We start from the raw sequence: 54,661 nt of genomic DNA on the forward strand, positions 1-54,661 counted from the left end.
AGGGCAGTAGGGCAGTAGGGCAGTAGGGCAGTAGGGCAGTAGGGCAGTAGGGCAGTAGGGCAGTAGGGCAGTAGGGGTGTCTTTCCCTACTCCCTTACTGCCTACTCCCTTGCTGCTACGCAGCCAGATCGCGCAGGACGTATTGCAGGATGCCGCCGTTCTTGAAGTAGTCGAGTTCGTCCAGCGTATCGATGCGGCAGACGATCGGCACGTTCTTCACCGTGCCGTCGCCGTAGGTGACCTTGGCCACCATCTTCTGGCGCGGCTTGATCGAAGCCAGGCCGTCGATCTCGACCAGCTCGTCGCCCTTGAGGTTGAGGGACGCCCATGAGGTGCCGTCCTCGAAGACGAATGGGATGACGCCCATGCCAACCAGGTTCGAGCGGTGGATGCGTTCGAAGGACTGGGCGATGACCGCGCGGACACCGAGGAGATTCGTTCCCTTGGCCGCCCAGTCGCGCGAGGAGCCGTTGCCGTATTCGACGCCGGCGAAGATGACCAGCGGCACGCCTTCCTGCTTGTATTCCATCGCCGCGTCGTAGATCGACATCTCCTCCTTCGAGGGATAGTGGATCGTGTAGCCGCCCTCGCGGCCGTTCTCTCCCAGCATGTGGTTGCGGATGCGGATGTTGGCGAAGGTGCCGCGCATCATCACCTCATGATTGCCGCGCCGCGTGCCGTACTGGTTGAAGTCGGCGACGCCGACGCCATGCTCGGTCAGATACTTGCCGGCCGGCGAAGCGGCCTTGATCGAACCCGCCGGCGAGATGTGGTCGGTGGTGATCTTGTCGCCGAACAGACCCAGCACACGCGCGCCCTTGATGTCGCCGACCTTGCCGAAGCTGCGCGCCATGCCGGCGAAATAGGGCGGGTTCTGCACATAGGTCGAGCCGTCGTCCCAGGCATAGGTCTGGCCTGCCGGCGCCTTGACCTTCTGCCAGTACTCGTCGCCTTTGAAAACGTCGGCATATTTGCGGGCGAAAAGCTCGCGCGTGACGTTCTTCTCGATGAACTCCTGGATCTCGACCGAGGTCGGCCAGATGTCCTTGAGATAGACCGGCTTGCCGTCGCTGCCCTCGCCCAGCGGCTCGGTGGTGAGGTCCCTGGTGACGGTGCCTGCCAGCGCATGCGCCACCACCAGCGGCGGCGAGGCGAGGTAGTTTGCCTGCACGTCGGGCGAGACGCGGCCTTCGAAGTTGCGGTTGCCGGAGAGCACCGCGGCAGCAATCAAACCCTTATCGTTGATGGTCTTGGAGATCGGACCCGGCAGCGGTCCGGAATTGCCGATGCAGGTGGTGCAGCCGAAGCCGACCAGGTTGAAGCCGATCTGGTCGAGCTCCTTCTGCAGCCCGGATTTCTCCAGATATTCGGCGACCACCTGACTGCCGGGCGCCAGCGAGGTTTTCACCCAGGGCTTCTGCTTGAGGCCGAGGCGGTTGGCGTTGCGGGCAAGCAGCCCGGCACCGATCAGCACGCTCGGGTTCGAGGTGTTGGTGCAGGAGGTGATGGCGGCGATGACGACGTCGCCATGGCCGAGGTCGTAGGAGGCGCCGTCCACCGCATAGCGCTTGGAGATCTCGGCGGCCCTCTTGTATTCGGTCTCCATCGCCTTGGCGAAGCCGGCGGGAATGTCCTGCAGGGCGACGCGGCCCTCGGGACGCTTCGGGCCGGCCATCGACGGCACGACGTCGCCGAGGTCGAGCTCGAGCAGGTCGGTGAAGACCGGATCGGCGGAACCTGCGTCGCGCCACATGCCTTGCGCCTTCGAATAGGCCTCGACCAGCGCGATGCGGCTCTCCTCGCGGCCGGACATCGTCAGATAGCGGATGGTCTCTGAGTCGACGGGGAAGAAGCCGCAGGTGGCGCCATACTCCGGTGCCATGTTGCCGATGGTGGCGCGGTCGGCCAGCGTCATGTTGGAGAGGCCGGGGCCGAAGAACTCGACGAACTTGCCGACGACGCCCTTCTTGCGCAGCATCTGGGTGACGGTGAGCACGAGGTCGGTGGCGGTGACGCCTTCCTTCAGCTTGCCGGTGAGGCGGAAGCCGATGACTTCCGGCAGCAGCATGGATACCGGCTGGCCGAGCATCGCGGCCTCGGCCTCGATGCCGCCGACGCCCCAGCCGAGCACGCCGAGGCCGTTGATCATGGTGGTGTGCGAATCGGTGCCGACGCAGGTGTCGGGATAAGCGGTGGTCTCGCCATCCTCATTGTTGGTCCACACCACCTGTCCGAGATATTCGAGGTTGACCTGGTGGCAGATGCCGGTGCCGGGCGGCACGACGCGGAAGTTGCGGAAGGCCTGCTGGCCCCATTTCAGGAACTTGTAGCGCTCCTCGTTGCGCTCATATTCAAGCTCGACATTGCGGGCGAAGGCCATCGGCGTGCCGAACTCGTCGACGATGACGGAGTGGTCGATGACGAGGTCGACCGGCACCAGCGGATTGATCTTCTCCGGATCGCCGCCGAGCGCCTTGATGCCGTCGCGCATGGCCGCGAGATCGACCACGGCCGGGACGCCGGTGAAATCCTGCATCAGGACGCGGGCCGGGCGATAGGCGATCTCGACGCCGGCGGTGCCCTTGTCGCTCAGCCAGGCGGCGACCGCCTGGATGCTGTCCTTGGTGACGGAGCGGCCGTCTTCGTTGCGCAAAAGGTTCTCCAGCAGCACCTTCATCGAATAGGGCAGCTGGGCGATGCCGGTGAGGCCGTTCTTCTCGGCCTCGGCGAGGTCGAAATAGACATAGTCCGCGCCACCCGCCGTCAGGGTGCGGCGGCATTTGAAACTGTCGAGGGATTTTGACACGTGCGATCCGTCCTTGTCTGTTCAGCCTGAAAGGGAACGGACGCCGATGGCATGCAATCACGCGCAAAGGTGCGGGTACGGCCATTTCCGCTGTCCGCTCCCAAGCAACCCGAGCCGTTCAAGGCGGCGCGTGCGCTGGTTCGGCGCTAATTCGGTTCCCGCGCCGACCGCTGGCACGGATGAACCGCATATAGAGAATTTCCTGGAATAGTTCTAGACAGTCGAAAAGCAAATTTGTGCGATGCGGCGGCGGCCGCGATACGGTGCTTTCGGGACGGGCAAGGATGCGGCTGATCGCCGAAAATCTGGGCGGCGAGCGCGGCGGCGAGACGGTCTTTTCCGGCATCGGTTTCGCGCTCGAAAAAGGCGAGGCGCTCATCGTCACCGGGCCGAACGGCGCCGGCAAGTCGACACTGCTGAGGGTCATCGCCGGCTTGCTGCCGGCGAGCGACGGAAAGGTAAGGATCGAGGGCGGCGGCGAAGCGTTTCCTACGGTCGCCTCGGCCTCGCACTATCTCGGCCATCTCAACGCGATGAAGACCGCACTCAGCATCGAAGAAAACCTGGGTTTTTGGCGCGCCTTCCAGGGCGAGCCGGGACTGAGCGTGGAGGAGGCGCTGGAGACGGTCGGGCTTGGCGGTCTCGGGCATCTGCCTTTCGGCTATCTTTCGACCGGGCAGAGGCGGCGCGCGTCGATCGCGAAGCTTTTGATCAGCCGGCGGCCGATCTGGCTGCTGGACGAGCCGACTGCGGGGCTGGACAAGGCGTCGGAGGAGAGGTTCGCGGGGTTGATGCGCGGGCATCTCCAGGATGGGGGGATCGTGGTAGCGGCGACGCACCTGCCGCTGGGGCTCGAGGGGGCGAAGGGGCTGAGAATGGGGGAAACTATTTGATGTCGGCGCGAGGCGCCCCCCTCCGCCCTGCCGGGCATCTCCTCCTCAAGGGGGGAGATCGGCAGCTCGGGCGCCCCGCTAGCCTTGCCACGCTGGAGATTGGCGAAGGCCAGGGTGACATCCAATCTCCCCCCTTGAGGGGGAGATGGCCGGCAGGCCAGAGGGGGGTGCCTAGGCGAAGGCATCTCAAACCATGCTAGTCCTCTTCCTGCGCGATATTCGCCTTTCCATCCGCGCCGGCGGCGGGGCGCTGATCGGCGTCATCTTCTTCCTGGCGGTGATCGCCACGATTCCGTTCGGCGTCGGGCCGGACCTCAACCTTCTATCCCGCATCGGTCCGGCGATCCTGTGGATCGCCGCCTTGCTCGCCTGCTTGCTCGGCCTCGATCGCCTGTTCCAAGCCGACCGCGAGGACGGCGCGCTCGACCTCTTGGTGCTCAACCACGACCGCCAGATGCTGGCGCTGACGGTGCTGGTGAAATGCCTGGCGCATTGGGCGGGCAGCGTGCTGCCGCTGGTGGTCGCGGCACCGCTGCTCGGCCTGTTCATGAACATGGAGCCGTTGGGCATCGGCGCCACGGCGCTCACGCTTCTCGTCGGCACGCCGGCCATCACCTTCATCGGCGCGGCGGGTGCAGCGGTCGCGGTAGCGCTGCCGCGCGGTGGGCTCTTGATCTCGGTGCTGGTGCTGCCGCTGACCATCCCGGTGCTGATCTTCGGCGTTTCGGCCAGCTACGGCGCGGTGGCCGATCCGGCGCCGTTTGTGCAGCCCTTCCTCATTCTTGCCGCGCTGACGCTGTTTCTTGCGGTGATCGGCCCGCTGGCCGCGGCGCTGGCGTTGCGCCATGGGACGGACTGAGGCCCACGGAACGTTCTCACCCTGCGGCGCCACGCTAGATTGCGCGGCCAGCGGCGCAGGATTAAAGGAAGGCATGGCAGGACGGATTGGCATGGCAGGCGCCAGAGCGGTTCACCGTTTCACGGAAACGCCGAACCGCTCTATCTCTTTGTTTTTACGCAATTCCAGGCGGAAAACCGTTACACACTTTTCCTGGAATTGCTCTAAGGCGGCGCGCAGGGAGCGGCTGAAATGAGCGCGCATGCCCTCTATGTCACCGCCGCCTATGCGATCACGGGAATCGTGCTCGCCGGGCTGATCGGCTGGATCCTGCTCGACCAGCGGGCGCGCAAGCGCGAGCTCGCGGCCTTGGAAGCGGCCGGCGTGCGGCGACGTTCCGACAAATCGGGGAAGGCGAAGCCGTGAGCAGCGAAACGCAAACGCCGTCGCCGCCCCGCCGCCGCCTGTTCGTGCTTTTGCCGCTGCTGGTCTTTTTGGGCCTGGCCGGGCTGTTCCTGTCGCAGCTCCTGTCCGGCCGCGATGTCTCGGAAATCCCTTCGGCCCTGATTGGGCTACCGGCGCCGCAGACCAACCTGCCGCCGCTCGAAGGGTCGAACCTGCCGGGACTCGAGTCGAAATCCTTCGCCGGCAAGGTGACGCTGGTCAACGTATTCGCATCATGGTGCGCGCCGTGCCGGGAAGAGCATCCGGTGCTGCTGGCATTGTCTGAGGACAGGCGCTTCACGCTTGCCGCGCTGAACTACAAGGACGAGCCGGAAAATGCCCGCCGCTTCCTCGGCGATCTCGGCAATCCCTACCAGGCGATCGGCGTCGATCCGGCCGGCCGCGCGGCGATCGACTGGGGCGTCTACGGCGTGCCGGAGACCTTCGTCATCGGCAAGGACGGCAAGATCGCCTACAAGCATGTCGGGCCGCTGACGCCGGAATCGGCGAGGGACCTGCTGCTGCCGCAGATCGAGAAAGCGCTGGCGGCGCCTGGTTAAGGCGACCCCCTTACGTCGTCATTCTAGGGCGAAGCAAGGAGCGAAGCGACGCGGCGCAGACCCTAGAATCCATTCCGTGACATTGACCGAGGAAGGCGACGGTCCAGAATTGGCGCTTTTGCGCGCGCGTCCTGCATCGCTGTGACGCTCGAAAGTCACGGAATGGATCCTCGGGTCAAGCCCGAGGATGACGAAGTGGCCGGCCGAGCAGCCTATCGCTCAGCCGTAGATCTGCTTGTGGATATGGTAGAGCATCTCGGAGCGGTCGGCGCGCAGATCGGCGAGATCGCGGCTCGACAGGTTCTCGATTTCGGCGACGAGACGGTTGTACTGGCGGCGCTTGGCGAAGTTGGTGCGGGCGCGGGTGACGAGGTTGTCGAAGATCATGACGAGGTTCCTTTGCTGCCGCATTCACGCGGCGGGTTGTTCCTCCCTTGATCGATTGCGAGCATGACATAGGAATGGTGCATTGCAAAAGAAAGATGTTGCAATGCACCATTGCAATTAGCGCATAGCCGGTTAACCGGCCGTTACCTCTTGCTTCAACGAGCTCGCATGCCATGGATCGTTAAGATGGCGTGAGAGCCACCAATGATCTTGCCTTCTCTCTCTGCGGCTGGCTTGATCGCGCGTCACCTGAATGCCGGGAGGAAAAGCATGGCGGCCGCCGACTATTACGAAATTCTCGATCCACGCTTCGCGCGGCTGTTCAACGGCGGCGCGCAGGTTGAAAAGCTGTTCACCGGATGCCGGTGGGCGGAAGGGCCGGCCTGGTTCGCGGCCGGCCGCTATGTCGTCTGGTCCGACATCCCCAACAACCGCATGCTGCGCTATGACGAGACCGACGGCAGCATCAGCGTCTTCCGCCAGCCCTCCGGCAATTCCAACGGCAATACGGTCGACCGGCAGGGAAGGCTGGTCACCTGCGAGCATTCGGGCCGCCGCGTCAGCCGCACCGAGCATGATGGCTCGGTCACCACCATCGCCGACAAATGGAAAGGCAAGCGGCTCAACTCGCCCAACGACGTGGTGGTGAGGTCCGACGGTTCGATCTGGTTCACCGACCCCAGCTACGGCATCGACACCGACTATGAAGGCGACAAGGCCGAGAGCGAGATCGGCGCCTGCTATGTCTACCGCGTCGATCCCGGCACGGGCGAGGTCGAGGCCGTCGTCACCGACATGGTCAGGCCGAACGGGCTCGCCTTCTCGCTCGACGAGAGCCTGCTCTATGTCGCCGACACCGGCCGCACGCATGGTGCCGGGAACCCCGCGCATATCCGGGTGTTCGATGTCGGCGAGGGCGGAAAGAAGGTCTCGGGCGGCAAAGTGTTCGCCGACTGCACGGCCGGCCTGTTCGATGGTTTCAGGCTCGACGATGCCGGACGCGTCTGGACGAGCGCTGCCGACGGCATCCACTGCTACGATCCGGACGGGACGCTGATCGGCAAGGTCAAGGTGCCGGAGGTGACCGCCAATTGCGTGTTCGGCGGCGCCAAGCGCAACTGCCTCTACATCGCCGGCACCACCTCGCTTTACGTGGTCCGGCTGATGGTGAATGGGGCGAAGACGTATTGAGGACCTTCATCGGGCTCGGATGAAGCCGGCGAGGCTCCGAATCGCCTCGCCGATCGCCTGACGGTTCGCGGGCTCCGCCAGGATCGCCTCGATCTCCGCCGGCTTCTTGCCGAGCAGCGCGATCTCGAGCGTGGTGTCCTCACAGAGCGCGAAGGACATGGTGCGCATGATCTCGGCGAGCGCGGCGCGGGCGTAGAGCGAGCGCGGCGAGGCGTGCACCAGCATCGCCGGCTTGCCGACGGCGGCATCGCGCGACACCAGCCAGTCGAGCGCATTCTTCATGCCGCCCGGCACGCCATGCGCATATTCCGGACAGGAGACGATGACGCCGTCGGCCCGGGTGACGGCTTCGATCAGGGAGGCTGCTTCGCGCGGCGTGCGCTCGCCCTCGTCGTCGGGATTGAAGATCGGCAAGCGGCCGAGCCCGCGGTAGACGGTGACACGGCAATCCGCAGGCGCGTTGGCGGCTAAAGCCGCGACAAGGGCCGAGTTGGTCGAGGCGGCGCGCAGGCTGCCGGAGATGGCGAGGATGTCGATCAAGGGGATGAGCCGGGGTGAGTCGTCCCCGGATGCTACCACATGGTCTGCCTGTAATCGTCGTCGAGCTCGCGGTCGATCTCGCCGGCGCTCTCGGCCAGAGCCAGCTGGTCGCGGATGATCTGGCCGAGCGTCGGCAGGGTCGCGCGGTCGTACCAGGTCTCCGGCTTCCACAAATCCGAACGCATGAAGGCCTTGGCGCAGTGCATATAGGCGGCCTTGACCGTCACCACGATGACGCTTTGCGGCTCCTTGCCGTCGACAGCCAGGCGCTCGCGCAGGCCAGCATCGACGGTGATGCGGGCATCGCCGTTGACGCGCAGCGTCTCGTTCATGCCGGGAATGAGGAAGAGCAGCCCGACCGACGCGTTGCGGATGATGTTTTCCAGCGTGTCCAGCCGGTTGTTGCCTGGACGGTCGGGAATGGCGATGGTGCTGTTGTCGAGGATGGCGGTGAAGCCGGGCTTGTCGCCTTTCGGCGTCACGTCCGCATTGCCGACGCCGTCCGAGGAGCCGATCAGCACGAAGGGGCTCTTGCCGATGAAGGAGCGGCAGTGGCCGTCGAGCGCCTTCAGTTCCTTGCGGATCGAGCCGTCGGTCGGTCGGGGCGTCTTGTAGATATTCCTCAGCTCGTCGCGCGTGGTGAGGAATTCCATGACCGTCCCCTCTTTAGTTTTGACGCAATTCCGGGCGGAAAACCGTTACACACTTTTCCTGGAATTGCTCTATTTGCCGGCCTTCTCTTCCCCGCCCGCCTTGTCCTCCAGCGAGTGGCGCATGATCAGCGGCATCTGGCTGAAGGTGAAGAGCAAGGTGATGGGAATCGTGCCCCAGACCTTGAAATAAAGCCAGGTCGCTTCCGAGAAATTGCGCCACACCACCTCATTGAGCACGGCCAGGAACAGGAAGAAGAGTCCCCACCGAAAGGTCAGCTTGCGCCAGCCTTCCGCATCGAGCTGGAAGGCCGAATCGAAGACGTAGCCCAGCAGCGACCTGCCGAAGGCCAGCCCGCCGAGCAATGCGACGCCGAACAGGGAGTTGATGATGGTCGGCTTCATGAAGGCGAAAGTCTTGTCCTGCAGATACAGGGCGAGCGCGCCGAACACGAACACGACGATCGCCGAGACCAGCGGCATCAGCGGCAGGCTGCGCGTCAGCGCCCAGGACGCGCTGAGCGACAAGGCCGTCGCGACCATGAAGAATGCGGTGGCGATCAGGATCGGTTCGCCGAGATGGGTGAGGACCGGGAATTTTTGGGCGAGCCACTCACCGCGGATGGTGGTGAAGAAGAACACCAGGCCCGGTCCCAGCTCGAGCAGGAACTTCAGGCCGGGATTGAGCGGCTTGCGGCGCGGATCGGACGGGTCGCGTTCGAGGATATTCATAAAAGTCCTTCTTGCGCATGATCTGGCCGAAAAGCGGGCAGATCACGCTTGTTCAAGCCACGCCGGCGATCGCCCTGGCGAATTCGCTGGCGGAAAACGGTTCGAGGTCGTCGACCTGCTCGCCGACGCCGATGAAATAGACCGGCAATCTGTGCTTGGCGGCGATCGCCACCAGAATACCGCCGCGCGCCGTGCCGTCCAGCTTGGTCATCACCAGGCCGTTGACGCCGGCGACGTTGCGGAAGATCTCGACCTGGCTCAGCGCATTCTGGCCGGTGGTGGCGTCGACCGTCTGCAGCACGGTATGCGGCGCTTCCGGATCGAGCTTGCCCAGAACGCGCACGATCTTTTCCAGTTCCGCCATCAGCTCGGTCTTGTTCTGCAGCCGGCCGGCCGTGTCGATGATCAGCACGTCGGAGCCGGCCTCCTTCGCCTTCTCGAAGGCATCGTAGGCGAGGCCGGCGGCATCGGCGCCGAGCTTGGTGGCAATGACCGGCGATTTCGTGCGCTCGCCCCAGATCTTCAACTGTTCGATCGCGGCGGCGCGAAAGGTGTCGCCGGCCGCCAGCATCACCGAAAGCCCGCCTTCGGTCAGCTTGGCCGCCAGCTTGCCGATGGTCGTGGTCTTGCCGGTGCCGTTGACGCCGACGACCAGAATGACATGCGGCTTGTGGCTGAGGTCGAGCTCGAGCGGTTTTGCGACCGGGGTCAGGACTTTTTCCACTTCCGCAGCCATCACCGCGCGGACTTCGGAATCGGAAACATCCTTGCCGTAGCGGCTGGAGGCGAGCGAATCGGTGACGCGCAGCGCCGTCTCGACGCCGAGATCGGCGCGGATCAGCACGTCCTCCAGGTCCTGCAGCGTGTCCTCGTCCAGCTTTCGCTTGGTGAAGACGCCGGCAATGTTGCCGCTGAGCTCACGCGAAGAACGGGCAAGCCCGTCGCGCATGCGCTGGAACCAGGAGCGCCGGGGCGCGGGCTCCGGTGCTTTTTGTGGCTCCGCTTTCTGCTCGACCTTTTTGGCGACCGTCACCTTGCCGGCGGAAGGCGCGGGTTTTGGTGGCGCGGGGACGGCTTCAGGTTCCGGCGCGATCTCGGCGCGCACGGGCTGCGGTTCGATGGGCGCAGGTTGGCGAATGGGCGGCGAGATTTCGGCGGCAGCTTCAGCAGAGGGTGCCAGGTCCTCGGCAGGCTGGCGCTGCCCCTCACCCTTACCCTCTCCCCGTGAAGGACGGGGAGAGGGGGGCTCAGGCGTTGTAGCTTCGCCCTTCTCCCCGTCACTATACGGGGAGAAGGTGCCGGCAGGCGGATGAGGGGCGGCGTCAGCCTCGGGCTCGGGCGCGATCTCGGCGCGCACGGGCGGGGGCTCGATGGGCGCAGGCTGGCGAATGGGGGGCAACGCTTCCGCCGGCGGGATTTCAGGAGGTGTCGGCGTCTGCGCCGGAACCTCGCTCGGCGGCGTCGGCACTTCGACCGGGGCCGGCTCAGGCTGCGGTTCCGGACGCGACGGGACGATGTCCGGCTCGCTCGGCGCGGGTGGCGGCACTTCCTGCGGCTTCGGCTCAGGCGCCGGGCCCGGTGCGGGCTCGGGCTCTGCCGGCGGGATCGGCACTTCCTCCGGCGCCGGCTCAGGCCCACCCGGAGCGGGCTGCGGCTCTTCTTGCGGCTCAGGCCCCGGCAGCGGTTCCGGCTCGGACGGAACGATCGGCTCCGGCGCAGGCGGGATGCCCGGTTCCGGCGCCGGTGGAACGGCTGGAGCAGGCTCGGGCTTTGGTTCCTCGGGTGCCGGTTGGGGCGGCGCCCCTACCTCCCCCTCGACGGGGGAGGTCCCGAGCGCAGCTCGGGTGTGGGGGTGACTGTCGCTGGCGTCGGTGCTGTCACCCCGCCCCGCCACTTCGTGGCGACCCTCCCCATCGAGGGGTGGGTGAGGCGCTGGCTCCTGCTCAGTCTCCGGCTTCAGCGCCTCCAGCGCATCCCATTTGATCGGCGGCAGGGGCGCGGTCTCGTCGACGCGCTCCTCGACGACCTCTTTCCTGCCGAACGAAAATATCTTCTTGAAGAAACCAGCCATACGTCTTGCTGTCTCAGGCGGCTTGGGCGGCAAGGGGAGCCGCGATCAGGCGGGCGCCGTCATGGCCGGCGACAACCGCCTCGACGATCTCGCCCGGCTGACCGGCGGCAATCGCGGCGAGCGTAAAACCTTCGGTGCGGCCGAGGCCGTCGCGCTCGACCAGGATCGACTGGCGGGTGCCGGCAAGGGACGCCAGATGGCGGCGATAGGCGGCTTCGCCGGCGGCGCGCAGCCGCGCTGCGCGCTGCTTGACCAGCTCGCGGCGCACCTGCGGCATGCGCGCGGCGGGCGTGCCTTCGCGTGGGCTGAACGGGAAGACGTGGAGATGCGTCAGGCCGCATTCCTCGACGATCTTCTCGGAGTTCTCGAACATCGCCTCGGTCTCGGTCGGGAAGCCGGCGATGATGTCGGCGCCGAAGACGATGCCGGGACGCAGCTTGCGGACGTCCTCGCAGAAGCGGATCGACTGGTCGCGCAAATGCCGGCGCTTCATACGCTTCAGGATCATGTCGTCGCCCGACTGCAGCGACAGATGCAGATGCGGCATCAGCCTCGGCTCGGTGGCGATGGCGTCGAGCAGATCGTCGTCGGCCTCGATGGAATCGATCGAGGAGAGTCTCAGCCGCTTCACGTCGGGCACCTGGCGCAGGATCGTCTTCACCAGCTTCCCGAGCTTCGGGCCGCCCGGCAGATCGGCGCCAAAGCTGGTCATGTCGACGCCGGTCAGCACGATCTCGGCATAACCGTTGCCGGCGAGACGCTTGACCTGCTCGACCACGGCACCCATCGGCACCGAACGCGAATTGCCGCGGCCGTAAGGGATGATGCAGAAGGTGCAGCGATGGTCGCAGCCGTTCTGCACCTGCACGAAGGCGCGCGCCCGGCCCTCGATGGCGTCGACCATATGGTTTGCCGTCTCGCGCACTGAGAAGATGTCGTTGACGCGCGCCTTCTCGGTGTCGTTGACGCCGAAGTCGGGTAGCGCGCGGTAGGAGTTGGCCTTGAGCTTTTCCTCGTTGCCGAGGACGAGGTCGACCTCGTCCATGGCGGCGAAATTCCGCGGCTCGGTCTGCGCCGCGCAGCCGGTGACGATGATGCGCGCCTCAGGATTCTCGCGACGGGCCTTGCGGATCGCCTGCTTGGCCTGGCGCACGGCCTCTGCGGTGACGGCGCAAGTGTTGAAGATGACGGCGCCGCCTTCGAGCGCGCCGAGACCGGCATTTTCGGCCTCGCGGCGCATCACTTCCGATTCATAGGTGTTGAGGCGACAGCCGAACGTGACGACGTCAATGCCCCTGGAAGCAGGGCCTTTGGCGGGAGCGGACATCAGGCGGCGCTTTCGGTGTCGCGGGCCCAGGCGCCGGTCGAGGGGTCGAACCTGCCGGAAAACTCCCATTCGGCGGCACCGGTCAGGATGACGTGATCGTCGTCGCGCCACTCGACATGCAGCTCGCCGCCGCCGGGCGTGATCAGCGAGACGCTGCGGCCGGTGCGCTTGGTGCGGGCGGCCGCCACCACGGCGGCGCAAGCGGCCGAGCCGCAGGCCTTGGTGAGACCTGCGCCGCGCTCCCAGGTGCGGATGATCATCGTCTCGGGCGAAGTCACCTGCGCAATGGTGATGTTGGCGCGCTCGGGGAAGATCGGATGGTTCTCGAGCAGCGGGCCGAAGCGGTCGAGCTCGTAGGACCAGACGTCGCGATCGACCCAGAAGATGGCATGCGGATTGCCCATCGAGACGACCGAAGGCGAATGGAGCACCGGCGCGTCGATCGGGCCGATCTGCAATTCGATCATGCGGGTGTCGCGGAACTCCTCGGCAAGCGGAATTTCCTGCCAGCCGAAGCGCGGCTTGCCCATGTCGACCGAGATCGAGCCGTCGGCATGTTCCTCGGCATTGAGGATGCCGGCGCGGGTTTCGAAAGTGAACGTCTTCAGGCCGGTTTCGGCGGCCAAGGCCTGCACCACGCAGCGCATGCCGTTGCCACAGGCCTGCGCGCCAGAGCCGTCGGAATTCAATATGTCGACATAGTAAGCGGTGCCGTTGGTGCGCGCATCGTGGATCGCCATTATCTGGTCGAACTTCGTCGCGGCATCGGCATTAAGCGCGATGGCCGCTGCCGGCGTTACCCGATCGGCACGGCCGCGCATATCGGCCACGATGATCTCGTTGCCGATGCCGTTCATCTTGGCGAAGGGGGCAGTGCCTGCCATCGATCCGGTCATTTCCGTGTCCGTTTGGCGCTATATGGCGGAAACGGGCAGGAATTACCAGTGCGACGCCGTTCTAGGTTACGGCGAAGACGCCGAGCACAATCAGCAGGAAGATGATCAGCACGATGCCGATCAGGATGCGAGCGCCCAGAGCGGCGGCACCGGCCAGTGCCGGCATGCCGAGCAGGCTTGCGGCTGCGGCGACAATCAGAAGGATGATGATCCATTTGATCATGGAGGCTCCGAGCGAAAATTGCGCTGGGGACCAACGCATTTCGGCGGCCCGGGTTCCGCCTATCCTCGGCATCTCAGGCCGATGGGACGTCCCAAACCTCGCCCGGGCGCATGGCTCGGAAACGCTCCCGCGAAACGCCTTCGGCCGCCAGTGCCTCGTTGAGCTTTTGCGCCGGCTCTTCGATCGGCTCGTCGGTGAGTTGAAACGTGCCCCAGTGGCAGCCGGCGGCATGGGCGGCATTGCACAACTTCATGCCCTGGACAGCTTCCTCCGGGTTCTGGTGTTGCGGCGCCATGAACCAGCGCGGCTCGTAGGCGCCGATCGGCAGGACGGCCAGCCGAAAGCCGCCATGCTTTTGCGCCATCAGCCGGTAGTTTGCGCCGCCGTGGAAGCCGGTGTCGCCGGCGAAATAGACCTTGCCGGCCGCCGTTTCGATCACGAAGCCCGCCCACAGCGCCATGCGGCGGTCGCGCCCACCGCGCGCCGACCAGTGATGCACCGGCTCGACATGGATGGCGGCGCTGTCGCCGAATTCGATCCTGTCGCCCCAATCATGCGCGGACAGCCGCATGCCGGGCACGGCGCCGCCGATGATTGCGTCGTTGCCGAGCGGCGTGACCAGCAGCGGATCGTGGCTCTGCTTCAACCGCCTCAGCGTGGCGAGATCGAGATGGTCGTAGTGGTTGTGGCTGAGGAGCACCAGGTCGATCGGCGGCAGGTCGGCAAAGGCGATCCCCGGCGCGTTGACCCGCTTCGGCCCGACGAAGGCGAAAGGCGAGGCGCGCTCCGACCAGACCGGGTCGGTCAGCATGTTCGATCCAGCGGTCTGGATCAGCAGCGAGGCGTGTCCGACCATGGTGAGTCGGAGCGCTGTGCCCTCGATCCTCTGCTCGGGCTTCGCCTCTGGAAAGGGGCTCGGAAAGGCCGCCGGCCATTTCGAGCGCCCGCCGCTCAACTGCCATTTGAGAAGATCGGCGAAGCGCCCCGGCGGCTTGCCGTCGGGATTGAAAAAGAGGGTGCCGTCGAAATGGTCGCTGGGCGGGCCGCTGTAATAGCGGTTGGCGGTCCTCTTTCCCGCAGCCATCGTTTCTCCCGCCCGTTCTGTTCCTGAGATAAGGACGCGGGCGCCTGGCGCAAGCATTTTGCTGGCGAATGCCAAGGGCCGAAGGCCCGCTTCGACTAGGATCGACGATGTGGAGGGACGGCGCCGTGGCAATGAAGCGGACCAAGACACCGTGGATGAAGGCCGAGGATTTCGGTCGTTCGCTGCCGCCTGGGCTGGGCGTCAACCTGCTGGTCACCGACATGGCGGCGATGGAGGCTTTCTGCCGTGACGTGCTCGGCGCTCGGATCATCTATGCCGACGAGGATTTCGCGGCGATCGAGCTGCTGGGCTCGATCTTCATGCTGCATGCCGACCACTCTTATCTCGACAATTCGATGACCGGCGTGATTGCCGGTGCCGAGACGCGTGGCGCCGGCATCGAGCTGCGTCTTTATGGCTCCGATCCGGATGCGGTCGAGAAAAAGGCGGCTGCGTTGGTCCATATCGTGCGGGCAGGTTCGATCGACAAGCCGCATGGCCTGCGCGAATGCTACATCGTCGGCCCGGATGGTTATGTTTTCGTGCCCAGCGCGCAGCTGCAAGCCTGAAATTTCAATGGCTTACGGCCATGGCCCTCGATATGACCCGGTCGACGGACGACTTGCGATAAATTTGCAACAGCAGCGCCGAAAACCCTATTTTAACCATATCGGGTTGAAATTCTGCCACCTTCGCCATCTTGGTGAAGCATGTGTTTACGCGGACGGCGCCCCCCACCGGATCCGACGGAGGTTGGAATGACTTTTTCGAAGAATGGCCTTTTGGCCGTATCGCTGGCCGCGCTCGTTGCGAGCGGCTGCTCGACCTCGCGGTTCTCGTCGATGGACGACCAGCAGCCGGCGCCGCTCACGCCGGCGCCATCCGGCACGGTGACGCAGAACCAGCTGCCACCACCGGCCGCCCCTGGCGCCACCGATCCGTCGCAGTTCCCGACGGCGCCGGCGAACAGCCAGGTCGCCTCGCTGCCGCCGAATGGCGCGGCGCCCGCGGGCGCCGCGGACCTGACCGCGGCCAGCGTCGCCGGTGTCTGGAACGTCAATGTTTCCGGCCAGAGCTGCAAGGTGGCGACGCCGCAGACCAAGTTCGGCGCCGGCTATCGCGCCGGGCCACTGCACTGCCCGGCTCCGGTCGACGGCATCAAGTCGTGGAACGTCGCCGGCAAGCAGCTGACGCTCTATGACGAAAACGGCGGCGCGCTGGCCAGGCTCTATTCGTCCGGCGGCGAAAAGTTCGATGGCCAGACTTCCAACGGGCAACCGATCTCGCTTACAAGGTAAGGCTAGGGCATGCTGATATTCAGGTGATGCCGGCCTGCGAACGGCGCTTTCTCCGCTTCCGGCCTTCGCCGGCCGAAGCACTCATGAGGTGATTGTGGCAGTTAAGGCTATGGTCGGCGTAGGCCGGTGCTCACGTACTTCAAGTACGCTCCGCTCCGGTTCTCGAAAGCCGCCATCTTCGGCTCGGCCTGACCTGAATCTCAACACACCCTAACTCTTCCTGGAGCATTTTGCTCAGAGCAAACGACGTGACCTATGCATCTGCGTGACGGCCTCCAGACCCATGTGACCGTCAGGCAGCGCTACGACCATCTGGTCGAGACCGGCGCGGTCGGACGCGACACGGCGCAGGAGCGCGTCGTTGCCGCGCTCGACCGGCTGACCGACGAGATCTCCGCAAAAAGGCTGGCGCAGAAATCCAGCGCGCTGGGCTGGCTGTTTGCGCGCAGCAGGCAGCCGCGCGAGGCGCTCAAGGGTCTCTACATCCATGGCGGCGTCGGGCGCGGCAAGACGATGCTGATGGACATGTTCTTCGAGCTGCTGCCGGTCAGGCGCAAGCGCCGCGTCCATTTCAACGATTTCATGGCCGATGTGCAGGACCGCATCCAGAAACACCGGGCGGCGCGCAAGAACGGCGATGTCAAGGAAGACGATCCGATCCCACCCGTGGCGCTGGCGCTGGCCGAGCAAGCCTGGGTGCTGTGCTTCGACGAGTTTTCGGTCACCGACATCGCCGATGCGATGATCCTGTCACGCCTGTTCTCGGCACTGTTTGCCAACGGTGTGGTGCTGGTCGCCACCTCCAATGTCGCCCCGCAGGATCTTTATCGCGACGGGCTGAACCGGCAGCTCTTCCTGCCTTTCATCGGCCTGCTCGAGCGCAATGCCGAGGTGCTGACGCTCGACACCGAAAAGGACTACCGGCAGGAGAAGCTCAACCGCCTGCCGGTCTATATTACGCCGGCCGACGAGGCGGCCGACCGCGCGCTCGACGAGGCCTGGAAGGCGATGGCGCATGGCAGGCCAACCGAGGCGGTGACACTGACGCTGAAAGGGCGCCAGCTCATCGTGCCACGCGCCGCCGGCGATGCCGCCCGCTTTTCCTTCGCCGACCTTTGCGAAAAGCCGCATGGCGCGCGCGACTACCTGGCGATCGCCGACCGCTTCTCGACCATCTTCATCGACCATGTGCCGGTGCTCGGCGAAGGCAAGCGCAACGAGGCCAAGCGCTTCATCCTCTTGATCGACACGCTCTACGATCACCGCATGCGGCTGGTCATGAGCGCCGAGGCGCCGCCCGAAGGGCTCTACACCGCCAAGCGTGGCACGGAAGTATTCGAATTCGAACGCACCGCCTCGCGGCTGGTCGAGATGCAAAGCCGCGACTGGCTGGAAGGCTGGGCGGAACGGCGCGAGGTGGAGGCGGCGCCGGCGGAGGCAAGGCAGGCGCAGGGGTAGCCATCGCGCTTCGTCATCCTAGGGCGGAGCGACGCGAAGCGGAGCGCAGACCCTAGGATGACGAAGACGTAGGCGCTTCGTCCAATCTCGAAAGCCGATAGACATACATCACGAAATCTTCCGCCTTACCATGCGGCTCCCTCCGCGTCTCATAAAGCGCCCGCGCCGGTCCGTTGTCGGGCTCGGTGCCGACCCAAGCCTCGTCGCAGCCCTCCTCGCGGCCGATCTCGAACATGGCGTCGAGCATTTTCCGGGCGATGCCTTGCCGCTGGAAGGGCGGCGCCACGCCGACCTCGTCGATGTAGAGCTCAATCACCTTGTCGGGGTGGCGGTGGATGACGGCGGCGCATTGGCCGACCACAATTTGGTCGACAACCGCCACGATCATGAAATGGCCTGGCGAGGCGAGATAGGCGGCGTGGCGGTCGGGCCGGACCGGCTCGTCGAACACTTCGTCGGCGACTTGCATCACAAGGGCGTCATCGCCCGGATTGAGCCTTCTGATTTCGACGTTCATTGTGTAAATTCTCCTCAGTCGGCTCACGAATTTTGACGTTTACGTAATTCCCAATCTATCTAACCGATTGAAAACACTAGGCCCAAAATAATCGTTTGAATTTCTCCTACGCCGGAGCTATTGGGTGCGGCGAAATCTCGCGGGTTCCCGCATCCTTTCGGCCTCCCCGGCCCCGTCGTCTATTCTGCAAAGATTTGGGCACCGTCACAGACAAAGGGAAAACATCCTGACATGGCACGCAACAAGATAGCGCTCATCGGCTCGGGCATGATCGGCGGCACGCTCGCCCATATGATCGGCCTCAAGGATCTAGGCGACGTGGTGCTGTTCGATATCGCCGAGGGCATTCCGCAGGGCAAGGGCTTGGACATCGCCCAGTCCTCGCCGGTCGACGGGTTCGACGCCAGGCTGACCGGCGTCAACGACTATGCCGGCATCGAAGGCGCGGATGTGTGCATCGTCACCGCGGGCGTGCCGCGCAAGCCGGGCATGAGCCGCGACGACCTCTTGGGCATCAACCTCAAGGTCATGGAACAGGTCGGCGCGGGCCTGAAGAAATATGCGCCGAAGGCTTTCGTCATCTGCATCACCAACCCGCTCGACGCCATGGTGTGGGCGCTGCAGAAGTTCTCCGGCCTGCCGACCAGCCATGTCGTCGGTATGGCCGGTGTGCTCGACAGCGCCCGCTTCCGCTACTTCCTGGCGGAAGAGTTCAAGGTCTCGGTCGAGGACGTCACCGCCTTCGTGCTCGGCGGCCACGGTGATAGCATGGTGCCGATGATCCGCTATTCGACCGTGTCGGGCATCCCGCTGCCCGACCTCGTCAAGATGGGCTGGACCTCGAAGGAGAAGCTCGACCAGATCGTGCAGCGCACCCGCGACGGCGGCGCCGAGATCGTCGGCCTCTTGAAGACCGGCTCGGCCTATTACGCGCCGGCGGCGTCCGCAATCGCCATGGCCGAATCCTACCTCAAGGACAAGAAGCGCGTGCTGCCCTGCGCCGCGCACCTCTCCGGCCAGTATGGGGTGAAAAATACTTATGTCGGCGTTCCAGTGGTGATCGGCGCCGGAGGCGTCGAGCGCGTCATCGAGATCGAACTCGCCAAGGCCGAGCAGAAGATGTTCGACAATTCGGTGGCGGCCGTGCAGGGCCTGACCGAGGCCTGCACCAAGATCGCCCCGCAACTCGCCGGCAAGTAAATCGTCCTCCCCGGAGATCAAGCGCATGAACATCCATGAATATCAGGCCAAGGCGTTGCTGAAGTCGTTCGGCGCGCCGGTAGCAAGCGGCGTTCCGGTGTTCAAGGCGAGCGAGGCGGAAGCCGCCGCCAAGGCACTGCCCGGCCCGCTCTATGTTGTGAAGAGCCAGATCCATGCCGGCGGCCGCGGCAAGGGCAAGTTCAAGGAACTGCCCGCCGACGCCAAGGGCGGCGTGCGGCTGGCGAAGTCGGCGGCCGAAGTGGTCGCCAACGCCAACGAGATGCTTGGCCACACGCTGGTCACCAAGCAGACGGGACCTGCCGGCAAGCAGGTCAACCGCCTCTATATCGAGGACGGCGCCGACATCGAGCGCGAGCTCTATCTGTCGATCCTGGTCGACCGTTCGGTCGGCCGCATCGCTTTCGTCGTCTCGACCGAGGGCGGCATGGACATCGAGGCGGTCGCGCATGACACGCCGGAAAAGATCCTCACCGTCGCCATCGACCCGGAAAAGGGCGTGACGGCGGACGACGTGAAGAAGCTCAACGCCGCGCTGAAGCTCGACGGCGATGCGGCCAAGGACGGCGGCACGCTGTTCCCGGTCCTCTACAAGGCCTTCGTCGAGAAGGACATGAGCCTGCTCGAGGTCAACCCGCTGATCGTCATGAAGAACGGCCGGCTGCGCGTGCTCGACGCAAAGGTGTCGTTCGACAACAACGCGCTCTTCCGCCATCCGGACGTGATGGAGCTGCGCGACACCACCGAAGAGGACGAGAAGGAGATCGAGGCGTCGAAATACGACCTCGCCTATGTCGCGCTCGACGGCAATATCGGCTGCATGGTGAACGGCGCAGGGCTGGCCATGGCGACGATGGACATCATCAAGCTCTACGGCGCTGAGCCGGCTAACTTCCTCGACGTCGGCGGCGGCGCTTCCAAGGAGAAAGTGACGGCAGCGTTCAAGATCATTACCAAGGATCCGGCGGTCGAAGGCATATTGATCAACATCTTCGGCGGTATCATGAAGTGCGACGTCATTGCCGAGGGCGTGATCGCCGCGGTCAAGGAAGTCGGGCTGAAAGTGCCGCTGGTGGTGCGCCTTGAGGGCACCAACGCCGAGCTCGGCAAGAAGATCATCAACGACAGCGGCCTCAACGTGGTGTCGGCAGACGACCTCGACGACGCGGCCAAGAAGATCGTCAAGGCGGTGAAGGGCTGAGCGGATGCCTCCGCGCAAGATAAACCTGGTCGAAGCGGCGGACGCGAAGATCGCCAAGGTCTTCGATCCGCACATCGCCGGCGACGTCAACGACAGCCAGGCCAAAGTCGCCAAGTTCGGCGAGGTGTTCGACTGGCATGCGCATGACCATGAGGACGAAGCGTTCCTCGTGCTGCGCGGCAGGATCGCGATCGACTTCCGCGATGGGCCGGTCGAGCTCAGCGAGGGCGATTTCATCGTCGTGCCGCGCGGCGTCGAGCACCGGCCGCGCTCGCTGACCCCGGAACCGGTGGTGCTGATGTTCGAGCCGGCGACGACCTTGAACACCGGCAATGCCAAGAGCGACCTCACCGTCACCGACCTCAAGCGGCTCTGAGCCATGAACGCGGCGCCTTTCTCCTCCCTTTCGGCCGACCACCAGCACCTGCAGGCACTGGTCGGCGCGTGGCGGGGCGAGGAAGACGTCGCCGCCACGCAATGGACCGATGCCGGCACGGCGACTTCGGAACTGCTGGCGGAGGCGCAGTTCGGCGGACTGTTCGTGGTGCAGCGCTATCGCCAGCGCAGCGACGGCACGATCTCGTTCGGCGCGCACAATGTGTTCGGCTTCGACCAGCAGAACCGCGTCTGCACCATGCATCAGTTCGACTCGATGGGCTTCGTGCCGGTCTCGCCGGCCACGGGCACATGGAGCGGCAACGAGCTGGTGCTGGAAAGGTCGTCACCGCGCGGCGCAGCCTGCGTGATTTACAGCTTTGACGGCACCGATACCTACCGCATGAAACTTCAGTTCAAGCCCGCCGGCAGCGATGCCTGGCAAGACATGGTGAGCGGCGTCTACCGACGCGTTTCGCCTTCCACGATCAACGGTTTTTAGAAAAGGGCCGCGATGTCCATTCTCGTCGACAAGAACACCAAGGTGCTGGTCCAGGGTCTGACCGGCAAGACCGGCACGTTCCATACCGAGCAGGCGCTGGCCTATCACGGCACAAAGATGGTTGGCGGCATCCACCCGAAGAAGGGCGGCGAGACCTGGACCGGCGCCAAGGGCGAGACCCTGCCGATCTTCGCCACCGTCGCCGAGGGCAAGGAGAGGACCGGCGCCAACGCGTCCGTGATCTATGTGCCGCCGGCGGGCGCGGGCGAAGCGATCATCGAGGCGATCGAGGCCGAGATCCCGCTCATCGTCTGCATCACCGAAGGCATCCCGGTGATGGACATGGTCAAGGTCAAGGCGCGGCTAGACCGTTCCTCCTCGCGGCTGATCGGCCCGAACTGCCCGGGCGTGCTGACGCCCGACGAATGCAAGATCGGCATCATGCCCGGCAACATCTTCCGCAAGGGCTCGGTCGGCGTTGTTTCCCGCTCGGGAACACTTACCTATGAGGCGGTCTTCCAGACCTCCAATGTCGGACTCGGCCAGACCACCGCGGTCGGCATCGGCGGCGATCCGGTTAAGGGCACCGAGTTCATCGACGTGCTGGAGATGTTCCTCGCCGACGACGAGACCAAGTCGATCATCATGATCGGCGAGATCGGCGGCTCGGCCGAGGAAGATGCCGCGCAGTTCTTGAAGGACGAGGCCAAGCGCGGCCGCAAGAAGCCGATGGCGGGTTTCATCGCCGGGCGCACGGCGCCGGCTGGCCGCACCATGGGCCATGCGGGCGCGGTGATCTCCGGCGGCAAGGGCGGCGCGGAAGACAAGATCGCGGCGATGGAATCTGCCGGGATAAAGGTTTCGCCGTCGCCGGCCCGACTGGGTACGACCCTGGTAGAGGCGATCAAGGGTTAAGCGAATAGTGAGTAGCGAATAGCGAATAGGGAAAACAGAGTAACGACGCGACTCCAGGGAAATTCCCTACTCGCTATTCGCTACTCACTATTCGCTCCAAGAAGGAGACGGAGCCGGGCTCCGCAGACGAAAATGGCAAGACAAGATCAGGCCAACGACCAATTCTCGCTCACCTCATTCCTCTATGGCGGCAATGCCGACTATATCGACGCGCTCTATGCCGCCTATGAGGATGATCCGGCCTCCGTCGATCCGGAATGGCAGGATTTCTTCGCGGCGCTGAAGGACGACGCGGGCGATGTGCGCAAGAACGCCACCGGCGCCTCCTGGGCGAAGCCCTCCTGGCCGATGCAGGCCAATGGCGAGCTGGTCTCGGCGCTCGACGGCAATTGGGGCCTGATCGAGAAGGCGATCGAAAAGAAGGTCAAGGAGAAGGCGGTCGTCAACGGCGCGGCGCTTTCCGACGCCGACGTGCACCAGGCGACGCGCGATTCCGTGCGCGCCATCATGATGATCCGCGCCTACCGCATGCGCGGCCATTTGCACGCCAATCTCGATCCGCTCGGCATTGCCAATCCGCTCGAGGACTATAACGAGCTGTCGCCGGAAAATTACGGCTTCACCGAAGCCGACTACGACCGGCCGATCTTCCTCGACAATGTGCTGGGCCTCGAATTTGGCACCATCCGGCAGATGCTGGATATCCTCACCCGCACCTATTGCTCGACGCTCGGCGTCGAGTTCATGCACATCTCCGATCCGGAGGAGAAGGCCTGGATCCAGGCGCGCATCGAAGGCGCCGATAAGGAGATCACTTTCACCGCCACCGGCAAGAAGGCGATTCTGTCGAAGCTGATCGAGGCCGAAGGCTTCGAGCAGTATATCGACGTCAAGTACAAGGGCACCAAGCGCTTCGGCCTCGACGGCGGCGAGTCGCTGATCCCGGCGCTGGAGCAGATCCTCAAGCGCGGCGGCCAGCTTGGCCTAAAGGAGATCGTGCTCGGCATGGCGCATCGCGGCCGCCTCAACGTGCTTTCCCAGGTGATGGCCAAGCCGCATCGCGCCATCTTCCACGAGTTCAAAGGCGGCTCGGCCGCGCCCGACGAGGTCGAAGGCTCGGGCGACGTGAAGTATCATCTCGGCGCCTCGTCGGACCGCGAGTTCGACGGCAACAAGGTGCATCTGTCGCTGACCGCCAACCCCTCGCACCTGGAAATCGTCGATCCTGTCGTGATGGGCAAGGCGCGCGCCAAGCAGGATCAGCTCGCCGGCCGCGAGCGCGGCGAGGTCGTGCCGCTGTCGGAGCGCGCCAAGGTGATGCCGCTGCTGCTCCATGGCGATGCGGCGTTTGCCGGCCAGGGCGTGATCGCCGAGATCCTCGGGCTCTCCGGCCTGCGCGGGCATCGCGTCGCCGGCACGCTGCATGTCATCATCAACAACCAGATCGGCTTCACCACCAATCCGCGCTTCTCGCGCTCCTCGCCCTATCCGTCAGATGTGGCCAAGATGATCGAGGCGCCGATCTTCCACGTCAACGGCGACGATCCGGAAGCGGTGGTGCACGCCGCCAAGGTTGCGACCGAGTTCCGCATGAAGTTCCACAAGCCGGTGGTGGTGGACATGTTCTGCTATCGCCGCTTCGGCCACAATGAGGGCGACGAGCCGGCCTTCACGCAGCCCATCATGTACCGCAGCATCCGCAGCCATAAGACGGTGGTGCAGGTCTATGCCGACCGGCTGATCGCCGAAGGCCATATCACCCAGGCCGAGGTCGACAAGATGCGGGCCGACTGGCGCACGCATCTGGAGAGCGAGTGGGAAGTCGGCCAGTCCTACAAGCCCAACAAGGCCGACTGGCTGGACGGCGCGTGGTCGGGCCTGCGCACCGCCGACAACCAGGACGAACAGCGCCGCGGCAAGACCGCGGTGCCGGTCCGCACGCTCAAGGAAATCGGCAAGAAGCTGACCGAGGTGCCGAAGGATTTCGAGGCGCACAAGACGATCCTGCGCTTCCTCGAGAACCGCCGCCAGGCGATCGAATCCGGCGAAGGCATCGACTGGTCGACCGCCGAGGCGCTGGCCTTCGGCGCGATCCTGCTCGACGGCAATCCGATCCGGCTCTCCGGCCAGGATTCGGAGCGCGGCACCTTCTCGCAGCGCCATTCGGTGCTCTACGACCAGCGCGACGAGAACCGCTACATCCCGCTCAACAATCTGTCGGCGGCGCAGGCCGGCTACGAGGTCATCAACTCGATGCTCTCGGAAGAGGCGGTGCTCGGCTTCGAGTATGGCTACAGCCTGGCCGAGCCCAAGGCGCTGACGCTCTGGGAAGCGCAGTTCGGCGATTTCGCCAATGGCGCCCAGGTGGTGTTCGACCAGTTCATCTCGTCGGGCGAGCGCAAGTGGCTGAGAATGTCGGGCCTCGTCTGCCTGCTGCCGCATGGCTATGAGGGCCAAGGGCCGGAGCACTCGTCGGCGCGCCTGGAGCGCTTCCTGCAGCTCTGCGCCGAGGACAACATGCAGGTGGCGAACGTCACCACGCCGGCCAACTATTTCCACATCCTGCGCCGGCAACTGAAGCGCGACTTCCGCAAGCCGCTGATCCTGATGACGCCGAAGTCGCTGTTGCGCCACAAGCGTGCGGTGTCGACGCTGTCGGAAATGGCGGGCGAGAGCTCGTTCCACCGGCTGTTGTGGGACGACGCGCAGCTCCTGGCCAACCAGCCGATCAAGCTGGTGAAGGATTCCAAGATCCGACGCGTCGTGCTGTGCTCGGGCAAGGTCTATTACGACCTCTACGAGGAGCGCGAGAAGCGCGGCATCAACGACATCTACCTGCTGCGCGTCGAACAGCTCTATCCGTTCCCGGCCAAGGCGCTGATCACCGAGCTGTCGCGTTTCCGCAATGCCGAGATGGTGTGGTGCCAGGAGGAGCCCAAGAACATGGGCGCCTGGTCGTTCATCGACCCCTATCTCGAATGGGTGCTGGCGCATATCGACGCCAAGCATCAGCGGGTGCGCTACACCGGCCGGCCGGCCTCGGCCTCGCCGGCGACCGGATTGATGTCGAAGCATCTCAGCCAGCTCGCCGCCTTGCTCGACGACGCGCTGGGCGAATAGGCCCCGGGGCGAACAAGCAGGCCGGACGAAACAGACCTCAAGAAGAGAAGAGAACGGACAGGCACAATGGCTACCGAAATCCGCGTCCCCACTCTGGGCGAATCCGTCACCGAGGCGACTGTCGGCAAGTGGTTCAAGAAGGTCGGCGACGCGATTGCCGCCGATGAGCCCCTGGTCGAGCTCGAAACCGACAAGGTGACGGTGGAGGTGCCTGCCGCCGGCGCCGGAACGCTCTCCGAAATCACCGTCAAGGAAGGCGAGACGGTCAATGTCGGCGCGCTGCTCGGCTCGATTGCGGCGGGTGGCGAAGCGGCCGCGCCGGCGACCAAGCCGCACGCGGTGGCGCAGGCCTCGAGCCCGGATGCCGCGTCCACGACCAAGCAGGCCGCGGCGGAAACCGCCAAGGTTGCCGGCGGCGGCGGTCCGATCGAGCCGCGCACCATGCCGCCGGCGCCGGCCGCGGCCAAGCTGATCGCCGAGCACAATCTTGCGGTCGACCACCTGCCGGGCTCGGGCAAGCGTGGCCAGGTGCTCAAGGGCGACGTGCTCGACGCTATCGCCAAGGGCGCGCCCTCGCAGCCGGCCGAGACGCCGAAGGCGGCTCCCGCGCCCGCTCCCGCCGCCGCCCGCGCGCCGTCGACGGCCGACGATGCCTCGCGCGAGGAGCGCGTACGCATGACCAAGCTCAGGCAGACGATCGCGCGCCGCCTCAAGGAGGCGCAGTCGACCGCCGCCATGCTCACCACCTTCAACGAGGTGGACATGAGCGCGGTGATGGCGCTGAGGGCCAAATACAAGGATGTGTTCGAGAAGAAGCACGGCGTGAAGCTTGGCTTCATGGGCTTCTTCACCAAGGCGGTGACGCACGCGCTGAAGGAGATCCCGGCGGTCAATGCCGAGATCGACGGCACCGACATCATCTACAAGAATTTTGCTCATGTCGGCGTCGCCGTCGGCACCGACAAGGGCTTGGTGGTTCCGGTGGTGCGCGACGCCGACCAGATGTCCATCGCCGAGATCGAGAAGGAGATCGGCCGGCTGGGTCTCGCCGCGCGCGACGGCAAGCTGTCGGTCGCGGATATGCAAGGAGGCACCTTCACGATCTCCAACGGCGGCGTCTACGGCTCGCTGATGTCGACGCCGATCCTCAACGCCCCCCAGTCCGGCATCCTCGGCATGCACAAGATCCAGGAGCGGCCGATGGTGGTCGGCGGCCAGATCGTCATCCGCCCGATGATGTATCTGGCGCTCAGCTACGACCACCGCATCGTCGACGGCAAGGAAGCGGTGACCTTCCTCGTGCGCGTCAAGGAAAGTCTGGAGGATCCCGAGCGGCTGGTGCTCGATCTGTAAGGTGATCTATGGCGGTTCGCGGCCGGAGCGGCGAATGAAGGCCCGTCTGCTCGCTGCCGCGAAACCGGTCGTGCTTGCGGCCGGTGTGGCTCACGTGGCAGCCACAGCCCAGGCCGCCTGCCCGATCCAGCTCGCCGTCTATGGCGAGGCGCGGAGCGGCGCCGAGATCGACTTCAGTCCAACCGGCCCCTCGGCGACGATCACCAACACATTCCGCATGATCCTCGACAACAACACCGTGCTCGATGGCATCGCGATGTGGACCGAGGGCTCCGCCTCGCGCCCGCACGGCTCGCTTATGTACAGATGCCCGACCGGCGACGTCACCGGCGAGGAGCTTGCCGCCTGCACGGTCTGGGAAGGCGTGATCTACAGCGCCGATGAGAAGGGTACCGTCGGCCTGCTGCCGGCCGAGGGCGCCAATGCGCCGAAGAGCCTGATCTTTCCCGATCTCGGGCCGTCGCTCGAGATGTCGGCCGCTTACGGTCCCGCCGGCTTCTCCAAAGTGCCGTGGGACATTTTTTCCCTGAAAGGCTGCCAGGAATGAGTGCTGACAAGAAGACGCTGCTGGTCACCGGCGGCAGCCGCGGCATCGGTGCGGCTATCTGCCGGCAGGCCGTCCAGGCCGGTTATCGCGTGGCGGTCAACTATGTCTCCAACCGGTTTGCTGCCGATGCATTGGTCGCCGAGCTCGAAGCCGCCAGCGGCGAGGCCTTCGCGATCAAGGGCGATGTCGGCAGCGAAACGGAAGTCATGGCGATGTTCGGGGCAGTGGACAAGGCCTTCGGCCGGCTCGATGCCTTCGTCAACAATGCCGGCATCGTCGACGTCAAGGCGCGTGTCGACGAGATGAGCGCCGAGCGGGTCGAGCGCATGATGCGCATCAACGTCGTCGGCTCCTTCCTTTGCGCGCGCGAGGCGGTGAAGCGCATGTCGACCCGGCATGGCGGCAAGGGCGGCGCCATCGTCAACCTGTCCTCGGCGGCCGCCAGGCTCGGCTCGCCCGGCGAATATGTCGACTACGCCGCCTCCAAGGGCGCGATCGACACGCTGACGATCGGGCTGGCGCGCGAGGTGGTGCTGGAAGGCATTCGCGTCAATGCGGTCAGCCCCGGCATCACCGAGACCGAGATCCATGCTTCCGGCGGCCAGCCGGACCGCGTGGCTCGGATGCAGGACATGCTGCCGATGAAGCGGGCGGGCACGGCCGATGAGGTCGCGAGCGCGGTTCTCTATCTTTTGTCGGACGCGGCCTCCTATATAACGGGCGCGATCCTGAATGTGAGCGGCGGCCGCTGAAGGCCGGATAAACCGGATAATAAGGACAGTCTCATGGCTTATGACGTCGTAATCATCGGATCGGGACCGGGCGGCTATGTCTGCGCCATCAAGGCGGCGCAGCTCGGCCTGAAGACGGCGGTGATCGAGAAGAGCCCGACCTTTGGCGGCACCTGCCTCAACATCGGCTGCATCCCGTCGAAAGCGCTGCTCCACGCCTCCGAGATGTTCGCGGAAGCAGGCCATGCCTTCGACATGCTGGGGGTCGAGGTCGGTGCGCCGAAGCTCAACCTGAAGAAGATGCTGGCGCACAAGGACGCAACCGTGGCCTCCAACGTCAGCGGTGTCGCCTTCCTGTTCAAGAAGAACAAGATCGATTCCTTCCGCGGCACTGGCAAGGTGGTTTCCGCCGGCAAGGTGTCGGTGACCGGCGAGGACGGCAAGGTCGAGGAGATCGAGACCAAGAACATCGTCATTGCCACCGGTTCCGACGTCGCCGGCATTCCGGGCGTCAAGGTCGACTTCGACGAGAAGGTGATCGTGTCCTCCACCGGCGCGCTGTCGCTGGCCAAGGTGCCTGGCCATCTCATTGTGGTCGGCGGCGGCGTCATCGGGCTGGAATTGGGCTCGGTGTGGGCGCGGCTCGGCGCCAAGGTCACGGTCGTCGAGTTCCTCGACACCATCCTCGGCGGCATGGACGGCGAGGTCTCGAAGCAGTTCCAGCGGCTCCTGGCCAAGCAGGGTTTCGAGTTCAAGCTCGGCGCCAAGGTCACCGGCGTCGCCAAGAGCAAGAAGGGCGCCAGCATCAAGTTCGAGCCGGTGAAGGGCGGTGACGCGGAAACGATCGAGGCCGACGTCGTGCTGGTCGCCACCGGCCGCCGCCCCTATGCCGACAGCCTGGGGCTGAAGGAAGCGGGCGTCGAAATGGACGAGCGCGGTCGGGTCAAGACCGACGGCCATCTCAGGACAAGCGTGCCCGGCATCTATGCCATCGGCGACGTCATCGCCGGGCCGATGCTGGCGCACAAGGCCGAGGACGAGGGCGTGGCGGTGGCCGAAACGATCGCCGGCCAGGCCGGCCATGTGAATTACGACGTCATCCCGAGCGTCGTCTACACCACCCCGGAAATCGCCTCCGTCGGCAAGACCGAAGAGGAGCTGAAGAAGGCCGGCATCGACTACAAGGTCGGCAAGTTCCCGTTCAGCGCCAATGGCCGCGCGCGCGCCATGCTGCACACCGACGGCTTCGTGAAAATCCTGGCCGACAAGGCAAGCGACCGCGTGCTCGGCGTCCATATCGTCGGCTTCGGCGCCGGCGAGATGATCCATGAAGCGGCGGTGCTGATGGAGTTCGGTGGTTCCTCGGAAGACCTAGCCCGCACCTGCCACGCGCACCCGACGATGTCGGAAGCGGTCAAGGAAGCGGCACTGGCAACATTCTTCAAGCCGATCCACATCTAGAGCAGTTCACCGTTTCACGGAAACGCCGAACTGCTCTAACTGTTTGTTTCTACGCAATTCCGGACGGAAAACCGTTACACACTTTTCCTGCAATTGCTCTAGAGCGTTTCACCATTTCACGGAAACGGCGAACCGCTCTATCTGTTTGTTTTGACGCAATTCCGGACGGAAAACCGCTCAAACTTTTCCTGGAATTGCTCCGAGAGGGCCAGGGGGCGAACGCCGCCCTACGACCGGCGTGAGCTCGCCTGGATTGTCAACGCTGCCAAACAAACGGCCCGCCTTCTGGCGGGCCGTTCATTGTTGAGTTGGGCCTGATCACTGAGCCGGAGCCGGGGATGGCGAGGGTGCCGGGGCAGGCGCCGGAGCGGGCGCGGGAGCCGGGGCAGGCGTCGGCGTAGCAGGTGCCGGCTCAGGAGCCGGAGTAGGCGTCGCAGGCGCTGGCTCAGCCGGAGCGGGTGCGGGTGCCGGTGTCGTAGCGGCCGGCGGCTCGGCGGGCGCCGGCGCCTTTTCGCCGCCGGTTCTGCCAAAAACATAATACGCAACAATGGCCAGGATAATGACAACAAGGGCGATCAGCCACCCGCTGCCGCCGCCACCCGACGAGGGAGGTGTGCTCGGAGGGGTGAAGGGGTCGTTAGGGTTCGCCATGAAACGTGTCCTCCTTGGAATGAAAGGCTTCAATCAACAGCCATCAACGCGCGATCCCGCTATCGGTTTCACGCAGGCGGACGGAAAGCGCTGAAAAACCGGCGTTTTCCGCTCCCCAGCCGCCAGACGACTCAGTTGACGGCGGTAACAATATACCCCGCCTTGCGGAAATCTTCGACCAGTCCGTCAGGGCCGGGCAGATGTAGCGCGCCGACGGCCATGAAGGCATTGCCCTTGGCCAGAATCGGCCCGGCATGTTCCACCATCACCTTGTTGCGGCTGGTGATCATGGTCTGCTCGAAGGCGGCATAGCCTGCCTGGTCGTTCGCGGCGTCGGGCAGCACGGCGCGGAACAGTGGCCAGAACATGCCGACATCGCCGCGCTGGTAGAGCACGATCATGGTTTCGTTGACGTCGTTCACCCGGTCGCCGAGCTTCAGCGTCTCGACCAGCCCTTTCATGTGGTAGGCAAGCGGCAGCGAGGCCATGGCGCGCAATTGGTCGGCGGCGGTTTCCAATCCCTCGACGTCCTTGCCGGACGCCTTGGCGTCGGAGGCCAGCTTGATGTCCAGCACCGGCGCGCCGGCGGCCTGGCGCGCCACCTCGCAGGCCGGCAGCGCCACCATGGCCGACAGGATCCACGGCTTCATCTTGGCGACAGTCAGGGGCGGGATGCCGCGTGCATCGAGCCCCTTGTTCAGCACCGCCACGTCTTCGGGCGACAGCAGCGAGGACAGCGTCGTGTTGTCGGTGAACATCATCAGGCCAGGCTCGGCGGCCATGGCGGCCATCATCTTGGCCTTGTCGAGGGCGTCGGTGGTTTCGATGACGACGGTGTCGGCGCCGTCATAGGCCTTTTGCGCCGCAGCCGGCAGTGTGGTGACGCGCGCGTCGGTCACGTGCATGGTGCCGAACAGGAAGGACGGCTTTTCGCCCGGCTTTTCCAGCTTCCACAGCAGGCCTTTGCCGTTCGGAACGGCAGCGGCCTCGGTCTCGACCTTCTTGAAGGCGGCGGGATCGCTCTTTGCGAGGCTTTCCAGCAGATCGATGCCGGCGCAGGTGGGCGCTTCGGCATGCGCCCAGCCGGCCAGCAGCAGGACGACGAGGAACGACAGGAAAAACAGCGCGTTAAGCGCCGCGAGCAGCTTCAACGAGACGAGAGCCGCGCGGTCGGCGATGGCGATGACGCGTTTCATGAGGAGCTTCTTAAGCTGAAAAAGCGGCAAAACGGTTAACCGGGAGAATGAAATTGCTTCCGGTGCAGTGAGTTTGACGATCGCTTGAGTTGTCGGGAGGGAAGGCTTTGACGATTGGCCGAAACGCCCATCGCTTCGTCATCCACGGGCGGAGCAAGGAGCGAAGCGACGCGGCGCAGACCCGAGGATCCATTCCGTTGCCTGAGCCGTGGAATGCGGCGATGCAGAATTCTGCACCATTGCGGAGCGTCGAGATCACGGAATGGATCACAGGGTCTTCGCGACGGAGCTTCGCTCCTGCTTCGCCCGGGGACGACGAAGTCGGAGGCCTCGCACAATTCCAGATGCTTCACGCCCTGGGATGCGCCCGTTCGTAGATATCGAGCAGCCTTGCGGTGTCGACGCCGGTATAGATCTGGGTGGTCGACAGGCTGGCATGGCCGAGCAGCTCCTGGATGGTGCGCAGGTCGCCGCCGCGGCCGAGCAGATGCGTGGCGAAGGAATGGCGCAAGGCATGCGGCGTCGCGGTGTCCGGCAGGTTCAGCGCCGAGCGCAGCTTTGCCATCTCGCGTTGCACGATCGCCGGGTTGAGCGGTCCGCCGCGGGCGCCGCGAAACAGCAGTCCCTTCGGATCGATATCGAACGGGCAGAGCCGCCGGTATTCGGCAACCGCGCGTGACGCCACCGGTAGGACCGGCACCAGCCGCGTCTTGCCGCCCTTGCCGGTGATGCGCAGCACCGTGTCGGTCTCCGTGGCGAGATCGGCGCCGCTGAGGCCAAGCGCCTCCGAAATGCGCAGCCCGGAACCATAGAGCAGCGTCAGCACGGCGGCGTTGCGGGCGGCGATCCATGGCTCTTCCGCCAGCTGGCCTTCCACGGCTACGACCTGTTTCGCATCGCTCGCCGTCAGCGGCTTGGGCAGCGATTTCGGCTGGCGCGGCGCGCGCAACGCCGCGGCACCCGCGGCGTTGGCGAGGCCGCGCTTTTCCAGAAAGCGCAGCAGCGAGCGGATGCCGGCGAGGCCGCGCCCAAGCGTGCGGGCGCCGGCGCCGGCGTTGCGGCGCGCGGCGAGGAAGCCGCGCAGGTCGGCCGGCCGCAGGTCGGCGATCTCCGAGATGCCGGGCGGGCCGCCGCAATGTCCGGTCAGAAAATGCAGGAACTGGCGCGTGTCGCGCTCATAGGCTTCGACCGTCTCCGGCGACAGCCGGCGCTCGAGCGCCAGCATCTTCAGCCAGGTTTCGCGCGCCGCCTGAAGGTCGGGCTTTGCCGGGATGAGGAATTCCTGCATGGCAGGCATCTTCCGCCAGGCAGGTTAGGAAGCGGTGAAGAGCGCGTCATTGAAATGACGGCCGGGGAGGGTTAGAGCAGGGCAAAGGAAGCGCTGCCGATGTCGAAGCTGCAAAACCCCGTACAGATGGCCGTGATCGGCGCCGCGCACGGCATCAAGGGCGAATTGCGCGTGAAAACCTTCACCGGCGATCCGCTGGCGCTTGCCGATTACGGGCCGCTCTACGCCAAGGATGGCCGCGCCTTCCAGATCCTCGACATCAGGCCGGCCGGCACGGTGGTGGTGGTGCGCTTCAAGGGCGTCAGTGACCGCAACGCCGCCGAAGCGCTTGCCGGCACCGAACTCTTCGTCGACCGTTCGGTGCTGCCGGACGATGGCGAGGAGGACGAGTTCTACCACGCCGACCTGATCGGCCTGGAGGTCAGGGACGATACCGGCGTCATCGGCAGGGTTGTCGCCGTGCACAATTTCGGCGGCGGCGACATACTCGATGTCACGCTCGCCGGCCGCAAGGGCGTGCTGATCCCGTTCACCCAGGCCGCGGTGCCGCATGTGTCGATCGCCGACGGTTTCGTCCAGGTCGATCCGCTGGCGGCGGGGTTGGCCGAGGACGAAGAGACCGAGGCGCCCGGCGGTTCCGGCTTCGACCCGAAAGGCCGGCCGCGCGGACCGAAGGACGCCGGGGGCAACCGGTGAGCTTTGCCGCCTCGGTGCTGACGCTCTATCCCGAAATGTTTCCGGGCGCGCTCGGCCTGTCGCTTGCGGGCCGGGCACTCGAGGCCGGCACCTGGTCGCTGGAAGCGATCCAGATCCGCGACTTCGCCACCGACAGGCATCGCACGGTGGACGACACGCCGGCCGGCGGCGGCGCCGGCATGGTGATGCGCGCCGACGTGCTGGCCAAGGCCATCGACCATGCCTCGCCGCCGGGCGATCCGCGACCGCGCCTTTTGATGAGCCCGCGCGGAAAACCGCTGACGCAGGCCCGCGTGCGCGAGCTCGCCGCGGGGCCGGGCGCCGTCATCCTGTGCGGTCGCTTCGAAGGCGTCGACCAGCGGCTGATCGAGGCGCGGGGAGTAGAGGAAGTTTCGATCGGCGACTTCATCCTGTCCGGCGGCGAGCCGGCGGCGCTTGTGCTGCTCGATGCGGTGGTGCGGCTCCTGCCCGGAGTCATGGGCAATGCCGTCTCGGGCGAGGAAGAAAGTTTCGAGAACGGCCTGCTCGAGCACCCGCATTACACGCGGCCGCAGGAGTTCGAGGGCAGGCAGATCCCCGAGGTGCTGATCTCGGGCAACCACAAGAAGATCGCGGAATGGCGGCGCGCCGAGGCTGAGAAGCTGACCCGGGAACGGCGGCCGGACCTATGGGCGGCAGGTCACCCCTTGGCGAAATAGTAGAAGGCCAGGATCAGACCTACGGCAACGACGAAGCCGCGCACGGCACCCTGCGGCACGCGCTTGGCGATCCACACCCCGGCATAGCCGCCCAGCGCCACACCTGGGATCATGACGACCGCCTGCGGCCAGGCGACGACGCCCCCGGAAACGAACACCAGGATGGCGACGACAGCGATCACGATGGACAGCATGTTCTTCAGCGCGTTCAGCCGGTGGTAGTCGCCGGCTTGCGTCAGGCCGAGGGTCGCCAGCATCATGACGCCCATGCCGGCGCCGAAGAAGCCGCCATAGACCGAGGTCGCGAACTGCACCAGCGATCCCGCCAGCGAGCCGACCGAGGCCTGATGTTCCGGTCCGGCTGTCGGCTTCAGCCATGGTCCGGCCGCGAACAAGGCGGTGGCGGCGATGAGCAACCAGGGCACGAGGGCACGGAAGGACGGATTGGAGAGCGCAAGCAGGATGAGCGAGCCGGCAAGCGCGCCCCCGGCCGAGATCAGGCAAAGCAGCAGGGCGCCGCGCCAGAAATGCCGGATATCGGCCCAATAGGCGAGCGTCGAGGTTATATAGCCCGGCAGTTGCGTCACCGATGAGGTGGCGTTGGCCATGATCGGCGGCAGGCCGACCAGCGTCATGGCGCCGAAAGTGACGAAGGTGCCGCCGCCGGCGACCGCGTTGGCGGCGCCCGAGGCAAAACCCGCCAGGAAGAGCAGGACAGCATCGAAGAACGTCATTGAGGGGAGGCCCGGGGAAATCACTTTTCTCGGCTTAGAAAGCTTGCGGGGCTCGCGCAACCGGCAGGGCGGCAATAAGATGGTGCCATCGGCGCAAAAAATACACCTCAAAGGCGTGACAAAGCGCCGAAATAGCTGTATGTGGCCGCCCGAACCGGAAGAATAGTCTTCTGGACCCGTCAACAAATGGCGGTGTAGCCGTCCCTGTCCGATGCTTGACGCAAAGGACATAGCCGAGCGGTCATTGGAACTGCAAGGCGAGCTGAGGACGCTCTGGCTGTCGGAAGAACAAGAAGTGGATTTTTGAGATGGACCTCATCCGTCAGCTCGAGGCCGAGCAGGCCGCCAAGATCGAAGCCAAGCGCAAGCTGCCCGAATTCCAGCCGGGCGACACCGTGCGCGTGCAGGTGCGCGTCACCGAAGGCAGCCGCACCCGCGTCCAGGCCTATGAGGGCGTCGTCATCGCCCGCTCCGGCTCCGGCTTCCAGGAGAATTTCACCGTCCGCAAGATTTCCTACGGCGAAGGCGTCGAGCGCGTGTTCCCGGTCTACTCGCCGATGGTCGAAGGCGTCGAGATCGTGCGCCGCGGCAAGGTGCGTCGCGCCAAGCTCTATTACCTGCGCGACCGTCGCGGCAAGTCGGCCCGCATTTCGGAAAACACCGGCGTTCGCGCCCGCAAGCTGAACGACGAGGAGCGTGATGCCCTGAACGCCGAGCGCGCCCGCATCGAGGCTGAGAAGGTCGCCGCCGCCGAGGCGCTGGCTGCCGAGAAGGCCGCGCAGGACGCCGCCGAGAAGAAGGCAGCCGAGGCCGCCGAGAAGAACGCCGCCGAGGCGGCTTCCGCCGAATAAGGCGCTTCTGCAAACATGTTTTGGAAAAGGCGGCTTCGGCCGCCTTTTTCTTTTTGGCGGCACGCAACGTCGTCATCCCAGGGGCTCCGCGACGGAGCTTCGCTCCTGCTACGCCCTGGGATGACGAAGATGGGTTGACACCAATTATCTTGTACACTAAATAATCGTGTACAATGCAAACGGAGACAAGAATGTCAGCACTCTACACCACCCAGGCCCGCGTCGTTGGCGGCCGCGCGGGGCATGCCGAGACCAGCGACGGTCTACTCAAACTCGATCTGGCGATGCCGAAGGAGTTCGGCGGGCAGGGCGGCGCCACCAATCCCGAGCAGCTTTTCGCCGCCGGTTATGCCGCCTGCTTCGAAAGCGCGATCCGCTTCGTCGCGCGCAAGAAGAAGCTGCCGCTCGAGGATGCGGCGGTGACGGCCACCGTCAGCCTCTATCCCAACGACCAGGGCGGTTTTAGGCTGGGTGTCGCGCTGGCGGCCGTGACGAAAGGCCTTGATCAGGCGGGCGCGGAAGCGCTTGTATCGGAAGCGCACCAGATCTGTCCCTATTCCAACGCCATCCGGGGCAATATCGACGTGGCGCTTTCCACGGTGGCGCTTGCGGCAAAGGCGGCATGACGACGAAGCTTGAAACCAGACCCAGCGACGTAGCGGCGGATAACGCCGGGGCGATTGCCGTTCCGCGTCTCGACCAGCAGCTCTGCTTCGCGCTCTATTCGGCAAGCGGGCTGATGACCAGGCTTTACCGGCCGCTGCTGGACCCGCTCGGCCTCACCTACCCGCAATATCTGGCGATGCTGGCGCTGTGGCAGCGTTCGCCCATGACGGTTGGCGAGCTTGGCGAGGCGCTGGGTCTCGATTCGGCAACGCTGACGCCGCTGGTCAAGCGGATGGAAGCGGGCGGCCTCGTCACCCGCCGGCGCGACAGCGCCGACGAGCGCCGGGTGCTGGTCGAGCCGACCGAGAGGGGCCAGGCGCTGCGCGCGAACATGAAGGATGTAACCGCAGCGCTTGCCTGCAGCATGCCGCTGGAACGGGTCGAGCTGAAAGCCCTGCACGGCATGCTCACTCGACTGGTCGCCGGCCTGCGCGATGCCGTCGCGGAGGCTGCGGAATAATCGCTTCACCGGCAGCGTTCGGAAACCGTGCCGATCAGAGCATGGGAATCCGCTTTGGCGCTTGTCCATGCAGCGGATCGGCTTGCAAGGCGCCTGCGGAAAGCTAAAGTCGGCGCCGGGTTTTCATGCGTGCCCGCATGGCGGGCGTTTCAGGTTCTGGGGAGTTGTCATGACCAAGTCGAAACTGCTGCTGGCCGCCATGGTGGCCTGTCTTCTCGCGCCCATCGCGGCGCTCGCCGACACGCTGCCCGATCTCGGCGGCAAAAAGGTTGTGGTGGTGACGGAGAACGCCTACCCGCCGCTGCAGTTCATCGACAAGAAAACCGGCAAGCAGATCGGCTGGGAGTATGACGCGATGGACGAGATCGCCAAGCGGCTCAATTTCAAGGTCGAGTACCAGAACACGTCCTGGGACGCGATGATCCAGGCGGTTTCCGACAACCAGTACAACATCGGCATGACCGGCATCACCATCAAGGACGATCGCAAGCAGAAGGTCGACTTCTCCGATCCCTATATGCGCTCGGAGCAGTTCATGCTGGTGCGCGGCGACGAAAGCCGCTTCACCGATGCCAAGAGTTTTGCCGCCTTCAAGGACGGGCTGATCGGCGCCCAGCCCGGCACCACGCCCTTCTACACCGCCGTCTACAGCGTGCTCGACGGCAACGAGCAGAATCCGCGCATCAAACTTTTCGAAACATTCGGCGCCACCGTGCAGGCGCTGAAGTCCGGCGACGTCGACGTGGTGCTCACCGACGGCACCGCCGGCAAGGGCTATGTCGACGCTTCCGAAGGCAAGCTCAAGCTGATCGGCGGCCCGCTCGGAACGGAAGATTTCGGCTTCATCTTCCCGAAGGGCTCCGACCTGGTGAAGCCGGTCAACGCCGCGATCGCCGCGCTCAAGGCCGACGGCACGCTGGATGGGCTGAACAAAAAGTGGTTCCTTGATTACAAGATGGGGCAGTGAGCTCGTCTTGTTGAGAACAGTGCGTGTGCAACAACTCGCGCTGATTTTGCGCCAAGGCACCCCCCTCTGCCCTACCAGGCATCTCCCCCTCAAGTGGGGAGATCGGATGTCGCGCCGGCTTTCGCCAATCTCCAGCGCAGCAGGATTGGCGGCAAGGCCGAAGCTGCCAATCTCCCCCCTTGAGGGGGAGATTGCCGGCAGGCGAGAGGGGGGTGCCTTGGCGCCCTGCCGTCGCAATGTCCGCCCGGCAGGCATCGCCTAATGCCCGCCGCACCATCCTCCGCCAAATCCGAATTCCCCTGGTGGCTGGCCGCCGCGGCCATCCTTGCGCTTGCCGCCGCCCTCGCCATTGCCGCGAGCGATATCTATGCCGAGGTCTTCGCCACCGTCGCCAAGGGCATCGGCATCACCATTTTCGTCACCGTGGTCGCTTTCGCGCTGGCCTCGGCGCTGGGGCTCGGCATCGCGCTGATGGCGCTATCGGGGTCGCAATGGCTGCGGCAGATCGCCCGCTTCTATGTCGAGATCATCCGCGGCGTGCCGATCCTGGTGCTGTTGTTCTGGATCGCTTTTGCCGGCGCGCCGGCCTTCGTCGCGGCGTGGAACGCGCTGACGGCGCCGCTGCAGAGCGCCGGGCTGCTTGGCGAATTGCTGGTGCGCGACGTCTCGCTTCTGTGGCGCGCCATCATGGCGCTCACCATCGGCTACTCGGCCTTCATTTCGGAAGTGTTCCGGGCCGGTATCCAGTCGGTCGAGAAGGGCCAGATCGAAGCGGCCAAGGCGCTCGGGCTGACGCGCGTGCAGCGCTTCCGCCTGATCGTCTTCCCGCAGGCGATCCGCACCATCCTGCCGCCGCTCGGCAACGACTTCGTCGCCATGGTCAAGGATTCCTCGCTGGTCTCGGTGCTGGGCGTCGCCGACATCACCCAGATCGGCAAGGTCTATGCCGCCGGCTCCTTCCGCTTCTTCGAGACCTATTCGATCGTTGCCTATGTCTATCTCATCCTGACCGTCGGCCTGTCGCTGGCGCTGCGGGCGGTGGAACGGCGGCTGCGCCGGCAGCGTGAGGAATAGCCGGCAGAGATGGTCCGCGCTACGATCCCGCTGTTCGATGCGTATCCATGGAGGAGCCGACCATGAATTTCGACAAGGCCAATGCGGCGCTGGACTCCGTCTACACGGCCGAGACGCCGGAGGCGCTCGCCAAGGCCTATGCCGAATGGGCGGCGAGCTATGACAGCGAGACCGCCTCGCTGGGCTACATTTTGCCGTTCCTGATCACTTCCTGGGTGGCGCGCCATGTGCCTGCGAGCGAAGGCCCGCTGCTTGACGCCGGCTGCGGCACCGGCCTGTCGGGACCGTCGCTCAAGGCGCTGGGCTATGGCGATATCGGCGGCCTCGACCTCTCCGACGACATGCTGAAGATCGCCGGCAGCCGCAACGCTTACAGCGAGCTGAAAAAGGCGATGCTCGGCGGCCCGCTGCCCTGGCCGGACGGCCATTTCCGCGTCGTCTTCTCGACCGGCGTCTTCACCATCGGCCACGCGCCGGCTTCCGGCCTGCACGAGCTGGTGCGCATCACCAAAAGCGGCGGCCACGCCATCTTCACCGTGCGCGATCAGGTGTTCGAGAGCGGCGGATTCCAAGCTGTGTTCGACGAGCTTGAGCGTGCCAAGAGATGGCGGTTGGTTGAGCAAAGTCCGTGGTTCCGCTGCTATGCGATCGGCGACCCGGACGCGCTGGTGAGGACCTTTGTGTTCGAGGTGTTGTGAGGGGTTAAGCTGGCGCCAGTTCCTCGCCCACGCGAAAGCGGGGGAGAGGTGGCCCGGCGAAGCCGGGACGGAGCGAGGGGCGACGCTGGCGACGTCAGAGCCGGTTGAGAGAAGGCGAACTGTTGACCAAGGCGGGCGCTTGGCAATCGACTTTAGCGCAACCAACTTCCAGACGCCGCGAAGGCCCCTCTCCGTCCCGGCTTCGCCGGGCCACCTCTCCCCACTTCGTGGGGCGAGGAACCAGTGCCTCGCCGCAATTGCCGAAAAGCCAAAACATTGCTATCTACCCCGCCATGGAAGAGCTTTTCGGCGATCCGGCCTATAAGGGTTTCGTGCTGCAGGACAGGAAGCGCCTGCCGTCGCGGTTTGCCGCGCGCGTGTGCGGCGCGCTCACCAGCCGACTTAGCCTGGCCGTCTGAAAGTCGCTTCGCCGGTTTAAGCCCGGCGCCAGCTTTTCTCATTTTTCAAAATCGACGGATTTACGCATATGAGCGCACCGCGCACCCTCTACGACAAGATATTCGACGACCATGTCGTCGACCGCCAGGACGACGGCACCTGCCTGCTCTACATCGACCGCCACCTCGTGCATGAGGTCACCAGCCCGCAGGCCTTCGAAGGCCTGCGCATGACCGGCCGCCAGGTTCGCCATCCCGAGAAGACGCTGGCCGTGGTCGATCACAACGTGCCGACCTCGCCCGAGCGCAAGTTCGGCATCAAGAACGAGGAAAGCCGCATCCAGGTCGAGGCGCTGGCCAAGAACGCCAAGGATTTCGGCATCGAGTATTATTCCGAGAACGACGTCCGCCAGGGCATCGTCCACATCATCGGGCCGGAGCAGGGCTTTACGCTCCCCGGCATGACCATCGTCTGCGGCGACAGCCACACCTCGACGCATGGCGCCTTCGGTGCCTTGGCGCACGGCATCGGCACGTCGGAAGTCGAGCATGTGCTCGCAACCCAGACGCTGATCCAGCGCAAGGCCAAGAACATGCTGGTGCGCGTCGACGGCCAGCTTCCGGAAGGCGTCACCGCCAAGGACATCATCCTCGCCATCATCGGCGAGATCGGCACCGCCGGCGGCACCGGTTATGTCATCGAATATGCCGGCGAAGCGATCCGCTCGCTGTCGATGGAAGGCCGCATGACGATCTGCAACATGTCGATCGAGGGCGGCGCGCGCGCCGGCCTGATCGCGCCGGACGAGACGACCTTCGCTTATGTGAAGGACAAGCCGCGCGCGCCGAAGGGCGCTGCCTGGGATTCAGCACTCGCCTATTGGAAGACGCTGCATTCCGACGAAGGCGCGCACTTCGACAAGGTGGTCGTGCTCGACGCGCAAAAACTGCCGCCGATCGTCTCCTGGGGCTCCTCGCCCGAGGATGTCGTCTCGGTGCAGGGCTTCGTGCCCAATCCGGCCGATATCGCCGACGAGAACAAGCGCACGTCGAAGCTGCGCGCGCTCGACTATATGGGGCTGACGCCGGGAACAAAGATCACCGACATCGCGCTCGATCGCGTCTTCATCGGCTCCTGCACCAACGGCCGCATCGAGGACCTGCGCGCCGCCGCCAAGGTGGTCGAGGGCAGAAAAGTCAATCCGCGCGTCAATGCGATGATCGTGCCGGGCTCCGGCCTGGTGAAGGAGCAGGCCGAGGCCGAGGGTCTCGACAAGATCTTCGTCGCCGCCGGCTTCGACTGGCGCGAGCCGGGCTGCTCGATGTGCCTGGCCATGAACGACGATCGGCTGAAGCCGCATGAGCGATGCGCCTCGACCTCGAACCGCAATTTCGAGGGCCGGCAGGGCTTCAAGGGCCGCACCCATCTGGTGTCGCCGGCCATGGCGGCGGCCGCCGCGATCGCCGGCCACTTCGTCGACATCCGCGACTGGAAATAACGGCCAGCCTGCAAAGCAGGAAAGGCCCGGACCGCGCTGCGATCCGGGCCCTTTTGCTTGTTGCGCTCAGCGGTCGCCGCGTCGAATGATCTTGTGAAACTCCTCGCGCCGGCCGGGCTCGTCGGCAGCGACCACCAGTGCCAGTTTTTGCTCGTCGAAAATCCCGAACCACTCATCCCATTCGACCAGCTCGTAGCCGCCGGCATTGAATGGCCGCTCCGGGCGGTCGTCGTCCTCATAGGCGTTCTGGCCGAAAACCAGGCGCAGCATGGGTTGCGTTCCGGCCTCGGGCGAGACGTCGACGATGGCCGGAAATCCGGCGCGCGCCGCCGCCCAGGAACGGATCGCATCGTGATCGGTCAGAGTGATTGTACCGGCCATCGGCATTCTCCTGTTTTGTTGAAAACGCCGGCCTTGCCGAGCTGTTCCGTGCCATGGCTTAACCGCTTGTTTGCGCTTCCGCACTAGCATCTCCCCTTGCGTAAAGTTGGGGAAAGTCACGGCCCGTTGGACACTGGTCTGCTCATAGCGCTGCTCAATCCGACGATAGCGCTGGTGCTCGGCGCCGCGTTCCTCGTGCTGTGGTTTTATCAGCGCCACCGCCCGTATCTGGCGGTGCTGGCGGCGAGCTACTGCCTGTCGGCGCCGGGTTTCCTGTTGCAATATTTCACGCTTCCAATCGGCTTCGTGCTGACCAAACTGATCTCCAACATATGCTTCACGATAGCCGCCTGCTGCCTCTCCGGCGCGATCGTCGCACGCTATGGCCGGCGCGTGCCCTATATCGGCATTGCCATCATGACCGGCGGCGGCCTCGCCGCCTTCGCATGGTTCATGTTCGTCCAGCCGGATCTCACCTGGCGCGTGCTCGGCATGAATTTCGGCTTCGGCGCCTTGAGCCTGCTCGTCGCCGCCGAGCTCAGGACGATGCGCAACAATGGGCCGACGGAGAAGATCCTGTTCGTGCTGTCGCTGCTTTCGGCGCTGAACTTCACCGCCCGTACCCTGATCGTCATCGTCGCGCATGGACCGTTCCCGAGCTATGACGGCTTCTACGGCTCGTCCTATTGGACGACGGCGCTGCTCTCGCATGCGCTCTTGTCGCTGTTGATCGCGCTCTGCCTGTTCACGGCGGCGGCGCTCGATGTCATGAAGGCACTGAAGGCCGAAACCCGCACCGATCCGCTGTCGGGGCTCCTCAACCGCCGCGGTTTCGAGGAAAGGGCCGCACTGCTGCTCGATCGATGCGCCAAGACGGGATCCCCCGTCGCGCTGGTGCTTGCCGACCTCGATCACTTCAAGGCGCTCAACGACCGGCACGGACATGAAGCGGGCGACCGGGCGATCGCCGATTTCGCCGCCAAGCTGCGCTTTGCCACAGGCACGCGGGGCGCCGCTGGCCGCATCGGCGGCGAGGAATTCGCCGTGCTTCTGCCGCTCAGCGACCTCGCCTCGGCGCGCCTGTTCGCCGAAGCGATCCGCGGCTACTATTCGGCCGGCGCGGTCGACGGGCTTCCTTCCGGCGTCAGGATGACCGCGAGCTTCGGCGTCGCCGCCCGCACCGGCAATGAAGGTCTGGGGCCGCTGATGCGGCGCGCCGACGAGGCGCTCTACAAGGCCAAGAGGAACGGTCGCGACAGCGTCCGTCTCTCCTACGAGCGGCCTGAAGCCACGTTCGTGCCCGAACGGCTCGGCGTCGCCTGAAGCGTGGGCTTCGTCAATCTCGAAGATGTGCAGCCCCCGCGTTAACGTGTTTTTCGCCCGTCGATGGTTTTCTGTCCCAGGGGGCTTGGACGGACATGGGCAGCGCTGATTTCATCCTGGTGATCAATCTGTTCGTCGCCGGGCTTCTGGCGGCGGCCTTCATGACGATCGCCCTCTATGACGTCGGGCGCGTGTCGGCGCGCTGGCTGGCCTTCGGCTACGGGCTCGGTATGGCCTACTTCGCCATCGAATTCAGCATCCCCGCCTTTGCCGATGCCCGGCTGCCGGTTGTCGCAGCCTTCGCCGTCTTCCTCGGCGCGACCGTCGCCTTCAACGGCGGGCTTGCCCACAAATATGGTCTGACGCCGCCCTGGGTGCCGATGCTGTTCTTCCTGGGCGTCGCCTCGGTCGCCGTCTATCTGGTGCAGGACCTGCCGCGCCACTCACTCACCCGCATGATGGCCTATCAGCTTCCGTATGCCGCCATGCAGTTCACCGCTCTCGGTATCGTGCTCTCCTCCAGGCAGAGGCTCGGGCGGCTCGATCACATATTGATGGTCGTGCTCGCGGCAAGCGCCGCGCAGTTCGCATCAAAACCTTTCATCGCCGGCGCGCTGGGCGGCTGGGGCGCCAATCCGCAATCCTATGTGCAGACGGGTTATGCGCTGGTGTCGCAATCGCTCGGCACCGTGTTTGGCTTGGCGCTGGCGCTGCTGGCGCTCGCCATATTGGTGCGCGACGTGCTGGCCGAGGCGACGTCGAAATCGGAGACGGACACGCTGTCGAGGCTGCTCAATCGCGGCGGCTTCGAACGTCACGCAGAGCTCGCGCTGAGGGATGCGGTGCGCCGGGGCGCTCCGGTGGCGCTGGTCATCGCCGACCTCGACCACTTCAAGGGCGTCAACGACAGCTACGGCCACGCTTGCGGCGATCGCGTCATCGAGACCTTCGCAGGCCTCCTGCGCGAGGCGGCGGCCGAGCACCATGTCGCCGGCCGCATCGGCGGCGAGGAATTCGCTATCATCCTGCCCGGCACAAATCTTGCCGCCGCGCGGCTTTTCGCGGAGGGCGCGCGCAGCGCCTTCGGCACGCTGCCGATCGAGGGCCTGCACACCGATCATCGCTGCAGCGCGAGCTTCGGCGTCGCCGAGCTCGCGGCGGACGAGGGGTTTTCAGATCTCATGCGTCGTGCCGACGACGCGCTCTACGCGGCCAAGAATGCCGGCCGCGACTGCGTGCGCTTATCGCCCGGAATCGCGATGCGACAGGCCAAGGCGCTCAGCGGCAGGGGCTGAGGTTGGGCATCTCGCCGTCGGAAAGCCCGTACATATAGGAGCGGCCTTTCACGAAGACCGGCGGCTGATAGCAGCCCGGCGCGCCGGCATCGTCCGATTCGTCGTAGATCACGTCGGGCTGGCCGGCGCCGGTGAAGTCGGAAAGCTGCTTGGCGTGCCTGCCCTCGCCGACGATGATGCGCTTGTAGCCGGCGGCGCTGTCGATGACGAGATTGCCGAAGGAATCGGCATAGACGCGGTCGTGATGGCGCAAGCCGGCCTTGGCCGGCACGGCAATCGCGGTGGCGAGTGCCGCCAGCGTGACGGCCGCGAAGCTCGCCCGCACTGATTTCGAACGCATGTCGCTCTCCCTTGATCGACGCGAGAGATCGCGCCTGGAATCGGATTCGAACCAGAAATTAACCCTTTCTTAACCTTTGTTAAGAGGCGAGCGGTCATTGGGATCGGAAGTTAATGGACATGGTTAATTTCGGGGGCTGATTCCTGACCAGGCGCAGGCATGGTCACGGGACCTGACCCGGCCCGGCTGGCTCCGGGTGAACTTGATCTTGGCGCGCCGCATGGCTAGCGTGCCGCGCATGAAAGGGGCAGTACATGACGGTTGGCCGCGCGGTTCGGGTGTCGCTCGTTATTTCGCCGCTCCTTGCAGCCGCTGCCTGCGTGCCGCAGAACGGCGCCCCCAAGGCAGCGAATACTGTATCGCCCGCGGTGTCACCTGCTCCTGGCCAGCGGCCCGCTGCACCCCTGGCGCCCTCGATAGCCGCAACGACGAAAACGCCAGCAACGCCTCCGTCGCCCACAACCAAAATCATCACCGACCTGACCGCGCCGCGATCCACCGTGGGTACGGCCACCTATCGATGCGGCAATGGCGGCATGATCACCATCCAGAATCTCGGCTCGTCGTTGCGTGTGCTCGGGCCGGATGGCGCGGCCGAAGAGTTTGCGGCTTCGCCGGCCAATCAGAGCAGCCGCTACCAGGAAGCGGCGACGCATGACGCAATCGTGATCGACGGACGCGAGGCGCTGGTGATGAAGAGAGGGTCGACCCCGCAGACCTGCAGAAGGTAGCGAGGTCAATCTTCATCGACATACCGCACCGCAGCGAGGTTGCGCCGGCTTTGCATCGCCCGCTAATCGATTGAAGCGGAATTTCCCCTTTTTGTCAGACTAAATGACGTTTCCAAAACGATTTTCCGGCTTTGACGCGGTGCAAAAAGCGCATTAGAAACCGCCTATCCGAAGCGACATTTGGAGGCGGCAAAAGCCGCATTCCTCGCGGCTCCGGAAACGCCGAACTGGGGGAGCCATGAGCAAATCACCAGCCACCCGCGCAGTTGCCAGACGTGAACGGCCGCTTTCGCCGCATCTGACGGTCTACCGGCCGCCGATCACGATGACGATGTCGATCATCCATCGCATCACCGGCGGCGCGCTTTATTTCGGAACGCTGCTGGTGGCGGCATGGCTGATCGCGGCTTCGACGTCGCAGGCTGCGTTCGACTGGGTGAACTGGGCCTTCGGCTCCTGGCTCGGCCGGCTGGTCCTGTTCGGCTATACCTGGGCGCTAATGCACCACATGCTGGGCGGGCTGCGCCATCTCGTCTGGGATACAGGCGCGGGGCTCGAGAAACACACGGCCTCGAAGATCGCCTGGGCAACGCTCGCCGGCTCGATCGTGTTGACGCTGCTGATCTGGATCGCAGGCTACATGGCGCGGGGAGCTATTTGATGAGCGCAAAGAATACCGACATGCGCACGCCGCTGGCCAAGGTCCGCGGCCTCGGCTCGGCCCGCGAAGGCACCGGCCATTTCTGGCGCCAGCGGCTGACGGCGATCGCCAACATCCCGCTCATCCTGTTCTTCGTCGGCTTCCTGATCGCGGTCAACGGCCATGGCTATGCCGACGTGCGGGCCTCGCTCGCCAATCCCTTCGTAGCGCTGGTGCTGGCGCTGGTGCTCATCTCCGGCATCTACCATATGCGGCTCGGCATGCAGGTGATCATCGAGGACTACGTGCATGGCGAGGGCATGAGGCTGGCGCTGATCGCCCTCAACACATTCTTTTCAATTGCGGTGGGCGTCGCTTCGCTCTTCGCCTTGCTCAAACTGGCATTCGGAGGCTGAAGTCTTGGCCAAGGACGCATCAACCGCCAACACGGCTTCCGCCTATACTTTTGTCGACCACAAATTCGATGTGGTGATCGTCGGCGCCGGTGGCGCCGGCCTGCGCGCCACGCTCGGCATGGCCGAGCAGGGGCTGCGCACCGCCTGCATCACCAAGGTGTTCCCGACGCGCTCGCATACTGTCGCGGCCCAGGGCGGCATCGCCGCCTCGCTCGCCAACATGGGTCCGGACAATTGGCAGTGGCATCTCTTCGACACCGTCAAGGGCTCGGACTGGCTGGGCGATATCGACGCCCAGGAATACATGGTGCGCGAGGCGCCAGCGGCCGTCTACGAGCTCGAGCATTACGGCGTGCCGTTCTCGCGCACGGAAGAAGGCAAGATCTACCAGCGGCCGTTCGGCGGCATGATGATGAATTTCGGCGAAGGCCCGCCGGTGCAGCGCACCTGCGCGGCCGCCGACCGCACCGGCCATGCCATGCTTCACACGCTCTATGGCCAGTCGCTGAAGAACAACGCGCAGTTCTTCATCGAGTATTTCGCGCTCGACCTGATCATGGAGCCTGACGGCACCTGCACCGGCGTCGTCGCCTGGAACCTCGACGACGGCACCATCCATCGCTTCTCGGCCAAGATGGTGGTGCTGGCGACCGGCGGCTATGGCCGTGCCTATTTCTCCGCCACCTCGGCGCATACCTGCACCGGCGACGGCGGCGGCATGGCGGCGCGTGCCGGGCTCGCGCTGCAGGACATGGAGTTCGTGCAGTTCCACCCGACCGGCATCTACGGCGCCGGCTGCCTGATCACCGAAGGCGCGCGCGGCGAGGGCGGCTATCTCGTCAATTCCGAGGGCGAGCGCTTCATGGAGCGCTATGCCCCGTCGGCCAAGGATCTTGCTTCACGCGACGTGGTCTCACGCTGCATGACGCTGGAGATCCGCGAAGGCCGTGGCGTCGGTCCCAAGAAGGATCATATCTTCCTCCACCTTGACCATCTCGATCCGGCCGTTCTGCATGAAAGGCTGCCGGGGATTTCGGAGTCGGCAAAGATCTTCGCCGGCGTCGACCTGACCAAGGAGCCGATCCCGGTGCTGCCGACGGTGCACTACAATATGGGCGGCGTTCCGACCAATTATTGGGGCGAAGTGCTCAACCCGACGTCGAGAAGCCCGGATAAGGTTTCACCCGGTCTGATGGCGGTGGGCGAAGCCGCCTGCGCCTCCGTGCACGGCGCCAACCGGCTGGGCTCCAACTCGCTGATCGACCTGGTCGTGTTCGGCCGCGCGGCGGCGCTGCGCGCCGGCCAGGTCATCGACCGCAACTCGCCGATTCCGTCGCCCAACGCGGCCTCGGTCGAGAAGATCATGGACCGCTTCGACCGGCTGCGCCATGCCAACGGCTCGACGTCAACGGCAGTGTTGCGCGAGAAGATGCAGAAGGCGATGCAGGAGGACGCGGCGGTGTTCCGCACCCAGGAATCGCTCGACAATGGCTGCAAGCGTGTTTCGCAGATCTGGGGCGAGCTCAAGGACCTGAAAGTGTTCGACCGCTCGATGATCTGGAACTCGGATCTGGTCGAGACGCTGGAGCTGGAAAACCTGATGGCCAACGCCATCACCACGGTCTATGGCGCCGCGGCGCGCAAGGAGAGCCGCGGCGCGCATGCCCGAGAAGATTTCTCGGCGCGCGACGATGCCACCTGGCGCAAGCACACGCTGGCCCGCGTCGGCGAGGACGGCAAGGTGACGCTGACGTACAGGCCGGTGCACACCGAACTGCTGCTGAAAGAAGAAGAGGGCGGCATCAACCCGGCCAAGATCGCACCGAAGGCCAGGGTGTACTGACGATGGCGCTGGCGGCCGCGGGATATTCCGGCACGCCCCTTCCGGCCAAGCTCGGCCTGAAGGACGGCATGGTCGCCGCCTTCATCGCCCTGCCGCCGGAACTTGCCGATCTGACCGAGGCAGTTGCGTTTGCCGGGGTCGAGAGGCTGACCGAATGGTCGTCGATCTCCGCCAATCAAAAATACGATGCCGTGCACGCCTTCACCCGGCAGCGCGCCGAGATCGAGGACGGCCTTGCCGGCATCGAGACGGCGATCAAGCGCGACGGCATGGTATGGGTCTCCTGGCCGAAGAAGGCATCGAAAGTGCCGACAGACGTCACCGAGGACGTCATCCGCACGCAAGCGCTCAAGCTCGACCTCGTCGACGTCAAGGTCGCCGCCGTGAACGAAATCTGGTCCGGGCTGAAGCTCGTCATCCGAAAGGACCGCAGATAATGGTCGAACTCACGCTTCCCAAGAATTCGAAAATTCAGCAGGGCAAGACCTGGCCGAAGCCGGAGGGCGCCACCAACCTGCGCGAATACCGCATCTACCGCTGGTCGCCGGACGACGACGAGAACCCGCGCATGGACACCTATTTCGTCGACATGGACGATTGCGGGCCGATGGTGCTCGACGCGCTTCTCTGGATCAAGAACAAGATCGACCCGACGCTGACGCTGCGCCGTTCCTGCCGCGAAGGCATTTGCGGCTCCTGCGCCATGAACATCGACGGTTCGAACACGCTCGCCTGCACCAAGGGCTGCGACGACATCTCCGGCGCGGTCAAGGTCTATCCCCTGCCGCATATGCCGGTGATCAAGGACCTGGTGCCGGACCTCACCACTTTCTATGCCCAGCATGCTTCGATCGAGCCGTGGCTGAAGACGGTCTCGCCGACGCCCGCCAAGGAATGGCTGCAGAGCCATGAAGACCGCGAGAAGCTCGACGGGCTCTATGAATGCATCCTGTGCGCCTGCTGCTCGACCTCCTGCCCGAGCTACTGGTGGAACGGCGAGCGCTATCTCGGCCCGGCGACGCTGCTGCAGGCCTATCGCTGGCTGATCGATTCCCGCGACGAGGCCACCGGCGAGCGGCTCGACAATCTCGAAGACCCGTTTAGGCTCTACCGCTGCCACACCATCATGAACTGCGCGCAGACCTGCCCGAAGGGACTCAATCCCGCCAAGGCGATCGCGGAGATCAAGAAGATGATGGTGGAGAGACGGGTCTAGAGCTTGGCGGCTCAAGTTCGTACGTAGCGATCCTTCACGCCCCCTCTGTCCTGCCGGACATCTCCCCCTCTAGGGGGGAGATTGGCCGTCATCCCGGCTTTCGCTAATCTTCAACGTTGCAAGAATGGACGAACGGCGCAGAAGCTGCTGATCTCCCCCCCTTGCGGGGGAGATGTCCGGCAGGACAGAGGGGGGTGCTGTCCCTCCAGCTTCAGAAAGGATAGCAACCCAATGACCGACCTCCCCGTCCTCTCGACCGCCGAAGCCCGGATCCTCGGCTCTCTGATCGAGAAGAAGGAGCTGACGCCGGACGTCTATCCGCTGAGCCTGAACGGCGCGCACGCTGCCGCTAACCAGAAGACGGCGCGCGAGCCGGTGATGGCGCTGGAGCTGACGGAAATCAGGCGCGCGCTCTCCCAGCTCGAGCAGAAAGGCCTGGTACGCCAGGCTTTCGCCTCGCGCGTCGAGCGCTACGAGCATCTGATGGCGCAGCGCTTTTCGCTCACCACGCCGCAGATCGCAATCGTCGGCCTGTTGCTCCTGCGCGGCGCGCAGACGGCGCATGAGCTGCTCGCCCGCTCGGAACGGATGGCGCGCTTTGCCTCGATCGAGGAGCTGCGCGACAATCTCGACCTTTTGATCGGCCGCCGGCCGCCACTGATCCAGTTGCTCGACCGCGCGCCCGGCCAGCGCGAGGAGCGCTATGTGCATCTGTTGAGCGGGCCGGTGGAAATGACGGCGGCGGCGCCCCGGCAGCCGCCGGCATCATCGGACGCTGATCTCGAAGCACGCGTGCGAGTGCTCGAGGACGAGGTCGCGGCGCTGCGCGCGAAGATCGAGGCGCTGGGCGGCTAAGACCAGCAATAATTGTTTGAGATGCTGGCGGGACAGCGCCCCCCTCTGTCCTGCCGGACATCTCCCCCTCAAGGGGGGAGATTGGATTTCACCGCGGCTTTCGCCAATCGCCGACGGCGCAGAAAGAGTGAGGCGCTTAAGCTGCCAATCTCCCCCCAAGAGGGGGAGATGCCCGGCAGGCAGAGGGGGGCGCGAAGGATCTCGGCTTCGATAATAGAACGCCCAATCAACCCAACTTCGCGTCGAGCGAGACCTTGATGGCGCCGAGCGCCTTTGAGACCGGGCATTCGGCCTTGGCCTTCTCGGCCAATTCCTTGAACTTCGCCGCGTCGATGCCCGGCACCTTGCCGACCAGGGTGATGGCGCTGCCGGTGATGCCGGTGCCGGGCACCAGCGTGACCACCGCCTTGGCGTCGAGCTCGGCGGCCGGCGTGCCGTTCTCGGCCAGGAAATGCGACAGCTGCATGGCGTAGCAGCCGGCATGCGCGGCGGCGATCAGCTCTTCCGGATTGGTGCCGGATTTGCCGCTCTCGTCCTCGAAGCGAGCCTTGAAGGAATAGGGCGTGCCCTTCAAGGTGCCGCTCTGGGTGTCCAGCGTGCCCTTGCCTTCTTTGAGATTGCCTTTCCAGACGGCGTTTGCGGTGCGGTCCATGAAGTCCTCCTGGCTTGTCGGGGTTTGCGCCGGCGAGGCGCCGGCGTTCTTCTGAACTATAGCGCGGGCGCGCCGGAAGACCATCCTACGGCGCGTTGAGATCCAGGTGAGGCCGGCCTGACCTGAATCTCAACCCGCCTTCCCGCCGGCTTGGCGGCGCAGGGGCAAAATTCCCGAAAAAAACGCTCGTGCAAAAATGTCGACTTCCCGGCGGTTGGACCGTCCTGCGGGCGAGTTCTGCGGCCGATGGAGGTTCAGGATGGACAATCTGTTTTTCGCACTTTGGAGGCGCCCCGGCCGAAGGGCATGGCGACCGGAAGAGTTTTGGCTGGATCCGCCGGCATCCGATTTCGGACGGCTGGTGGCGGCCGTGGCCATCATCGGGATCGCGGCATTCCTGCTCGACCACGCAGCGGCCGTCAGAAGCAAGGCTGACAGCGTCGCTGTCGGCTCCTATGGTTCATCACAGGAAGGGAACTGACAATGAGATATGTCCTGCTGGTCTATGGCGAGGAAAAAGACCTCTTCGCGCTCACGCCGGAAAGATCCGCCAAGCTCGATGCCGACTCGCTCGCCTATGACAGGGAACTCGACCGACAAGGCAAGCTGATCATCGCGCAGGCGCTGCAGCCGGTGGGAAAGTCGAAGTCGCTCAGGCGGCGCAAGGGCAGGCGGCTGGTCACCGACGGCCCGTTCGCCGAGACGAAAGAGCAGCTGCTCGGCTTCGTCATGGTCGAGGCGGCGGATCTCGACGAGGCGCTGGCGATCGCCGACGGCATCCCGCTGGCCGAGCTCGGCACCGTCGAGGTCAGGGCGATCTACAATGTGCCGGGATCATGACGCCGGCGTATGGCGGTTGCGGAGTCTTGGTTTTGATGCATGTCGTTGTCCCAAAACCGCTGAGCACTTTTGGGCGACATGCATTAGGAGTTTCTTAGCTGCCGCAACTGTCGCGTGTTGAAGCGATGCTGCTCTTCTCTTATCGTTGCCGGGATTTCGGGGGAATTCGGCATGCCTTTCCTGCTCGCTGTACTTGGCCTGCTCGGCGCGGCGGCCATCTGGTGGTACCGGATGAAGGCCATGAACGACGCCGCGCGCGAGGTTGCCGACGTCGTCGGGCGCGTGCAAGGCAATATCCGCCGCAAGAAGCTGCGCAAGCAGGCAGCACTTTCGCCCTTGACGGCGATCGACGATCCCGTCGTGGCGGCCGCGACGCTGATCACGGCCATCGTTTCGGAACAGGGCCCGATCCTGCCGCAACGCGAGGCCGCCCTTCGCGAGGCGATCTCGCCGATTGCGCAGAGCCCGAAGAAGACCGACGAGGCCGTCGTCTACGCCAAATGGGCCGCCTCGCAGGTCGACGACACGACGATCGTCATCGACAAGCTGGCGCCGTTCCTGCGCGAGCGCCTTGATCCGCACGAGCGGGACGATCTGCTCAGGATGCTGAACCGCGTGGCGCAGGGCGGCGAGCAACGCCTGCGGATCGCCGACCAGCGCATGCTGAGGCTGCGGCAGAAGCTGGGGTTTGAGGTGAATTGACCGGTGCAGCCCCTTTGAAAGACAGCGAGCTATACCCACATCAATCCGGTCCTTCACAGTTCCGCGGCGCGCAAATTGGAAGCAGTAGCTTATGTGGCGGCCCAAATAGCTGACCTACTTGAAATGCTATTTGGGGACTGGTTGAAGAAGTCCAGAACCGGGCGTTTTTTGCTCGGAATTCTGATTGCTGTGGTCGTTTTCTACTACCTTGTTTGGGTGCTAGATCGCCTCCCCTTTCAATAGCCTTGGCGTGTCGCCGGAGAGGCCCGAGGCCTGGCGGATGAAGAAGTCCTTGAGCTTCGGCATGCGCTCGACAAGGCCGAGGCCGACGTCGCGCACGGCGCGCAGCGGGCCGATGTCGTTGGAAAACAGCCGGTTCAGCACGTCGGTGGTGACGCCCATCTGCAGCGTGTCGAAGCGCCTCCATTGCTGATAGCGTTCGAGCACGTCGAGCGCGCCGATGTCCCGGCCGAGCCGGTCGGCCTCGACCAGTACTTCGGCCAACGCCGCCACATCCTTGAAGCCAAGATTGAGGCCCTGCCCAGCGATCGGATGGATACCGTGGGCGGCGTCACCCGCCAACGCGATGCGCGGCGCCACGAAAGCGCGCGCAAGGATGAGGCCGAGCGGCCAGGCGCGCGGCTTATCGGCGACGCGGATCTCGCCGAGCTTCAAGCTGAAGCGCTGCTCCAGCTCATGCTCGAAGACGAACTCGTCGCCATCGACGAGTTTTTGCGCATCTTCCGTGCGCTCGACCCAGACGATCGACGAGCGATTGGTCCCGTCCTTGTCGGGTTTCAGCGGCAAGGTGGCGAAGGGGCCGGCGGGCAAAAAATGTTCCTCGGCGCGGCCATTATGCGGGCGCTCGTGGGCGACGGTGCAGACGATGCCGGACTGGCCGTATTCCCATTTCACCGTCTTGATGCCGGCCATGTCGCGCAGCTTCGAATTAACGCCGTCGGCGGCAATCAGCAGCCGAGCCTTGAGCGCGGCGCCATCGGCCAGATGCACGGTGATGCCGGCGCCGTTCGTGTCGAAGGCGCTAACGGCCATGCCTTCGATGATGTCGATGCCGAGCTTTTCGGCGCGGCGGCGCAGCGCGCCGTTCAGATCGCGGTTTGCGACCATATGCGCGAAAGGTTCGCCGGGCGCCACCTCGCCGTCGAAGGTCAAAAACACCGGACGCACCGGATCAGCGGCGCGCGAGTCGGTGATGATCATCTCGGTGATCGCCTGCGCTTCCGGCGCGATCTCGCCCCAGACCCCTAACTGTTCCAGCATGCGGCAGGCCGCCGCGGCAATCGCCGAGGCGCGGCCGTCCTTCTGCCAGACGCCGGCGGGCGCCGCGTCGACGATGGCGACGGCAAGGCTGGGGCGCGCCTGCTTCAGCGATACGGCCGCGGCCAGACCGACATAGCCGGCGCCCGCCACCAGCACATCCAGCGATGTTTTGTCTGCCGCATCCGCCTTGCGCTCCACCATGGCACTTTCCTTTCGCGGCCTCCGGCGGCGGCCGTTGCAGCTTGACTGCCCGCCTGTCCTGTCCGAAACCCGCCATGACACATCTTTGAAGGACGCGGAACATGACGGCGGCGATGGACGAGCTACTCGACATTCTCGACCTCGAGCAGCTCGAACACAACCTGTATCGTGGTCGCAGCCCCAAGCTCGACTGGCAGCGCGTCTTCGGCGGCCAGACGATCGCCCAGGCGCTGGTCGCCGCCCAGCGCACGGTCGAGCCCGAGCGCCATGTGCATTCGCTGCACGGCTATTTCATGCGGCCCGGCGACACCAAGGTGCCGATCGTCTACGAGGTCGACCGCATCCGCGACGGCGGCTCCTTCACCACGCGCCGGGTGGTGGCGATCCAGCACGGACAGGCGATCTTCTCGCTGGAGGCCTCGTTCCAGCAGGACGAGGTGGGGCTGGAGCATCAGCTGCCGATGCCGCGCGACGTGCCGGCGCCCGACACGCTTTTGTCGCAGCGCGAGCTGCTCGGCAAATTCGGCGAGGCTGTGCCGGAAGGCATCAAGCGCTACTGGGAGCGCGACCGGCCGATCGAGATGAAGCCGGTAATGCTGAAGCACTATACCAGCCGCGAGAAGCTGGAGCCGGAGCAGAACATCTGGATCCGCACCACCGGCCCGGTTCCGGAAGACCGCGCGACGCAGGCCGCCGTGCTCGCCTACCTTTCCGACATGACGCTGCTCGAT

Annotated in this window: 59 protein-coding genes (1 of these 59 cut by a window edge); 41 read left to right on the forward strand and 18 right to left on the reverse strand. The window is 64.9% G+C overall.

Annotation, left to right across the window (positions count from 1 at the left end; translation table 11 throughout):
- Positions 1–115: 115 nt before the first annotated feature.
- Positions 116–2,806: an aconitate hydratase AcnA gene (gene acnA, locus RFM40_RS26220; protein ID WP_320278558.1), complete on the reverse strand. Its 2,691-nt coding sequence runs from the start codon at positions 2,804–2,806 to the stop codon at positions 116–118.
- Positions 2,807–3,090: 284 nt separating this feature from the next.
- Between acnA and ccmA the strand changes: the two genes are divergently transcribed.
- From ccmA to RFM40_RS26240, 4 genes are all read left to right on the forward strand, one after another.
- Positions 3,091–3,699, forward strand: a complete 609-nt coding sequence (gene ccmA, locus RFM40_RS26225) for a heme ABC exporter ATP-binding protein CcmA (protein ID WP_320273191.1) — start codon at positions 3,091–3,093, stop codon at positions 3,697–3,699.
- 193 nt (positions 3,700–3,892) lie between these two features.
- Positions 3,893–4,558 (forward strand): heme exporter protein CcmB, encoded by a 666-nt coding sequence (ccmB, locus tag RFM40_RS26230; protein WP_320273192.1) that lies wholly within the window; start codon positions 3,893–3,895, stop codon positions 4,556–4,558.
- 231 nt (positions 4,559–4,789) lie between these two features.
- The gene (ccmD, locus tag RFM40_RS26235; protein ID WP_320273193.1) at positions 4,790–4,963 is read left to right on the forward strand and encodes a heme exporter protein CcmD; all 174 of its coding nucleotides are present in this window, start codon (positions 4,790–4,792) and stop codon (positions 4,961–4,963) included.
- The gene (locus RFM40_RS26240) at positions 4,960–5,541 is read left to right on the forward strand and encodes a DsbE family thiol:disulfide interchange protein (protein WP_320278559.1); all 582 of its coding nucleotides are present in this window, start codon (positions 4,960–4,962) and stop codon (positions 5,539–5,541) included. Before ccmD ends, RFM40_RS26240 begins: the two co-directional genes overlap by 4 nt.
- 219 nt (positions 5,542–5,760) lie before the next feature.
- Here the strand turns inward: RFM40_RS26240 and RFM40_RS26245 are convergent, their stop codons facing one another.
- Entirely contained in the window at positions 5,761–5,928 is a 168-nt protein-coding gene (locus RFM40_RS26245; RefSeq protein WP_320278560.1) for a hypothetical protein, read from the reverse strand.
- A 270-nt stretch (positions 5,929–6,198) separates the two neighbouring features.
- Between RFM40_RS26245 and RFM40_RS26250 the strand changes: the two genes are divergently transcribed.
- Complete coding sequence (locus RFM40_RS26250) at positions 6,199–7,119, forward strand: SMP-30/gluconolactonase/LRE family protein (RefSeq protein ID WP_320278561.1); 921 nt, start codon at positions 6,199–6,201, stop codon at positions 7,117–7,119.
- 6 nt (positions 7,120–7,125) lie between these two features.
- Here RFM40_RS26250 and RFM40_RS26255 read toward each other — a convergent pair whose 3' ends face one another.
- From RFM40_RS26255 to RFM40_RS26290, 8 genes are all read right to left on the reverse strand, one after another.
- Positions 7,126–7,659, reverse strand: a complete 534-nt coding sequence (locus tag RFM40_RS26255; RefSeq protein ID WP_320278562.1) for an NADPH-dependent FMN reductase — start codon at positions 7,657–7,659, stop codon at positions 7,126–7,128.
- A gap of 32 nt (positions 7,660–7,691) precedes the next feature.
- Complete coding sequence (locus tag RFM40_RS26260; protein WP_320278563.1) at positions 7,692–8,312, reverse strand: pyridoxamine 5'-phosphate oxidase family protein; 621 nt, start codon at positions 8,310–8,312, stop codon at positions 7,692–7,694.
- 69 nt (positions 8,313–8,381) lie between these two features.
- Positions 8,382–9,041, reverse strand: coding sequence for a septation protein A (locus tag RFM40_RS26265; RefSeq protein ID WP_292342468.1), 660 nt, complete (start codon positions 9,039–9,041; stop codon positions 8,382–8,384).
- A gap of 52 nt (positions 9,042–9,093) precedes the next feature.
- Positions 9,094–11,112, reverse strand: coding sequence for a signal recognition particle-docking protein FtsY (gene ftsY, locus RFM40_RS26270; protein ID WP_320278564.1), 2,019 nt, complete (start codon positions 11,110–11,112; stop codon positions 9,094–9,096).
- 13 nt (positions 11,113–11,125) lie between these two features.
- On the reverse strand, positions 11,126–12,439 hold the full coding sequence (gene mtaB / locus RFM40_RS26275; RefSeq protein WP_320278565.1) for a tRNA (N(6)-L-threonylcarbamoyladenosine(37)-C(2))-methylthiotransferase MtaB: 1,314 nt from the start codon (positions 12,437–12,439) through the stop codon (positions 11,126–11,128).
- On the reverse strand, positions 12,439–13,323 hold the full coding sequence (dapF, locus tag RFM40_RS26280) for a diaminopimelate epimerase (protein ID WP_320229461.1): 885 nt from the start codon (positions 13,321–13,323) through the stop codon (positions 12,439–12,441). Before dapF ends, mtaB begins: the two co-directional genes overlap by 1 nt.
- A gap of 73 nt (positions 13,324–13,396) precedes the next feature.
- Positions 13,397–13,558, reverse strand: coding sequence for a DUF1328 domain-containing protein (locus RFM40_RS26285; protein ID WP_082296467.1), 162 nt, complete (start codon positions 13,556–13,558; stop codon positions 13,397–13,399).
- A 73-nt stretch (positions 13,559–13,631) separates the two neighbouring features.
- Positions 13,632–14,642 carry an MBL fold metallo-hydrolase gene (locus RFM40_RS26290; protein WP_320278566.1) on the reverse strand — a complete coding sequence of 337 codons (1,011 nt, stop codon included), beginning with the start codon at positions 14,640–14,642 and terminating at the stop codon, positions 13,632–13,634.
- 131 nt (positions 14,643–14,773) lie between these two features.
- On the opposite strand from RFM40_RS26290, the gene RFM40_RS26295 reads away from it, so the two are divergent.
- From RFM40_RS26295 to zapE, 3 genes are all read left to right on the forward strand, one after another.
- Positions 14,774–15,211: a VOC family protein gene (locus RFM40_RS26295; RefSeq protein WP_320229419.1), complete on the forward strand. Its 438-nt coding sequence runs from the start codon at positions 14,774–14,776 to the stop codon at positions 15,209–15,211.
- Between the two features lie 189 nt (positions 15,212–15,400).
- On the forward strand, positions 15,401–15,940 hold the full coding sequence (locus RFM40_RS26300; protein ID WP_320229420.1) for a protease inhibitor Inh/omp19 family protein: 540 nt from the start codon (positions 15,401–15,403) through the stop codon (positions 15,938–15,940).
- 255 nt (positions 15,941–16,195) lie between these two features.
- Complete coding sequence (gene zapE, locus RFM40_RS26305) at positions 16,196–17,398, forward strand: cell division protein ZapE (RefSeq protein WP_320278567.1); 1,203 nt, start codon at positions 16,196–16,198, stop codon at positions 17,396–17,398.
- 52 nt (positions 17,399–17,450) lie between these two features.
- Here the strand turns inward: zapE and RFM40_RS26310 are convergent, their stop codons facing one another.
- Positions 17,451–17,915: a GNAT family N-acetyltransferase gene (locus RFM40_RS26310; protein WP_320278568.1), complete on the reverse strand. Its 465-nt coding sequence runs from the start codon at positions 17,913–17,915 to the stop codon at positions 17,451–17,453.
- A gap of 231 nt (positions 17,916–18,146) precedes the next feature.
- On the opposite strand from RFM40_RS26310, the gene mdh reads away from it, so the two are divergent.
- The 10 genes from mdh to lpdA all read left to right on the forward strand — a co-directional run bounded on the left by mdh (position 18,147) and on the right by lpdA (position 29,338).
- Entirely contained in the window at positions 18,147–19,115 is a 969-nt protein-coding gene (mdh, locus tag RFM40_RS26315) for a malate dehydrogenase (protein ID WP_320223629.1), read from the forward strand.
- Positions 19,116–19,140: 25 nt separating this feature from the next.
- Positions 19,141–20,334: an ADP-forming succinate--CoA ligase subunit beta gene (gene sucC, locus RFM40_RS26320; protein WP_320278569.1), complete on the forward strand. Its 1,194-nt coding sequence runs from the start codon at positions 19,141–19,143 to the stop codon at positions 20,332–20,334.
- A 4-nt stretch (positions 20,335–20,338) separates the two neighbouring features.
- Positions 20,339–20,710, forward strand: coding sequence for a cupin domain-containing protein (locus RFM40_RS26325; protein ID WP_320278570.1), 372 nt, complete (start codon positions 20,339–20,341; stop codon positions 20,708–20,710).
- Positions 20,711–20,713: 3 nt separating this feature from the next.
- Entirely contained in the window at positions 20,714–21,211 is a 498-nt protein-coding gene (locus RFM40_RS26330; RefSeq protein ID WP_320278571.1) for a DUF1579 family protein, read from the forward strand.
- 12 nt (positions 21,212–21,223) lie between these two features.
- A complete protein-coding gene (gene sucD, locus RFM40_RS26335) occupies positions 21,224–22,126 on the forward strand; it encodes a succinate--CoA ligase subunit alpha (RefSeq protein ID WP_320278572.1) in 903 nt (300 codons plus the stop codon).
- A gap of 132 nt (positions 22,127–22,258) precedes the next feature.
- The gene (locus tag RFM40_RS26340; RefSeq protein ID WP_320278573.1) at positions 22,259–25,246 is read left to right on the forward strand and encodes a 2-oxoglutarate dehydrogenase E1 component; all 2,988 of its coding nucleotides are present in this window, start codon (positions 22,259–22,261) and stop codon (positions 25,244–25,246) included.
- A gap of 66 nt (positions 25,247–25,312) precedes the next feature.
- Positions 25,313–26,599, forward strand: coding sequence for a 2-oxoglutarate dehydrogenase complex dihydrolipoyllysine-residue succinyltransferase (gene odhB, locus RFM40_RS26345; protein WP_320273210.1), 1,287 nt, complete (start codon positions 25,313–25,315; stop codon positions 26,597–26,599).
- Between the two features lie 34 nt (positions 26,600–26,633).
- Entirely contained in the window at positions 26,634–27,146 is a 513-nt protein-coding gene (locus RFM40_RS26350; RefSeq protein WP_320273211.1) for a hypothetical protein, read from the forward strand.
- Positions 27,143–27,898: an SDR family oxidoreductase gene (locus RFM40_RS26355; RefSeq protein WP_320273212.1), complete on the forward strand. Its 756-nt coding sequence runs from the start codon at positions 27,143–27,145 to the stop codon at positions 27,896–27,898. Before RFM40_RS26350 ends, RFM40_RS26355 begins: the two co-directional genes overlap by 4 nt.
- Before the next feature lie 33 nt (positions 27,899–27,931).
- Positions 27,932–29,338, forward strand: a complete 1,407-nt coding sequence (gene lpdA / locus RFM40_RS26360; RefSeq protein WP_320278574.1) for a dihydrolipoyl dehydrogenase — start codon at positions 27,932–27,934, stop codon at positions 29,336–29,338.
- A gap of 782 nt (positions 29,339–30,120) precedes the next feature.
- Here the strand turns inward: lpdA and RFM40_RS26365 are convergent.
- Positions 30,121–31,185: a TraB/GumN family protein gene (locus RFM40_RS26365; protein WP_320229433.1), complete on the reverse strand. Its 1,065-nt coding sequence runs from the start codon at positions 31,183–31,185 to the stop codon at positions 30,121–30,123.
- A gap of 349 nt (positions 31,186–31,534) precedes the next feature.
- The gene (locus RFM40_RS26370; protein WP_430691732.1) at positions 31,535–32,482 is read right to left on the reverse strand and encodes a tyrosine recombinase XerC; all 948 of its coding nucleotides are present in this window, start codon (positions 32,480–32,482) and stop codon (positions 31,535–31,537) included.
- A gap of 90 nt (positions 32,483–32,572) precedes the next feature.
- Here RFM40_RS26370 and rimM point away from each other — a divergent pair, with 90 nt between their 5' ends.
- Positions 32,573–33,169, forward strand: coding sequence for a ribosome maturation factor RimM (rimM, locus tag RFM40_RS26375; RefSeq protein WP_320229435.1), 597 nt, complete (start codon positions 32,573–32,575; stop codon positions 33,167–33,169).
- Positions 33,166–33,867, forward strand: coding sequence for a tRNA (guanosine(37)-N1)-methyltransferase TrmD (trmD, locus tag RFM40_RS26380; RefSeq protein ID WP_320229436.1), 702 nt, complete (start codon positions 33,166–33,168; stop codon positions 33,865–33,867). The genes rimM and trmD overlap by 4 nt, the downstream gene beginning before the upstream one ends.
- Here the strand turns inward: trmD and RFM40_RS26385 are convergent.
- A complete protein-coding gene (locus tag RFM40_RS26385) occupies positions 33,849–34,601 on the reverse strand; it encodes a sulfite exporter TauE/SafE family protein (RefSeq protein WP_320229437.1) in 753 nt (250 codons plus the stop codon). The genes trmD and RFM40_RS26385 overlap by 19 nt on opposite strands.
- A gap of 308 nt (positions 34,602–34,909) precedes the next feature.
- On the opposite strand from RFM40_RS26385, the gene rplS reads away from it, so the two are divergent.
- The 8 genes from rplS to leuC all read left to right on the forward strand — a co-directional run bounded on the left by rplS (position 34,910) and on the right by leuC (position 41,214).
- Positions 34,910–35,452 carry a 50S ribosomal protein L19 gene (gene rplS, locus RFM40_RS26390; RefSeq protein ID WP_320229438.1) on the forward strand — a complete coding sequence of 181 codons (543 nt, stop codon included), beginning with the start codon at positions 34,910–34,912 and terminating at the stop codon, positions 35,450–35,452.
- Positions 35,453–35,643: 191 nt separating this feature from the next.
- Positions 35,644–36,078, forward strand: a complete 435-nt coding sequence (locus RFM40_RS26395; RefSeq protein ID WP_320229439.1) for an organic hydroperoxide resistance protein — start codon at positions 35,644–35,646, stop codon at positions 36,076–36,078.
- Positions 36,075–36,578, forward strand: coding sequence for a MarR family winged helix-turn-helix transcriptional regulator (locus RFM40_RS26400; protein WP_320229440.1), 504 nt, complete (start codon positions 36,075–36,077; stop codon positions 36,576–36,578). Before RFM40_RS26395 ends, RFM40_RS26400 begins: the two co-directional genes overlap by 4 nt.
- Before the next feature lie 169 nt (positions 36,579–36,747).
- Positions 36,748–37,545, forward strand: coding sequence for a transporter substrate-binding domain-containing protein (locus RFM40_RS26405; protein WP_320229441.1), 798 nt, complete (start codon positions 36,748–36,750; stop codon positions 37,543–37,545).
- Between the two features lie 261 nt (positions 37,546–37,806).
- Positions 37,807–38,619: an amino acid ABC transporter permease gene (locus RFM40_RS26410; protein ID WP_320278575.1), complete on the forward strand. Its 813-nt coding sequence runs from the start codon at positions 37,807–37,809 to the stop codon at positions 38,617–38,619.
- Positions 38,620–38,681: 62 nt separating this feature from the next.
- A complete protein-coding gene (locus RFM40_RS26415) occupies positions 38,682–39,317 on the forward strand; it encodes a class I SAM-dependent DNA methyltransferase (RefSeq protein ID WP_320229443.1) in 636 nt (211 codons plus the stop codon).
- Between the two features lie 122 nt (positions 39,318–39,439).
- Positions 39,440–39,736: a hypothetical protein gene (locus tag RFM40_RS26420; protein WP_320278583.1), complete on the forward strand. Its 297-nt coding sequence runs from the start codon at positions 39,440–39,442 to the stop codon at positions 39,734–39,736.
- Positions 39,737–39,804: 68 nt separating this feature from the next.
- Positions 39,805–41,214, forward strand: coding sequence for a 3-isopropylmalate dehydratase large subunit (leuC, locus tag RFM40_RS26425; protein WP_320229444.1), 1,410 nt, complete (start codon positions 39,805–39,807; stop codon positions 41,212–41,214).
- Between the two features lie 66 nt (positions 41,215–41,280).
- Here the strand turns inward: leuC and RFM40_RS26430 are convergent, their stop codons facing one another.
- On the reverse strand, positions 41,281–41,595 hold the full coding sequence (locus RFM40_RS26430) for a hypothetical protein (protein WP_126097163.1): 315 nt from the start codon (positions 41,593–41,595) through the stop codon (positions 41,281–41,283).
- Positions 41,596–41,721: 126 nt separating this feature from the next.
- Between RFM40_RS26430 and RFM40_RS26435 the strand changes: the two genes are divergently transcribed.
- Both RFM40_RS26435 and RFM40_RS26440 read left to right on the forward strand, forming a co-directional pair.
- The gene (locus RFM40_RS26435; RefSeq protein WP_320229445.1) at positions 41,722–42,918 is read left to right on the forward strand and encodes a GGDEF domain-containing protein; all 1,197 of its coding nucleotides are present in this window, start codon (positions 41,722–41,724) and stop codon (positions 42,916–42,918) included.
- Between the two features lie 95 nt (positions 42,919–43,013).
- Positions 43,014–44,213, forward strand: coding sequence for a GGDEF domain-containing protein (locus tag RFM40_RS26440; protein WP_320229446.1), 1,200 nt, complete (start codon positions 43,014–43,016; stop codon positions 44,211–44,213).
- Here RFM40_RS26440 and RFM40_RS26445 read toward each other — a convergent pair.
- Entirely contained in the window at positions 44,197–44,553 is a 357-nt protein-coding gene (locus RFM40_RS26445; protein WP_320229447.1) for a hypothetical protein, read from the reverse strand. The two genes, RFM40_RS26440 and RFM40_RS26445, sit on opposite strands and share 17 nt — an antisense overlap.
- Positions 44,554–44,807: 254 nt before the next feature.
- Between RFM40_RS26445 and RFM40_RS26450 the strand changes: the two genes are divergently transcribed.
- From RFM40_RS26450 to RFM40_RS26480, 7 genes are all read left to right on the forward strand, one after another.
- Entirely contained in the window at positions 44,808–45,284 is a 477-nt protein-coding gene (locus RFM40_RS26450; RefSeq protein ID WP_320278576.1) for a hypothetical protein, read from the forward strand.
- A gap of 238 nt (positions 45,285–45,522) precedes the next feature.
- Positions 45,523–45,945: a succinate dehydrogenase, cytochrome b556 subunit gene (gene sdhC, locus RFM40_RS26455; protein ID WP_320229449.1), complete on the forward strand. Its 423-nt coding sequence runs from the start codon at positions 45,523–45,525 to the stop codon at positions 45,943–45,945.
- Positions 45,945–46,340, forward strand: coding sequence for a succinate dehydrogenase, hydrophobic membrane anchor protein (sdhD, locus tag RFM40_RS26460; protein WP_320229450.1), 396 nt, complete (start codon positions 45,945–45,947; stop codon positions 46,338–46,340). The genes sdhC and sdhD overlap by 1 nt, the downstream gene beginning before the upstream one ends.
- 4 nt (positions 46,341–46,344) lie before the next feature.
- On the forward strand, positions 46,345–48,183 hold the full coding sequence (gene sdhA, locus RFM40_RS26465; RefSeq protein ID WP_320229451.1) for a succinate dehydrogenase flavoprotein subunit: 1,839 nt from the start codon (positions 46,345–46,347) through the stop codon (positions 48,181–48,183).
- Positions 48,184–48,185: 2 nt separating this feature from the next.
- Complete coding sequence (locus tag RFM40_RS26470; protein ID WP_320229452.1) at positions 48,186–48,620, forward strand: DUF3052 domain-containing protein; 435 nt, start codon at positions 48,186–48,188, stop codon at positions 48,618–48,620.
- On the forward strand, positions 48,620–49,399 hold the full coding sequence (locus RFM40_RS26475) for a succinate dehydrogenase iron-sulfur subunit (RefSeq protein WP_320229453.1): 780 nt from the start codon (positions 48,620–48,622) through the stop codon (positions 49,397–49,399). The genes RFM40_RS26470 and RFM40_RS26475 overlap by 1 nt, the downstream gene beginning before the upstream one ends.
- 231 nt (positions 49,400–49,630) lie before the next feature.
- On the forward strand, positions 49,631–50,254 hold the full coding sequence (locus tag RFM40_RS26480; RefSeq protein WP_320278577.1) for a YceH family protein: 624 nt from the start codon (positions 49,631–49,633) through the stop codon (positions 50,252–50,254).
- Between the two features lie 226 nt (positions 50,255–50,480).
- Here the strand turns inward: RFM40_RS26480 and RFM40_RS26485 are convergent, their stop codons facing one another.
- Entirely contained in the window at positions 50,481–50,906 is a 426-nt protein-coding gene (locus RFM40_RS26485) for an OsmC family protein (RefSeq protein WP_140785513.1), read from the reverse strand.
- 259 nt (positions 50,907–51,165) lie between these two features.
- Here RFM40_RS26485 and RFM40_RS26490 point away from each other — a divergent pair, with 259 nt between their 5' ends.
- The 3 genes from RFM40_RS26490 to RFM40_RS26500 all read left to right on the forward strand — a co-directional run bounded on the left by RFM40_RS26490 (position 51,166) and on the right by RFM40_RS26500 (position 52,448).
- Complete coding sequence (locus RFM40_RS26490; RefSeq protein WP_320229455.1) at positions 51,166–51,387, forward strand: hypothetical protein; 222 nt, start codon at positions 51,166–51,168, stop codon at positions 51,385–51,387.
- A gap of 2 nt (positions 51,388–51,389) precedes the next feature.
- Entirely contained in the window at positions 51,390–51,746 is a 357-nt protein-coding gene (locus RFM40_RS26495; RefSeq protein ID WP_320229456.1) for a YciI family protein, read from the forward strand.
- A 171-nt stretch (positions 51,747–51,917) separates the two neighbouring features.
- Positions 51,918–52,448 (forward strand): hypothetical protein, encoded by a 531-nt coding sequence (locus RFM40_RS26500; RefSeq protein WP_320278578.1) that lies wholly within the window; start codon positions 51,918–51,920, stop codon positions 52,446–52,448.
- 219 nt (positions 52,449–52,667) lie between these two features.
- On the opposite strand, the gene RFM40_RS26505 is transcribed toward RFM40_RS26500, so the two are convergent.
- On the reverse strand, positions 52,668–53,930 hold the full coding sequence (locus RFM40_RS26505) for a ubiquinone biosynthesis hydroxylase (RefSeq protein WP_320229458.1): 1,263 nt from the start codon (positions 53,928–53,930) through the stop codon (positions 52,668–52,670).
- Between the two features lie 101 nt (positions 53,931–54,031).
- Here RFM40_RS26505 and tesB point away from each other — a divergent pair, with 101 nt between their 5' ends.
- Positions 54,032–54,661: the 5' portion of an acyl-CoA thioesterase II gene (gene tesB / locus RFM40_RS26510; protein WP_059189448.1), read on the forward strand. Its footprint extends 234 nt past the window's final position; 630 of the gene's 864 nt are visible here — the first part of the coding sequence; the start codon lies at positions 54,032–54,034; its stop codon lies off the right edge, out of view.

The sequence above is a fragment of the Mesorhizobium captivum genome (genome assembly GCF_033977165.1).
In the GTDB taxonomy this organism is placed as follows: Bacteria; Pseudomonadota; Alphaproteobacteria; order Rhizobiales; family Rhizobiaceae; genus Mesorhizobium; species Mesorhizobium captivum.

Coding starts and splice junctions, on each gene's coding strand:
- ccmA (WP_320273191.1), top strand. CDS start 3,091: ATGCGGCTGATCGCCGAAAATCTGGGCGGCGAGCGCGGCGGCGAGACG.
- ccmB (WP_320273192.1), top strand. CDS start 3,893: ATGCTAGTCCTCTTCCTGCGCGATATTCGCCTTTCCATCCGCGCCGGC.
- ccmD (WP_320273193.1), top strand. CDS start 4,790: ATGAGCGCGCATGCCCTCTATGTCACCGCCGCCTATGCGATCACGGGA.
- RFM40_RS26245 (WP_320278560.1), bottom strand. CDS start 5,928: ATGATCTTCGACAACCTCGTCACCCGCGCCCGCACCAACTTCGCCAAG.
- RFM40_RS26250 (WP_320278561.1), top strand. CDS start 6,199: ATGGCGGCCGCCGACTATTACGAAATTCTCGATCCACGCTTCGCGCGG.
- RFM40_RS26260 (WP_320278563.1), bottom strand. CDS start 8,312: ATGGAATTCCTCACCACGCGCGACGAGCTGAGGAATATCTACAAGACG.
- RFM40_RS26265 (WP_292342468.1), bottom strand. CDS start 9,041: ATGAATATCCTCGAACGCGACCCGTCCGATCCGCGCCGCAAGCCGCTC.
- ftsY (WP_320278564.1), bottom strand. CDS start 11,112: ATGGCTGGTTTCTTCAAGAAGATATTTTCGTTCGGCAGGAAAGAGGTC.
- mtaB (WP_320278565.1), bottom strand. CDS start 12,439: ATGTCCGCTCCCGCCAAAGGCCCTGCTTCCAGGGGCATTGACGTCGTC.
- dapF (WP_320229461.1), bottom strand. CDS start 13,323: ATGGCAGGCACTGCCCCCTTCGCCAAGATGAACGGCATCGGCAACGAG.
- RFM40_RS26285 (WP_082296467.1), bottom strand. CDS start 13,558: ATGATCAAATGGATCATCATCCTTCTGATTGTCGCCGCAGCCGCAAGC.
- RFM40_RS26290 (WP_320278566.1), bottom strand. CDS start 14,642: ATGGCTGCGGGAAAGAGGACCGCCAACCGCTATTACAGCGGCCCGCCC.
- RFM40_RS26295 (WP_320229419.1), top strand. CDS start 14,774: ATGAAGCGGACCAAGACACCGTGGATGAAGGCCGAGGATTTCGGTCGT.
- RFM40_RS26300 (WP_320229420.1), top strand. CDS start 15,401: ATGACTTTTTCGAAGAATGGCCTTTTGGCCGTATCGCTGGCCGCGCTC.
- zapE (WP_320278567.1), top strand. CDS start 16,196: ATGCATCTGCGTGACGGCCTCCAGACCCATGTGACCGTCAGGCAGCGC.
- RFM40_RS26310 (WP_320278568.1), bottom strand. CDS start 17,915: ATGAACGTCGAAATCAGAAGGCTCAATCCGGGCGATGACGCCCTTGTG.
- mdh (WP_320223629.1), top strand. CDS start 18,147: ATGGCACGCAACAAGATAGCGCTCATCGGCTCGGGCATGATCGGCGGC.
- sucC (WP_320278569.1), top strand. CDS start 19,141: ATGAACATCCATGAATATCAGGCCAAGGCGTTGCTGAAGTCGTTCGGC.
- RFM40_RS26325 (WP_320278570.1), top strand. CDS start 20,339: ATGCCTCCGCGCAAGATAAACCTGGTCGAAGCGGCGGACGCGAAGATC.
- RFM40_RS26330 (WP_320278571.1), top strand. CDS start 20,714: ATGAACGCGGCGCCTTTCTCCTCCCTTTCGGCCGACCACCAGCACCTG.
- sucD (WP_320278572.1), top strand. CDS start 21,224: ATGTCCATTCTCGTCGACAAGAACACCAAGGTGCTGGTCCAGGGTCTG.
- RFM40_RS26340 (WP_320278573.1), top strand. CDS start 22,259: ATGGCAAGACAAGATCAGGCCAACGACCAATTCTCGCTCACCTCATTC.
- odhB (WP_320273210.1), top strand. CDS start 25,313: ATGGCTACCGAAATCCGCGTCCCCACTCTGGGCGAATCCGTCACCGAG.
- RFM40_RS26350 (WP_320273211.1), top strand. CDS start 26,634: ATGAAGGCCCGTCTGCTCGCTGCCGCGAAACCGGTCGTGCTTGCGGCC.
- RFM40_RS26355 (WP_320273212.1), top strand. CDS start 27,143: ATGAGTGCTGACAAGAAGACGCTGCTGGTCACCGGCGGCAGCCGCGGC.
- lpdA (WP_320278574.1), top strand. CDS start 27,932: ATGGCTTATGACGTCGTAATCATCGGATCGGGACCGGGCGGCTATGTC.
- RFM40_RS26365 (WP_320229433.1), bottom strand. CDS start 31,185: ATGAAACGCGTCATCGCCATCGCCGACCGCGCGGCTCTCGTCTCGTTG.
- RFM40_RS26370 (WP_430691732.1), bottom strand. CDS start 32,482: ATGCCTGCCATGCAGGAATTCCTCATCCCGGCAAAGCCCGACCTTCAG.
- rimM (WP_320229435.1), top strand. CDS start 32,573: ATGTCGAAGCTGCAAAACCCCGTACAGATGGCCGTGATCGGCGCCGCG.
- RFM40_RS26385 (WP_320229437.1), bottom strand. CDS start 34,601: ATGACGTTCTTCGATGCTGTCCTGCTCTTCCTGGCGGGTTTTGCCTCG.
- rplS (WP_320229438.1), top strand. CDS start 34,910: ATGGACCTCATCCGTCAGCTCGAGGCCGAGCAGGCCGCCAAGATCGAA.
- RFM40_RS26395 (WP_320229439.1), top strand. CDS start 35,644: ATGTCAGCACTCTACACCACCCAGGCCCGCGTCGTTGGCGGCCGCGCG.
- RFM40_RS26400 (WP_320229440.1), top strand. CDS start 36,075: ATGACGACGAAGCTTGAAACCAGACCCAGCGACGTAGCGGCGGATAAC.
- RFM40_RS26405 (WP_320229441.1), top strand. CDS start 36,748: ATGACCAAGTCGAAACTGCTGCTGGCCGCCATGGTGGCCTGTCTTCTC.
- RFM40_RS26410 (WP_320278575.1), top strand. CDS start 37,807: ATGCCCGCCGCACCATCCTCCGCCAAATCCGAATTCCCCTGGTGGCTG.
- RFM40_RS26415 (WP_320229443.1), top strand. CDS start 38,682: ATGAATTTCGACAAGGCCAATGCGGCGCTGGACTCCGTCTACACGGCC.
- leuC (WP_320229444.1), top strand. CDS start 39,805: ATGAGCGCACCGCGCACCCTCTACGACAAGATATTCGACGACCATGTC.
- RFM40_RS26430 (WP_126097163.1), bottom strand. CDS start 41,595: ATGGCCGGTACAATCACTCTGACCGATCACGATGCGATCCGTTCCTGG.
- RFM40_RS26440 (WP_320229446.1), top strand. CDS start 43,014: ATGGGCAGCGCTGATTTCATCCTGGTGATCAATCTGTTCGTCGCCGGG.
- RFM40_RS26445 (WP_320229447.1), bottom strand. CDS start 44,553: ATGCGTTCGAAATCAGTGCGGGCGAGCTTCGCGGCCGTCACGCTGGCG.
- RFM40_RS26450 (WP_320278576.1), top strand. CDS start 44,808: ATGACGGTTGGCCGCGCGGTTCGGGTGTCGCTCGTTATTTCGCCGCTC.
- sdhC (WP_320229449.1), top strand. CDS start 45,523: ATGAGCAAATCACCAGCCACCCGCGCAGTTGCCAGACGTGAACGGCCG.
- sdhD (WP_320229450.1), top strand. CDS start 45,945: ATGAGCGCAAAGAATACCGACATGCGCACGCCGCTGGCCAAGGTCCGC.
- RFM40_RS26470 (WP_320229452.1), top strand. CDS start 48,186: ATGGCGCTGGCGGCCGCGGGATATTCCGGCACGCCCCTTCCGGCCAAG.
- RFM40_RS26475 (WP_320229453.1), top strand. CDS start 48,620: ATGGTCGAACTCACGCTTCCCAAGAATTCGAAAATTCAGCAGGGCAAG.
- RFM40_RS26480 (WP_320278577.1), top strand. CDS start 49,631: ATGACCGACCTCCCCGTCCTCTCGACCGCCGAAGCCCGGATCCTCGGC.
- RFM40_RS26485 (WP_140785513.1), bottom strand. CDS start 50,906: ATGGACCGCACCGCAAACGCCGTCTGGAAAGGCAATCTCAAAGAAGGC.
- RFM40_RS26490 (WP_320229455.1), top strand. CDS start 51,166: ATGGACAATCTGTTTTTCGCACTTTGGAGGCGCCCCGGCCGAAGGGCA.
- RFM40_RS26495 (WP_320229456.1), top strand. CDS start 51,390: ATGAGATATGTCCTGCTGGTCTATGGCGAGGAAAAAGACCTCTTCGCG.
- RFM40_RS26500 (WP_320278578.1), top strand. CDS start 51,918: ATGCCTTTCCTGCTCGCTGTACTTGGCCTGCTCGGCGCGGCGGCCATC.
- RFM40_RS26505 (WP_320229458.1), bottom strand. CDS start 53,930: ATGGTGGAGCGCAAGGCGGATGCGGCAGACAAAACATCGCTGGATGTG.